Origin of the sequence: Mesorhizobium humile, assembly GCF_033977215.1 — a bacterium.
GTDB classification, from domain to species: Bacteria; Pseudomonadota; Alphaproteobacteria; order Rhizobiales; family Rhizobiaceae; genus Mesorhizobium; species Mesorhizobium humile.
The window spans coordinates 1-56,710 of sequence record NZ_JAVIIV010000005.1; the positions used below are offsets into that span (position 1 = coordinate 1).

The 56,710-nt window shown below is 64.3% G+C and carries 53 protein-coding genes (1 of these 53 cut by a window edge); 26 read left to right on the forward strand and 27 right to left on the reverse strand.

Translation table 11 applies throughout. The features are described 5' to 3' along the window. Window positions 1-81 precede the first annotated feature (81 nt). The 5 genes from RFM52_RS09885 to petA all read right to left on the reverse strand — a co-directional run bounded on the left by RFM52_RS09885 (window position 82) and on the right by petA (window position 4,422). The gene (locus tag RFM52_RS09885) at window positions 82-627 is read right to left on the reverse strand and encodes an adenine phosphoribosyltransferase (RefSeq protein ID WP_320293374.1); all 546 of its coding nucleotides are present in this window, start codon (window positions 625-627) and stop codon (window positions 82-84) included. A 195-nt stretch (window positions 628-822) separates the two neighbouring features. Continuing rightward, window positions 823-1,518 (reverse strand): acid phosphatase, encoded by a 696-nt coding sequence (locus RFM52_RS09890; protein WP_320293373.1) that lies wholly within the window; start codon window positions 1,516-1,518, stop codon window positions 823-825. Between the two features lie 140 nt (window positions 1,519-1,658). Then, window positions 1,659-2,516 carry a cytochrome c1 gene (locus RFM52_RS09895; protein WP_320293372.1) on the reverse strand — a complete coding sequence of 286 codons (858 nt, stop codon included), beginning with the start codon at window positions 2,514-2,516 and terminating at the stop codon, window positions 1,659-1,661. A gap of 27 nt (window positions 2,517-2,543) precedes the next feature. Further along, window positions 2,544-3,845: a cytochrome b gene (locus RFM52_RS09900; RefSeq protein ID WP_320293371.1), complete on the reverse strand. Its 1,302-nt coding sequence runs from the start codon at window positions 3,843-3,845 to the stop codon at window positions 2,544-2,546. Window positions 3,846-3,861: 16 nt separating this feature from the next. Beyond that, a complete protein-coding gene (petA, locus tag RFM52_RS09905; protein ID WP_042647595.1) occupies window positions 3,862-4,422 on the reverse strand; it encodes a ubiquinol-cytochrome c reductase iron-sulfur subunit in 561 nt (186 codons plus the stop codon). 312 nt (window positions 4,423-4,734) lie between these two features. Here petA and RFM52_RS09910 point away from each other — a divergent pair, with 312 nt between their 5' ends. After that, the gene (locus RFM52_RS09910; protein WP_320293767.1) at window positions 4,735-5,079 is read left to right on the forward strand and encodes a cupin domain-containing protein; all 345 of its coding nucleotides are present in this window, start codon (window positions 4,735-4,737) and stop codon (window positions 5,077-5,079) included. Window positions 5,080-5,084: 5 nt separating this feature from the next. On the opposite strand, the gene RFM52_RS09915 is transcribed toward RFM52_RS09910, so the two are convergent. From RFM52_RS09915 to RFM52_RS09935, 5 genes are all read right to left on the reverse strand, one after another. Then, window positions 5,085-5,396: a DUF6665 family protein gene (locus tag RFM52_RS09915; protein ID WP_320293370.1), complete on the reverse strand. Its 312-nt coding sequence runs from the start codon at window positions 5,394-5,396 to the stop codon at window positions 5,085-5,087. 9 nt (window positions 5,397-5,405) lie between these two features. After that, window positions 5,406-7,289 carry an ABC transporter ATP-binding protein gene (locus tag RFM52_RS09920; RefSeq protein ID WP_320293369.1) on the reverse strand — a complete coding sequence of 628 codons (1,884 nt, stop codon included), beginning with the start codon at window positions 7,287-7,289 and terminating at the stop codon, window positions 5,406-5,408. Beyond that, entirely contained in the window at window positions 7,286-9,178 is a 1,893-nt protein-coding gene (locus RFM52_RS09925) for an ABC transporter ATP-binding protein (RefSeq protein WP_320293368.1), read from the reverse strand. Before RFM52_RS09925 ends, RFM52_RS09920 begins: the two co-directional genes overlap by 4 nt. 154 nt (window positions 9,179-9,332) lie before the next feature. After that, entirely contained in the window at window positions 9,333-11,213 is a 1,881-nt protein-coding gene (locus tag RFM52_RS09930) for an ABC transporter ATP-binding protein (protein WP_320293367.1), read from the reverse strand. Window positions 11,214-11,239: 26 nt separating this feature from the next. Then, window positions 11,240-11,713 carry a hypothetical protein gene (locus RFM52_RS09935; RefSeq protein ID WP_320293366.1) on the reverse strand — a complete coding sequence of 158 codons (474 nt, stop codon included), beginning with the start codon at window positions 11,711-11,713 and terminating at the stop codon, window positions 11,240-11,242. Window positions 11,714-12,129: 416 nt separating this feature from the next. Here RFM52_RS09935 and RFM52_RS09940 point away from each other — a divergent pair, with 416 nt between their 5' ends. Together RFM52_RS09940 and soxR are read left to right on the forward strand one after the other, a co-directional pair. After that, window positions 12,130-12,588, forward strand: coding sequence for a tRNA (cytidine(34)-2'-O)-methyltransferase (locus tag RFM52_RS09940; RefSeq protein WP_320293365.1), 459 nt, complete (start codon window positions 12,130-12,132; stop codon window positions 12,586-12,588). A gap of 147 nt (window positions 12,589-12,735) precedes the next feature. Further along, entirely contained in the window at window positions 12,736-13,179 is a 444-nt protein-coding gene (gene soxR / locus RFM52_RS09945; RefSeq protein ID WP_320293364.1) for a redox-sensitive transcriptional activator SoxR, read from the forward strand. Window positions 13,180-13,182: 3 nt separating this feature from the next. Here soxR and RFM52_RS09950 read toward each other — a convergent pair whose 3' ends face one another. After that, the gene (locus tag RFM52_RS09950) at window positions 13,183-13,440 is read right to left on the reverse strand and encodes a hypothetical protein (protein WP_320293363.1); all 258 of its coding nucleotides are present in this window, start codon (window positions 13,438-13,440) and stop codon (window positions 13,183-13,185) included. A gap of 120 nt (window positions 13,441-13,560) precedes the next feature. On the opposite strand from RFM52_RS09950, the gene hemF reads away from it, so the two are divergent. The 5 genes from hemF to RFM52_RS09975 all read left to right on the forward strand — a co-directional run bounded on the left by hemF (window position 13,561) and on the right by RFM52_RS09975 (window position 17,328). Then, complete coding sequence (gene hemF, locus RFM52_RS09955) at window positions 13,561-14,475, forward strand: oxygen-dependent coproporphyrinogen oxidase (protein WP_320293362.1); 915 nt, start codon at window positions 13,561-13,563, stop codon at window positions 14,473-14,475. Between the two features lie 257 nt (window positions 14,476-14,732). Then, the gene (locus RFM52_RS09960) at window positions 14,733-14,993 is read left to right on the forward strand and encodes a DUF1344 domain-containing protein (protein ID WP_320293361.1); all 261 of its coding nucleotides are present in this window, start codon (window positions 14,733-14,735) and stop codon (window positions 14,991-14,993) included. A 241-nt stretch (window positions 14,994-15,234) separates the two neighbouring features. After that, window positions 15,235-15,420, forward strand: coding sequence for a DUF1059 domain-containing protein (locus RFM52_RS09965; protein ID WP_008877709.1), 186 nt, complete (start codon window positions 15,235-15,237; stop codon window positions 15,418-15,420). A 267-nt stretch (window positions 15,421-15,687) separates the two neighbouring features. Beyond that, entirely contained in the window at window positions 15,688-16,266 is a 579-nt protein-coding gene (locus RFM52_RS09970; RefSeq protein ID WP_320293360.1) for a hypothetical protein, read from the forward strand. Between the two features lie 81 nt (window positions 16,267-16,347). Further along, window positions 16,348-17,328 carry a S8 family serine peptidase gene (locus RFM52_RS09975; RefSeq protein WP_320293359.1) on the forward strand — a complete coding sequence of 327 codons (981 nt, stop codon included), beginning with the start codon at window positions 16,348-16,350 and terminating at the stop codon, window positions 17,326-17,328. Between the two features lie 22 nt (window positions 17,329-17,350). Here the strand turns inward: RFM52_RS09975 and RFM52_RS09980 are convergent, their stop codons facing one another. From RFM52_RS09980 to RFM52_RS09990, 3 genes are read right to left on the reverse strand one after another with little or no spacing between them, the layout of a single operon-like run. Continuing rightward, window positions 17,351-18,619, reverse strand: coding sequence for a CCA tRNA nucleotidyltransferase (locus RFM52_RS09980; RefSeq protein WP_320293358.1), 1,269 nt, complete (start codon window positions 18,617-18,619; stop codon window positions 17,351-17,353). Beyond that, on the reverse strand, window positions 18,616-19,248 hold the full coding sequence (locus RFM52_RS09985; RefSeq protein ID WP_320293357.1) for a CoA pyrophosphatase: 633 nt from the start codon (window positions 19,246-19,248) through the stop codon (window positions 18,616-18,618). Before RFM52_RS09985 ends, RFM52_RS09980 begins: the two co-directional genes overlap by 4 nt. Then, window positions 19,248-19,907: a DUF1285 domain-containing protein gene (locus RFM52_RS09990; protein ID WP_320293766.1), complete on the reverse strand. Its 660-nt coding sequence runs from the start codon at window positions 19,905-19,907 to the stop codon at window positions 19,248-19,250. The genes RFM52_RS09985 and RFM52_RS09990 overlap by 1 nt, the downstream gene beginning before the upstream one ends. Window positions 19,908-20,062: 155 nt before the next feature. On the opposite strand from RFM52_RS09990, the gene RFM52_RS09995 reads away from it, so the two are divergent. The 4 genes from RFM52_RS09995 to RFM52_RS10010 are packed head-to-tail and all read left to right on the forward strand — an operon-like array spanning window position 20,063 to window position 26,912. After that, window positions 20,063-21,067 carry an AAA family ATPase gene (locus RFM52_RS09995; RefSeq protein WP_140645742.1) on the forward strand — a complete coding sequence of 335 codons (1,005 nt, stop codon included), beginning with the start codon at window positions 20,063-20,065 and terminating at the stop codon, window positions 21,065-21,067. Beyond that, the gene (locus tag RFM52_RS10000) at window positions 21,067-22,002 is read left to right on the forward strand and encodes a DUF58 domain-containing protein (RefSeq protein ID WP_127864491.1); all 936 of its coding nucleotides are present in this window, start codon (window positions 21,067-21,069) and stop codon (window positions 22,000-22,002) included. The genes RFM52_RS09995 and RFM52_RS10000 overlap by 1 nt, the downstream gene beginning before the upstream one ends. Continuing rightward, window positions 21,999-24,821, forward strand: a complete 2,823-nt coding sequence (locus RFM52_RS10005) for a DUF4159 domain-containing protein (protein WP_320293356.1) — start codon at window positions 21,999-22,001, stop codon at window positions 24,819-24,821. Before RFM52_RS10000 ends, RFM52_RS10005 begins: the two co-directional genes overlap by 4 nt. Before the next feature lie 3 nt (window positions 24,822-24,824). After that, complete coding sequence (locus tag RFM52_RS10010; RefSeq protein ID WP_320293355.1) at window positions 24,825-26,912, forward strand: hypothetical protein; 2,088 nt, start codon at window positions 24,825-24,827, stop codon at window positions 26,910-26,912. 44 nt (window positions 26,913-26,956) lie between these two features. On the opposite strand, the gene clpS is transcribed toward RFM52_RS10010, so the two are convergent. The 4 genes from clpS to RFM52_RS10030 form a co-directional block, all read right to left on the reverse strand. Continuing rightward, a complete protein-coding gene (clpS, locus tag RFM52_RS10015) occupies window positions 26,957-27,262 on the reverse strand; it encodes an ATP-dependent Clp protease adapter ClpS (protein WP_320293765.1) in 306 nt (101 codons plus the stop codon). A 127-nt stretch (window positions 27,263-27,389) separates the two neighbouring features. Next, window positions 27,390-27,734: a hypothetical protein gene (locus RFM52_RS10020; RefSeq protein WP_320293354.1), complete on the reverse strand. Its 345-nt coding sequence runs from the start codon at window positions 27,732-27,734 to the stop codon at window positions 27,390-27,392. A 152-nt stretch (window positions 27,735-27,886) separates the two neighbouring features. Continuing rightward, entirely contained in the window at window positions 27,887-28,174 is a 288-nt protein-coding gene (locus tag RFM52_RS10025; protein WP_320293353.1) for a hypothetical protein, read from the reverse strand. Window positions 28,175-28,213: 39 nt separating this feature from the next. Beyond that, entirely contained in the window at window positions 28,214-28,555 is a 342-nt protein-coding gene (locus RFM52_RS10030; protein ID WP_320293352.1) for a hypothetical protein, read from the reverse strand. Between the two features lie 236 nt (window positions 28,556-28,791). Between RFM52_RS10030 and RFM52_RS10035 the strand changes: the two genes are divergently transcribed. From RFM52_RS10035 to RFM52_RS10045, 3 genes are all read left to right on the forward strand, one after another. Continuing rightward, on the forward strand, window positions 28,792-29,508 hold the full coding sequence (locus RFM52_RS10035; RefSeq protein WP_320293351.1) for a response regulator transcription factor: 717 nt from the start codon (window positions 28,792-28,794) through the stop codon (window positions 29,506-29,508). Next, complete coding sequence (locus RFM52_RS10040; RefSeq protein ID WP_320293350.1) at window positions 29,505-30,914, forward strand: ATP-binding protein; 1,410 nt, start codon at window positions 29,505-29,507, stop codon at window positions 30,912-30,914. The genes RFM52_RS10035 and RFM52_RS10040 overlap by 4 nt, the downstream gene beginning before the upstream one ends. A 95-nt stretch (window positions 30,915-31,009) precedes the next feature. Further along, window positions 31,010-31,384 carry a YciI family protein gene (locus tag RFM52_RS10045; RefSeq protein WP_320293349.1) on the forward strand — a complete coding sequence of 125 codons (375 nt, stop codon included), beginning with the start codon at window positions 31,010-31,012 and terminating at the stop codon, window positions 31,382-31,384. A 21-nt stretch (window positions 31,385-31,405) separates the two neighbouring features. On the opposite strand, the gene RFM52_RS10050 is transcribed toward RFM52_RS10045, so the two are convergent. Continuing rightward, entirely contained in the window at window positions 31,406-32,887 is a 1,482-nt protein-coding gene (locus RFM52_RS10050; protein ID WP_320293348.1) for a pyridoxal phosphate-dependent decarboxylase family protein, read from the reverse strand. Between the two features lie 96 nt (window positions 32,888-32,983). Next, on the reverse strand, window positions 32,984-34,069 hold the full coding sequence (locus RFM52_RS10055) for a PLP-dependent cysteine synthase family protein (RefSeq protein ID WP_320293347.1): 1,086 nt from the start codon (window positions 34,067-34,069) through the stop codon (window positions 32,984-32,986). A gap of 170 nt (window positions 34,070-34,239) precedes the next feature. On the opposite strand from RFM52_RS10055, the gene RFM52_RS10060 reads away from it, so the two are divergent. Continuing rightward, window positions 34,240-36,309: a transcriptional regulator gene (locus RFM52_RS10060; protein WP_320293346.1), complete on the forward strand. Its 2,070-nt coding sequence runs from the start codon at window positions 34,240-34,242 to the stop codon at window positions 36,307-36,309. Window positions 36,310-36,322: 13 nt separating this feature from the next. On the opposite strand, the gene RFM52_RS10065 is transcribed toward RFM52_RS10060, so the two are convergent. The 5 genes from RFM52_RS10065 to RFM52_RS10085 all read right to left on the reverse strand — a co-directional run bounded on the left by RFM52_RS10065 (window position 36,323) and on the right by RFM52_RS10085 (window position 42,770). Next, window positions 36,323-37,360, reverse strand: a complete 1,038-nt coding sequence (locus tag RFM52_RS10065; protein WP_320293345.1) for an MBL fold metallo-hydrolase — start codon at window positions 37,358-37,360, stop codon at window positions 36,323-36,325. Window positions 37,361-37,540: 180 nt separating this feature from the next. Then, complete coding sequence (locus RFM52_RS10070; protein ID WP_320293344.1) at window positions 37,541-39,571, reverse strand: autotransporter family protein; 2,031 nt, start codon at window positions 39,569-39,571, stop codon at window positions 37,541-37,543. A 109-nt stretch (window positions 39,572-39,680) separates the two neighbouring features. Continuing rightward, on the reverse strand, window positions 39,681-40,862 hold the full coding sequence (choV, locus tag RFM52_RS10075; RefSeq protein WP_320293343.1) for a choline ABC transporter ATP-binding protein: 1,182 nt from the start codon (window positions 40,860-40,862) through the stop codon (window positions 39,681-39,683). Next, entirely contained in the window at window positions 40,859-41,713 is an 855-nt protein-coding gene (gene choW, locus RFM52_RS10080) for a choline ABC transporter permease subunit (protein ID WP_320293342.1), read from the reverse strand. The genes choV and choW overlap by 4 nt, the downstream gene beginning before the upstream one ends. A gap of 121 nt (window positions 41,714-41,834) precedes the next feature. Continuing rightward, window positions 41,835-42,770 (reverse strand): choline ABC transporter substrate-binding protein, encoded by a 936-nt coding sequence (locus RFM52_RS10085; protein ID WP_320293341.1) that lies wholly within the window; start codon window positions 42,768-42,770, stop codon window positions 41,835-41,837. 232 nt (window positions 42,771-43,002) lie between these two features. Between RFM52_RS10085 and RFM52_RS10090 the strand changes: the two genes are divergently transcribed. Beyond that, entirely contained in the window at window positions 43,003-43,614 is a 612-nt protein-coding gene (locus RFM52_RS10090; protein WP_320293340.1) for a thymidine kinase, read from the forward strand. A 5-nt stretch (window positions 43,615-43,619) separates the two neighbouring features. Here RFM52_RS10090 and RFM52_RS10095 read toward each other — a convergent pair whose 3' ends face one another. Further along, window positions 43,620-44,516 (reverse strand): DMT family transporter, encoded by an 897-nt coding sequence (locus tag RFM52_RS10095; RefSeq protein ID WP_320293339.1) that lies wholly within the window; start codon window positions 44,514-44,516, stop codon window positions 43,620-43,622. Between the two features lie 100 nt (window positions 44,517-44,616). Between RFM52_RS10095 and RFM52_RS10100 the strand changes: the two genes are divergently transcribed. The 9 genes from RFM52_RS10100 to RFM52_RS10140 all read left to right on the forward strand — a co-directional run bounded on the left by RFM52_RS10100 (window position 44,617) and on the right by RFM52_RS10140 (window position 56,176). After that, window positions 44,617-45,474: a LysR substrate-binding domain-containing protein gene (locus tag RFM52_RS10100; protein ID WP_320293338.1), complete on the forward strand. Its 858-nt coding sequence runs from the start codon at window positions 44,617-44,619 to the stop codon at window positions 45,472-45,474. 126 nt (window positions 45,475-45,600) lie between these two features. Next, the gene (locus tag RFM52_RS10105) at window positions 45,601-45,990 is read left to right on the forward strand and encodes a c-type cytochrome (protein WP_320293337.1); all 390 of its coding nucleotides are present in this window, start codon (window positions 45,601-45,603) and stop codon (window positions 45,988-45,990) included. 279 nt (window positions 45,991-46,269) lie between these two features. Then, window positions 46,270-47,358 (forward strand): coiled-coil domain-containing protein, encoded by a 1,089-nt coding sequence (locus RFM52_RS10110; RefSeq protein ID WP_320293336.1) that lies wholly within the window; start codon window positions 46,270-46,272, stop codon window positions 47,356-47,358. 136 nt (window positions 47,359-47,494) lie between these two features. Further along, complete coding sequence (locus tag RFM52_RS10115; RefSeq protein WP_320293335.1) at window positions 47,495-48,640, forward strand: hypothetical protein; 1,146 nt, start codon at window positions 47,495-47,497, stop codon at window positions 48,638-48,640. Continuing rightward, on the forward strand, window positions 48,633-49,478 hold the full coding sequence (locus tag RFM52_RS10120) for a Fic family protein (protein ID WP_320293334.1): 846 nt from the start codon (window positions 48,633-48,635) through the stop codon (window positions 49,476-49,478). The genes RFM52_RS10115 and RFM52_RS10120 overlap by 8 nt, the downstream gene beginning before the upstream one ends. Before the next feature lie 2 nt (window positions 49,479-49,480). Next, on the forward strand, window positions 49,481-51,391 hold the full coding sequence (locus RFM52_RS10125) for an AAA family ATPase (protein WP_320293333.1): 1,911 nt from the start codon (window positions 49,481-49,483) through the stop codon (window positions 51,389-51,391). A 261-nt stretch (window positions 51,392-51,652) separates the two neighbouring features. Further along, window positions 51,653-52,951 carry a DUF6638 family protein gene (locus RFM52_RS10130; protein WP_320293332.1) on the forward strand — a complete coding sequence of 433 codons (1,299 nt, stop codon included), beginning with the start codon at window positions 51,653-51,655 and terminating at the stop codon, window positions 52,949-52,951. Between the two features lie 102 nt (window positions 52,952-53,053). Further along, a complete protein-coding gene (locus tag RFM52_RS10135) occupies window positions 53,054-54,178 on the forward strand; it encodes a DUF2333 family protein (protein ID WP_320293331.1) in 1,125 nt (374 codons plus the stop codon). 318 nt (window positions 54,179-54,496) lie between these two features. Continuing rightward, window positions 54,497-56,176 (forward strand): formate--tetrahydrofolate ligase, encoded by a 1,680-nt coding sequence (locus tag RFM52_RS10140; protein ID WP_320293330.1) that lies wholly within the window; start codon window positions 54,497-54,499, stop codon window positions 56,174-56,176. 66 nt (window positions 56,177-56,242) lie between these two features. Here the strand turns inward: RFM52_RS10140 and RFM52_RS10145 are convergent, their stop codons facing one another. Continuing rightward, window positions 56,243-56,710 carry the 3' portion of a hypothetical protein gene (locus RFM52_RS10145; protein WP_320293329.1) on the reverse strand. The gene runs 849 nt beyond the window's last position, so 468 of the gene's 1,317 nt are visible here — the last part of the coding sequence; the start codon falls outside the window, past its right edge; its stop codon occupies window positions 56,243-56,245.

Genomic DNA, 56,710 nt, shown 5'->3' on the forward strand with positions numbered 1-56,710 from the left:
GACGCTGGCTTTCCCTGGAGCACCCCTCATCCGTCGCCTTCGGCGACACCTTCTCCCACAAGGGGAGAAGGGCAGGCCTGCTCAATGCCCCTCATACCCGATCAGCGTCCTCACCGGCACGTCGAGCGCTTCCAGCTTCTGGCGGCCGCCGAGGTCCGGCAGGTCGATGACGAAGCAGGCCGCGACGATGTCGGCGCCGATCTGCCTGAGCAGCTTCACCGCCGCTTCCGCCGTGCCGCCGGTGGCAATCAGGTCGTCGACGACGATCACCTTCTCGCCCGGCGAGACGCCGTCCTTGTGCATCTCCATCTCGTCCAGCCCGTATTCGAGGCTGTAGGCCACGCGCACCGTCTCATAAGGCAGCTTGCCCTTCTTGCGGATCGGCACGAAGCCCGCCGAAAGCTGGTGCGCCACGGCGCCGCCCAGGATGAAGCCGCGCGCCTCGATGCCGGCGATCTTGTCGATCTTCAGCCCGGCATAGGGATGCACCAGCTCGTCGATGGCGCGGCGAAAGGCGCGCGCATTGCCGAGCAGCGTGGTGATGTCGCGAAACAGGATGCCGGGCCTGGGGTAATCCGGAATGGTGCGGATGGCCGCAAGCAGCGTGTCTTCGAGGGAGGATTTCATCGAGGCTTTCCGCGTGTCCGGCTGTCGGATTTGACGGCGTCGGCCATTGCTGCCCGACGCGACCGACAAGGGCTACCGCGATGTTACGCCAGAGACAAGCACATCCGGCAAAGGATCAGCCCCTGAACGGCCTCGGCCATAATGAAAAGGGCGCCTGCGAAGGCGCCCTTCGAAAGGCAGACGAGATCGCCGCGACTACATGCCGAGATCCGAGCGCAACTCGGAGCGCGCCACTTCGTATTCGGCCTTGAAATCGGGGCGGTTGAGCAGGACCGCGGCGATGACGCTGCCGGAAATCTTTCCCATCTCGATGTCGGACGGATAGTGGATGCCGCCGACCACGCGGTTATGGGCGAATTCGGCCGCACGCGCCATGATCTCGGCGCGCTTTTCCGGAACCATATCGGCGAGGATGATGCCCATCATGGTGCCGACCGTCGCATGACCCGACGGCCAGGAACCGGAGTTCGACAGCTTCACGACCGGCTTGACCAGGTCGCTGAGCTGATGTGGGCGCGGACGCTTCCAGACATCCTTGGCCGGATCGACGACGGCGCCTTCGGTCGCCACGACGCGATCGAAGAAGGCGCTGAACTTCGGCAGCGTTTCCTTGTTGAACTTCGGCCCCATGACATCCGCGAAGCGCCAGACATTCTCTTCGGCATCGGCGATGGCGCGCTTTTCCATTTCCGGCGTGCGCGTCACCTGCAACGTCAGCACCTCGCCGAGCTCGGCTTTGGTTTCCGCCGAATCATTGGCTGGCGGCGGCGGCAGGATCATCGTCAGGTCGATGTCCTTGTTGGTGACGAAAGGCTGGGCTTCGTCAGCATGGGCGGCGTATCCAGTGACGAGCAGCAGGAAGCCGGCCGCGAGCGAGACGTATCTTCTCATGGGTGTGATCCTTTGATGAGGGCAAGGCAGGATCACCGCCCGCGATGACGGCCATGTGACATGGTCCGGTTTACGCATGCCGAAATGCAAGAAGGGCGCCTTGCGGCGCCCTTCTTGCATTGCGTGCGGTCGATAGCGCCTCAGTGCGCCACGTCGGCCCACACGCGGCGCTTGGTCATGTAGATCAATGCGCCGAACAGCAGCAGGAACGCCAGCACGCGGAAGCCGGTCTTCTTGCGGTCCTCCATATGCGGCTCTGCCGCCCATGCCAGGAAGCTCGCCACATCGCGAGAATACTGATCGACAGTCTGCGGCGCGCCGTCGTCATAAGTCACCTGACCGTCGGAGAGCGGCTTCGGCATCTTCAGCGATACGCCGGACATGAAATACGGATTGTAGTGCGTGCCTTCCGGGATGACCATGCCGGCGGGCGGCGTCTGATCGTAGCCGGTCAGCAGCGAGTGGATGTAGTCCGGGCCACCCGCATCATACTGAGTGAAGATGTCGAAGACGAACTGCGGAAAACCGCGCTCGACGCCGCGCGCCTTGGCGAGCAGCGACATGTCCGGCGGAGCGGCGCCGCCATTGGCGGAGGCCGCGGCCTCTACATTCGGGAACGGCGCCGGGAAATGGTCCGACGGCTTGCCGGGACGATCGAACATGTCGCCAGCATCGTTGGGGCCGTCATGGATCGTGTAGGTCGCGGCCAGCGACTTGATCTGCGCCTCGGAATAGCCGAGGTCCGACAGCGTGCGGAACGCCACCAGATTCATCGAATGACAGGCCGAGCAGACTTCCTTGTAGACCTTGAGGCCGCGCTGCAGCTGCGCCTTGTCATAAGTTCCGAACGGGCCGGTGAAGCTCCAGCTCATTTCCTTCGGCTCGTTGATCGGGAAATGCGTCGGCGCGGCCGCGTTGTGTTCCTCTTCAGCGGCTATTGCCGCGGTGCCGGCAGCCACAAGGCCGATCAGCGCCAGCGAGGTGAGAATCTTCTTCATGCCAAATCCCCTTAGATTCTCTACCGCTCAACCCTTGGTCTGTGGTGCGGCCGTAGCGCCCGCCGGATGCCCGCTGCCGCCTTTGTTCTTCTCCAGCACCGCCTCGGTGATCGAGTTCGGCAGCCTGCGTGGCGTCTCGATCAGGCCGAGCACCGGCATGATGATCAGGAAGAAGGCGAAGTAGAAGAGCGTGGCCATCTGCGCCATGAACACATAAGCGCCTTCCGCCGGCTGCGAGCCAAGCCAGCCAAGCAGGATGGCGTCGGCCACGAACAGCCAGAAGAACAGCTTATACCACGGGCGGTACACTGCCGAGCGCACCTTGGAGGTATCGAGCCACGGCACCAGGAACAGCATGGCGATGGCGCCGAACATGCACAGCACGCCGCCGAGTTTGGAGTTGATCGGCCCGACGTTGAAGGTGATGGCGCGCAGGATCGCGTAGAACGGCAGGAAGTACCATTCCGGAACGATGTGGGCCGGCGTCTTCAGCGGGTTGGCGACGATATAGTTGTCGGCATGGCCGAGATAATTCGGCAGGTAGAAGACGAAATAAGCAAAGACGAACAGGAACACGATCATGCCAAACGCGTCCTTGATGGTCGCATAGGGCGTGAACGCCACGGTGTCGGTCTTCGACTTGACCTCGATGCCGGTCGGATTCGACTGGCCCACGACATGCAGTGCCCAGACGTGCAACACCACCACGCCGGCGATCATGAACGGCAGCAGGTAGTGCAGCGCGAAGAAGCGGTTCAGCGTCGGATCGTCGACGGCGAAGCCGCCGAGCAGCAGCTGCTGGATCCAGTTGCCGACCAGCGGGATGGCGCTGAAGAAGCCGGTGATGACGGTGGCGCCCCAGAAGCTCATCTGGCCCCAGGGCAGCACATAGCCCATGAAGCCGGTCGCCATCATCAGGAGGTAGATGATGCAGCCGAGGATCCACAGGAGCTCGCGCGGCGCCTTGTAGGAGCCGTAGAAGAGGCCCCGGAAGATATGCAGGTAAACGGCGATGAAGAAGAACGAGGCGCCGTTGGCATGCAGGTAGCGCAGCAGCCAGCCCGAATTCACGTCGCGCATGATCTTCTCGACCGAATCGAAGGCGAGAGTGGTGTCGGACGTGTAGTGCATGGCCAGCACGATGCCGGTCAGGATCTGCGAGACCAGCATGATCGACAGGATGCCGCCGAACGTCCACATGTAGTTGAGGTTGCGCGGCACCGGATAGGCGACGAAGCTGTCATAGATCAGCCGCGGCAGCGGCATGCGGGCGTCGAACCAGCGCTCGATACCGGTCTTGGGCGTATAGGTCGAGTGTCCCTCGCTCATCGAAATATCCCCTGCCTCAACCGATAAGGATCTTGGTATCGGAAATGAACTTGAATACCGGGATCGCCATGTTCTCCGGCGCCGGGCCTTTGCGGATGCGGCCGGCGGTGTCGTATTGCGAACCGTGGCACGGGCAGAACCAGCCGCCGAAATCGCCTTCCTGGCCGAGCGGGATGCAGCCGAGATGGGTGCAGACCTGCACCATCACCATCCAGGCTTCCTTGCCGGGCGTGGTGCGGTTGGCATCGGTCGCCGGCGCGTCGGACGGCAGGTTGGCATTGCGCGCGATCGGATCCTTGAGATCGGCGAGATTGACGGCCTCGCCGTCTTTCATTTCCTTTTCGGTGCGGTTGCGCACCACCACCGGCTTGCCGCGCCACTTGACGATCAGCGAGCTGCCCGGCTGCAGCGAGGAGACATCGACCTCGACCGAGGCCAGCGCCAGCGTCGAGGCGTCGGGACGCATCTGGTCGATGAACGGCCACGCGACGGCTCCAGCGCCGACAACGGCGGCCATGCCGGTGGCTACATAGAGAAAATCGCGACGGTTGGGATCGTGGATGTCGGTTGCGCTCACGGGTGCCTGATCCTTTCGCCTCTTCCTAACCGGAGGCCGAGCCTTGTCCCCGCTCAATCGCACCTGCCCGACAGCGCATGGCGAACAGGCTAGCGAATTCCTCCGGCATTTGGATTTTCGGTTTATGCGTGCGGCCCGTTTTTGTCCAGTCGGGTGAAGGCACAAGGGCAGATTGTCGCGGGGATGCGCGGCGGCCGTGGCCGGCGCATCCCCGCCTGGCCGCCGGACAGGGTGAAACAGCGGGAAATCCCGGGTGAAATCGGGCCGGTGTTCGCCTCGACATCGGCTCCTGGCCCGGTCTATTGTCCGGCCATGGCGCATGTCATTGAACGCGACAGCTGGGCCGAGGTCTCCGACCGCTGGAAGGGCGAGCTGCAATGCGGCCAGTTCGGCGCCAATTCCTGCCTGATCTTCAACTATCAGCCGACGGTCGGCGGCGGTCCGCGACTGCACAAGCACCCCTATGCGGAAATCTTCGTCATCCGCGCCGGCACCGGCCTGTTCACGATCGGCGATCAGGAAATCAAGGCCACGGCCGGCCAGATCCTGATCGTGCCGCCCGACACGCCGCACAAATTCACCAATCTCGGCCCCGGCCCGCTCGAAAGCACCGACATCCACGAGAACGGCCACTTCATCACCGAGTGGCTGGAGTAGCTGGTTTAGCTGGCGCCCAGCCTGACCAGCACGGCCCTCGGGATATCGTATTCGCGGATCACGGCGTCATGCTTGCGCAGGCCGCAAAGCTCGCGCTGGATGAAGTAGGCGTGAACGGCCGCGGCCGCTTCCTTGAGCAGTCGGTTACGATGCTCGCCCTCGCCGCCCTCGCGCAACTTGGCAAGGGTTTCCTCCACGCGCTGGCCGGCGCGGCCGAGCGCGGCGGCTTTTTCGGCGAGGATTTCGTGGCCGAGCAGGTCGAGCGCGCTTTCCTGCGCGCCTGACCGTCCGAAATTCGTGGGCATGCGTACCGACATGGCGCCGTTCTACTCCGCCGGTCGCGTCTCTTCCAGCACGCTTTCCTCGTTGAAAAGGAAGCCGCCGGACTGTCGTTTCCAGAGCCGCGCATAGAGCCCGTCGAGCGCCACCAGCTCGTCATGCGTGCCCTGTTCGACGATGCGGCCGCCGTCGAGCACCACCAGCCGGTCGAGCGCCGCGATCGTCGACAGCCGGTGCGCGATCGCGATCACGGTCTTGCTTTCCATCAGACGCGTCAGATTTTCCTGGATCGCCGCCTCGATGTCCGAATCGAGCGCCGAGGTCGCCTCGTCGAGGATCAAGATCGGCGCATCCTTGAGAAAGACGCGCGCGATCGCGACGCGCTGCCGCTGGCCGCCCGAGAGCTTCACGCCGCGCTCGCCGACATAGGCCTCGTAGCCGGCGCGATCGCGATTGTCGCGCAGTCCCAGGATGAACTCATGCGCCTCGGCCTTCTTCGCCGCGGCGATCACTTGCGCGTCGGTGGCGTCCGGCATGCCAAGCTTGATGTTGTCGCGCAGCGAGCGGTGGAAAAGCGCGGTGTCCTGGCTGACCACGCCGATATTGCCGCGCAGCGAATTCTGCGTCACCTGCGCGATGTCCTGACCGTCGATCAGGATCTGGCCACCTTCCAGATCGTAGAGGCGCAGGATCAGATTGGCCAAAGTCGTCTTGCCCGCTCCGGACGGCCCGACCAGCCCGACCTTCTCGCCCGGACGCACGACGAGATCGATGCCGTCGAGCACACCTCGCCCCTTGCCGTAATGGAAGGTGACGTTGCTGACCTCGATGCGGCCGCCTGTGACAACCAGTTCCTTGGCATCCGGCGCGTCGGTCAGACCCAGAGGCTGCGAGATCAGCGCCTTGGAATTCTCCAGCACGCCGAGATTCCTCAAAATGCCATTGAGTTGCATCATCAACCGTCCCAGCAGCATGTTCAACCTGAGCACCAGCGACAGCGTGAAGGCGACGGCGCCGACGGTGATCGAACCTTCGACCCACAGATAGATGGCGAAGGCGGCGATCGAAGTGATCATGACGCCGGAGAGCATGGTCAGCGCCATGCGCACGCCGGTCAGCCGGCGCGTGAACGGCCGCAGCGCATCGAGATAGATGTCGAAGCCGTTGCGGATATAGCGGTCGTCGCCATCGGCCGAAAACAGCTTCAGCGTCTGGACGTTCGAATAGGAATCGACGATGCGGCCGGTGATCATCGAGCCCGCCTCGGCCGTCGCCTCGGCATGCTTGCGGATCGCCGGCAGATAGAGTTTGGCCAGCCAGCCGAACGCGGCGATCCACACCACGACCATCACTGCCAGCCGCAAATCCAGCCCCGCGACAAGCGCCAGCGTCGTCACCGTGTAGACGATCATGAACCAGACGACCTCGATGAAGCTCTCCATCAGGTCGCCCGTCGCCTGGCCGGCCTGCCAGACTTTTGTCGCGATGCGGCCGGCGAAATCGTTCTGGAAGAAGGCGTAGGACTGACGCGAGACATGCCGGTGCGCCTGCCAGCGCACCAGATTGTAGAATCCGGGCGTGATCGTCTGCTCGTCGACCAGCGCCGAAAGGCCGACGACGGCAGTGCGGATGACGAGCACCACCGCGCCCATGAACATGAGTTCTGGGCCGGCTGCGGCCCAAAGCGCGTGCCAGCTGCGTTCGCCGGGCAATTGATCGAGGATATCGACCAGCCTGCCGACGAAATAGAACAGGCCGGCCTCGACCAGCGGCGCGATGCCGCCGATGATCAGCATGGCGAAGAAGGCGAGCTTCGCCTGCCCGACATAATGCCACAGGAAGCCGCCGACGCTGGCGGGTGGTCGAAGATTCGCCGGCTCCCGGAACGGATAGACCCAGCGCTCGAACCAGCGATAGACGGCTTGCATCATTCGGCGGCTTCGCCTTTCGTCGCCAAACTGTCGGCCGCCTGCTTTTCCTCCAGCAGGAACCCGCCCGACTGGCGCCGCCAGAGCTGGGCGTAGAGCCCGCCTTTGGCGATCAAGGTCTCATGCGAGCCTTCCTCGACGATGCGGCCCTTGTCCATGACGACGAGCCGGTCCATCGCCGCAATGGTCGACAGCCGGTGGGCGATGGCGATGACGGTCTTGCCCTGCATGAGCTTGTAGAGGTTCTCCTGGATGGCGGCCTCCACCTCCGAATCGAGCGCGGACGTGGCCTCGTCGAGGATGAGGATCGGCGCGTCCTTCAGCATGACGCGGGCAATGGCGATGCGCTGCCGCTGGCCGCCGGAGAGCTTCACGCCGCGCTCGCCGACAAGCGCCTCATAGCCGCTCTGCCCATGCGGATCGGTCAGTGCCGCGATCACATCGTCGATCTGAGCGGCCTTGGCGGCGCTGAACATGGCCTCGTCGCTGGCGGACTGGCGCCCATATTTGAGGTTTTCGCGAACGGATCGATGCAACAGCGAGGTGTCCTGGTTGACGAAGCCGATCGCCGCGCGGACGCTTTCCTGCGAGACGTTGCGGATGTCCTGCCCGTCGATCAGCACCTTGCCGTCTTGCACGTCGAACAGCCGCAGCACGAGATTGACCAGCGTCGACTTGCCGGCTCCCGAACGGCCGATCAGGCCGACCCGCTCGCCCGGCGCGATCGTCAGCGACAAATTGTCGATGACGCCGCCTTTGCCGTCCTTGCGCCAATAGTTGAAGTTCACCCTGTCGAACTCGATGCCGCCGGCGCTGACGACAAGGGCTGGCGCGCCTGGATCGTCCTGCATGCTGATGGGACGTGCGATCGTCGTCATCGAATTGCTGGCGACGCCGATCTGTCGGAAGACGTTGGCGCCGACATCGAGGATCCTGCCGGAGATGTTGGCGATCTGCAGCGCGAACGGTATCGCCGTCGCCACGGCCGCGGTGGTCATGGCGCCGGCGTTCCAGCCGGCCAGCGCCAGCCAGCTTATGGCGATGAGCAGCGTCGCGTTGAGGACGAACAGGGCCGACCACATCAACGTGAAAACACGCATCAGCCGGTAGAACGTGTCGGCATGCTCGACCACCGCTTGCGAGACATATTTGTCCTCGTGCTCGCCGGTCGAAAATGTCTTGAGCGTCAGGATGTTGGTGTAGCTGTCGACCATGCGGCCGCTCACCTGCGACCACCGCTCCGACAGTTGGGACGAGCGTTGCGTGATCCTCGGCATCGCCAGGCAGAAGATCAGGCAATAGAACACCAGCCACACCGCCACCACCGCCAGGAGAAGTGGGTCGAGCCGCGCCAGCACAACGATGGCGACCGCAACGAAGACCAGCGCGTACCAGACGGCATCCACGGTGAGGTTGACGCTCATCTCCACCGAATCGCCGCTTTGCATGACCTTGGTTCCAATGCGGCCGGCAAAGTCGTTCTGGAAGAACGACCAGTCCTGGCGCACGACATGCCAATGGCTTTGCCAGCGGATGAGGTCGATGAGGTTCGGCGCGATGGCGTGGTTGCGGATGAGCCCGTCGACGACCATCGACAGCGGACGCAGCAGCACGACAATCGCCATCATGACGAGCAGCGGCCCATGCGCCGCGAAGAAATCGCCTGGCTTGGTGCTGGAGAGCAGGCCGACGATCAGGCCGACGAAAATCGGCAGCATCGCGTCTACTATCGCCGCGACGGCAACGATGCTCATGCGCAGCCAATAGGCGGCGCGAAACTGCCTTATGAAATACCAGTAGAACCGCCAAAGCCCCATTGGCGGCTGCCTGTCGTCGGCCAGCGCCACCGGCGAATAACGGCTTTCGAACCAGGTGAAGATGCGGTCGAGCATTTTTCTCTCATGGATGCCGAAAACCCGCCGGCACCCGATCGGGGTCGCCGGCAGGCCTCTGACCAGGTCGAGGCAAGCCCTCTGACCAGGTCGTGGTTACGCCCGGGATCGATTCCCGGCAATCGTCGCAACCTTGATGCAAATCGCGATCGCGTTACTCCGCTGCCATCTCCGATTCCGGCGCCTTGGCATCGACCTCGGCTGGCGCTTCATCGAGCAGGAAGCCGCCCGACTGACGCTGCCAGAGCTGGGCATAGAGGCCGCCCTTGGCGACGAGCTCCTCATGCGAGCCTTCCTCGATGATGCGGCCCTTGTCCATGACGACGAGCCGATCCATCGCCGCGATGGTCGACAGCCGATGGGCGATGGCAATGACGGTCTTGCCCTGCATGAGCCGGTAGAGGTTTTCCTGGATCGCCGCCTCGGCTTCCGAATCGAGCGCGGATGTCGCCTCGTCGAGGATGAGGATCGGCGCGTCCTTCAGCATCACACGCGCGATCGCGACGCGCTGCCGCTGACCACCGGACAGTTTGACGCCGCGGTCACCGACATGAGCATCGAATCCCGTGCGGCCGTTGGCATCGATGAGCCCGCCGATAAAGTCCAGCGCCTCGGCGCGCCCCGTCGCCTCGATGAGCATCTCATCTGTCGCATCCGGGCGGCCATAGAGGATGTTTTCGCGCACGGAGCGGTGCAGCAGCGAGGTGTCCTGCGTCACCATGCCGATCTGCGCGCGCAGCGAATCCTGCTTCACCGAAGCGATCTCCTGGCCGTCGACGAGGATCTTGCCGCTTTCCAGGTCGTAGAAGCGCAGCAACAAATTGACCAGCGTCGATTTGCCGGCGCCCGAGCGGCCGACAATGCCGACCTTCTCGCCGGGCTTCACGGTGAGCGACAGGTTCTCGATGACGCCCTTCTGCTTGCCATAGTGGAAGCGTATGTCCTCGAAGCGGATTTCACCCTGGCTGACGGCGATGTCCTTCGCACCCGGCCTATCCTCGACCAGGCGCGGCAGCGAAATCGACTGGATACCGTCCTGCACTGTGCCGATATTCTCGAACAGGCCCGACATCTCCCACATGATCCACTGCGACATGCCCCACATGCGCAACACCAGGCCGATGACCACGGCGACGGCGCCGATCGTGACAGCCTGGCCGAGCCACAGCCACAGCGACAGCGCGGTGACCGAGAACAGGAGCAGCGCGTTGAGGATGTAGAGCAGGCCGTAAAGCACCGTGACCAGCCGCATCGAGCGATAGACCGTCTCGAGGAAGCCGGCCATGCCTTCCCTGGCGAAAGTGGCTTCGCGGCGCGCATGGGAAAACAGCTTCACCGTCTGGATGTTGGTGTAACTGTCGACGACGCGGCCGGTCATGGTCGAGCGCGCATTGGCCTGCTCCTCGCCGACCTTGCCCAGCCGGGGAATGAAATAACGCAGCAGCCCGATATAGCCGACCAGCCAGACGGCAAGTGGCGCCGCCAGCCGCAAATCCGCCGAGCCGACGATGAACAGCATGCCGAGGAAATAGACGATGACGTAGTTGAGGACGTCGATCAGCTTGATGACGCATTCGCGCACGGCGAGTGCCGTCTGCATCAGCTTGGTGGCGATGCGGCCGGCGAACTCGTCCTGATAAAACGACATTGACTGCTTCAAGAGATAGCGATGCACCTGCCAGCGGATGCGCATGGGATAGTTGCCCATCAGCGTCTGCTGGTTGAGCAGCGAATGCAGCCATACCGTGCCCGGCAGCGCAAACAGCACGACGAAGGCCATGCCGGCGAGCTTCCAGCTCTCGGTCTGCAGGAAGGTTTCGCGGTTCTGCCCGGACAGCCAGTCGACGATACGGCCCATGAAGCCGAACATCCACACTTCGGCGACGGCGATCGCCGTCACCAGCGCTGCATCGATAAGGATATAAGGCCAGGCGCCACGCGTATAATGCACGCAGAAAGCGACCAGCGTCTTCGGCGGCTCGACCGGCTCCGCGGCGGGGAACGGATCGAGCCTGTTTTCAAACCAGCGGAACATTCCAGGCACTCGATTTATCTATGCGCTCACGCGGCGCGGGATTGATGGGCAAGGCTTTGCGGCCGCGCGGCACTGCTGCGGGCCGGCGATACGGAATCATCCGCGTCACCGGCCCTGCTTCGCGCAATATAGGGTTTCTCCGTCATTTCGCCGACAGGCTCGTTTGACGATCCTAACGGCCCCGAACTTCCGGACGAAAGGCCGGAACCTGCCCGGTTCCTGTCGCCTGGCCGGATCAAACGGATGATCCGGCGCACCAGCGTGGGCCGGCTGTGGTCGGGCACCGCGCGCGAGAAATCGACGTCCGGCAGCATGCCGCGATGCGGCCTGCGCCGTTCCTCGGCATGCACCGCCGACGAGTAGGTCTCGCCGATCAGCAGCGCCCAGGTGGCCACCTTGCGCTCGTGCAGGCTTCTTGACCCCGGTATCTTGTAGGGATCGAACATTGGTCCGTCCTCCATATGCAAATGCGTTAAAAAGGGTGATGCGGCCTCGACCACTGGCATTCGGCCGAAAGCGCGGGTCGAATCGGCCGGGACCAGACGACGAGCGTCGGCCCCGACACGACGGCAAGCATCGGTCTTGACACGTTCAGCGGGGGCGCGGCGCCCCTTTGGCAGTTTGAAAAACATCGCAAGATTCCTTCGAAGGCCGAAAACTGGGTTCGGCGGGAATCGGTGCGATGAGGACTTAAAGTGTCAGAAGAATCGTCGTACCGAAACCGCCGGTGGGCATACGTGAGCCCCGGATGGGAGCTGGATGTGCATGGTCATCATGTGTTCCCCTCCATTCGGTTCGGGTTGACGATGGTGGGCATATACTCGACTTCGCAGAAAATGGCCACCCGCCAGTCCAGAAATCGCCGAAGGCCGGAGGCGCCTGTGGCCGATCTGCCACTTATTAGCAGGATGCGGAAATGAACGATCGTCTCCGCATCGCGCTCTACCAGCCGGATATCGCCGGCAACACCGGGACAATCCTGCGCTTCGCCGCCTGCCTCGACATCGGTGTCGACATCATCGAGCCGGCCGGCTTCCCGCTCTCCGACCGGGCGCTGAAACGGGCCGGCATGGACTACCTCGAAATGGCGGCGCTTTCCCGCCATGCCGACTGGCACGCCTTCGAGGAATGGCGAAAGGCGCATGCGCGCCGCCTTGTGCTGCTCACCACCAAGACCACCAGCGCCTATACGGACTTCGCCTTTGCCGCCGGAGACATTCTCCTGTTCGGCCGCGAATCCGCCGGCGTGACGGAAGAAGTCCACCAGGCGGCCGACGCGCGACTGACCATCCCGATGCGGCCGGGAGCGCGCAGCATCAATGTCGCGCTGTCGGTCGCCATGGTCGCCGGCGAAGCGCTTCGCCAGCTCGGCTAGGATCTGCTGCGCTTCCTCGCTGTCTCGGACGGGCTTCCCGTCCGCAATCATTCTTGCCCAGGCGCACATCGCCTTCTCCTCAATTGCCCTATCGACATTTCTTGGCTACAAGCTCAACTTAACTTTAGGTCAAGCGAGAATTTGAGAATGGCTCCGGTAAGGGAATTGACGGTCGGCCAGGTGGCCGTGCGCAGCGGCGTGGCGGTATCGGCGCTGCATTTTTACGAGGCGCGCGGCCTGATCCGCAGCCATCGCACTTCGGGCAACCAGCGGCGCTACGGCCGGGACGTGCTGCGGCGCGTGGCGATCATCCGCGTCGCCCAGGAAGTCGGCATCTCGCTCGCCGACATCGCCGCTGCGTTCCAATCCCTGCCCGAGGGCCGCACCCCGACCCGCGAGGACTGGAACCTGCTTTCAACGGGTTGGCGCGACGGGCTCGATCATAAGATCAGCCAGCTCAAGAAATTGCGCGACGGCCTGACCGATTGCATCGGCTGCGGCTGCATGTCGATCGACAAGTGTCCGCTGAGGAATAAGGAAGACCGCTTGGCCCGGGAGGGTACAGGTGCGAGGCGGCTGGTGGTGAATTGATGCCTAGTCGGCCGCCGGCAGCCGCCGCATGGTGAACTCGATCACGTCGCCTGGACGTTCGAACCAGCTTTCGATCTCGGTCCAGTAGGCCTGCTTCGGAAAGCGCTCGAACCACTCCTTCGCCTTGAGGCGCGCATCCGGGCGCGGCAGCACGAAGGTCTCACGCAGGAATCCGTCTCGCGACTGGCCCGCGCGCTCCGCCCGCGAACGTTCCAGCCTCTTCTTCAAGCCATCCAGCGGCGGTCTTGCCGGGGTGCGCACGAAGGAACTCCTTTGCACCTGGATCAGACAGGACTTGACCCTTGCCCTCAAGAGATTAGGGATCGCGGGCGAAAAAAACGAGTCATTTGTCAGGCAATAAGCCTGTGACTGGAGACCGAATTGGAAAGACCTGACCTTCCGGTGGGCCTGCCGGCCGATATCGAGCAGAAGAAGATGAAGGCCCGCCTCTGGTTCGAGGCCTTGCGCGAGCGCATCTGCGCCACCTTCGAGCAGATCGAGCAGGAACTCACCGGTCCGCAAGCGTCATGGTCGCCCGGCCGTTTCGAGAAGACCCCCTGGGAGCGCGACGAAGGCCGCGGCGGCGGCGGCACGATGTCGATGATGCGCGGGCGCGTCTTCGAGAAGGTCGGCGTGCACACCTCGACCGTCTATGGCGAATTCTCGCCCGAGTTCAGGAGGCAGATTCCCGGGGCCGAGGAAGACCCGCGCTTCTGGGCGAGCGGCATTTCATTGATCGCCCACCCCTGGAACCCCAACGTGCCGGCCGTGCACATGAACACGCGCATGGTCGTCACCACGCGCCAGTGGTTCGGTGGCGGCGCCGATCTGACGCCGGTGCTCGACCGCCGCCGCACCCAGGACGATCCCGACACGATTGCCTTCCACCGCGCCATGCAGTTCGCCTGCGAGAAGAACGGCGCCGTCGCCGACTATCCCAAATTCAAGGCCTGGTGCGACGAGTATTTTTTCCTGCCGCACCGCAACGAGCCGCGCGGCATCGGCGGCATCTTCTTCGACTGGCTGCATTCGGACGAGGACAAGGGCGGCTGGAACGCCGATCTCAATTTCGTCCAGGATGTCGGACGCTCCTTCCTCGTCGTCTATGCCCATCTGGTGCGGGGCAACTTCGACAGGGACTGGACCGATGGCGAGCGCGACGAACAGCTGATCCGGCGCGGCCGCTACGTCGAATTCAACTTGCTTCACGATCGCGGCACCATCTTCGGCCTGAAGACCGGCGGCAATGTCGCCTCGATCCTGTCCAGCCTGCCGCCCGAGGTAAAATGGCCGTAACGATGCGGTGAACTCGGCCATGGCCGCATTGCTGTCCCATTCGCCGAATCTTGGCGGGCAATGTGGCAGGGACGATATCTTTTTCGTCTAATATCCATTTGAAAAAATTGAGCTATTTAAGATCGTCGGGTCGGGAAGCGCCGGCGGTCGAAGCGGAGATCACCTGTCTCCGCTGGCCGTGACCCGACGCGACTTGACGACCCTGACCAGAAGGGGGCCTCCCCAAACGGGCGCCCCTATTTCCAGGAGAGCATGCCATGCGCAAGCTTATCGTGACGGCGGCAGCCGCCGCCCTTCTCGCCTCCGGCGGCGCCGCGTTCGCGGCGGTCAAGCACACCACCGGCACCGTCAAGAGCTTTGACGGAACGGCCATGAGCCTTGTTCTGGACGATGGGTCGACATTCACCCTGTCCAAGGCCTTCAAGGATCCAGGCGTTCAGGTCGGCGAGAAGGTCCGCGTATCCTGGGACACGAGCGGCAAGAACAAGATCGCCGAGGCCGTCAAGATCATGAAGTAAGACCTTGCTCTGAAGGTCCAGTTCTCAGGCAGCAGGAAAAGGCGGGGCATAGCGCTCCGCCTTTCCTTTCCATTCCGGGACTGGGGACTTTCGATGCAACCGAACCGTCCGACGCGTGTTATGGTAGTCCGGCAGAGCAACCGGAAGAGGCGCGCCGCCGTCTCCCTCCCGGACTGCCAAGACAAAAAATCAGGGGCGGCCGGCCAAGGTCGAACCACCTCGCGCTAGGAAAGGAAGAGTCATGAAGGAATTCCAATGCGGATCGCTGGTTCCCGGCTGTGACTGGCACACGCGCGCCGACGAGGAAGCCGAAGTCATGCGCCGCGCCGTCGAGCATATGCGCGAGACGCATGGCGAGACCGTCATTCGCGAGACCATGATCGAGGCGATCCGCTCGCGCATCCAGAAGGTTCGCGACGCCGCCTGACCGGGCCAGATCGCAGACTTCCAGACGTCACCGGCCGGCAAGGCCGGCGGCGCATCCCGCCTTCTTCGTCGGCGATCCTCCGATCGCTGGCCAAGGCACTGTTTATGCACAATTCCAGCGAATTCTTATATTCGTAACAGCTTAGATAACTTGGCGGTAACGGTCTGCGTGCGATTCTCCCGCGCATGATCCGGCCAGAGGCGGCTGCCCGAGGAGCCCTTCGCCATCAAGGCGCTGTCCGGAATGGTGGGGCGAGGTGCTTCGCGCATGCGCGAGCGGTCCAACATCCGAGGCGGTCTCTGCACGGCGGTGCTCCTGGCGTGCGTGTCCCTCTTTGCGTCCGCTGCAACCGCGCAGGAATGGACCACCTCGCTCGTCGATGTCCATCAGGGTTCTTCGCTCAGCGACAAGGCCAGGGGTCTCGGCAACGGCGGCTATGAGCTGCAGAGCGGAAGCTGGGTCTCCTTCAGCCGTTGGTATCACGCGAGCTGGGTCGACATGCATGTCGACTTCCTCACTCAGATCACGCCCGACACCGGCTTTCTCTGGGGGTTCGGCACCGGAGAGCAAGCCGAGAAATATCGTATCGAGCCGAGCCTCAAGCTCGGATTTCTCACCCAGACCCATCCGAATCCCAACAGCACCCTGTCCCTGTCGGTCACCACCACCATCGGCGGCAACCTGACTGAAAAGCCTTGCGAGGCCGACTACGGCGCGTTCGGAACCTACAGCGTCAACTGCCGGCTGGCGGCGGGCGAGACCGCGCCTGAGGAAACGCTGAAGTACCTGGTCAGCGCCAGGCCCGAGACCATGCGTCTCTGGCTGAACTACCGTCTCACTTTCTGATCGGAGGGGCTGCCAAATGAAATCATCTTGTCCCGAAACCCACGATCGCCCGTCCTGCTTCTGTCTGACTGGAGAATGAACATGTCGGTTAAGTCCTTGAAGTTCGGCCTCGCCGCTGCCTTGGCCATCCTTTCGGCGCCGATGGCATTGGCGCAGGAAGCTCTCAGCCCGGACGAAATGGCTGCGCTCTGCCATGGCGGCGGGTCGATCTGCGTAAGCGCAACGATCCCGGTCGCGCGCACGACGCAAGCCGTACAGAGCTGGATGAGCCCCGATGTCGGCGCCGCGTGGGCAGCCGGCTACAAGGGCAAGGGCGTCACCATCACCATGGTCGACGACTTCAGCAGCTCGTCGCGCTTTTCCGGCAATTTCGGCCTCGGCGTGCAGACCCAGCGGCACGGTGAATGGACGCGCGAGGAGGCAAGCATGATCGCTCCCGCGGCGACCATCCGCTCCAAGGATTTCTCGACGGGCACGGCCGTCCCGCTGGCCGCCGGCCGCAACGTTCTCAACCTCAGCTACGGCATGTACGCCACCGCGGGCTACGGCGTGAACCAGATCGGCTGGGCTCCGGAAGAGGCGTCGATCATCTATTATGCAACCAAAGGCTCAGCCATCGTCTCGAAGGCCGCCGGCAACGACGCGGTCGCCGTCGGTGGCGTCACGGGCGGGCAGCAGGACTACCTCGACCTCGCCTTGATCGGCAAATCGACGGCGATCTTCGTCGGCGCGCTGTCGACGAACGGCACGACGGCCAACAAGGCTCAGCTCGCCTGGTACTCCGACTATGCCGGTTCCAACCCGCTCGTGCAGAGCCACTTCCTGGTGGTCGGCGTCGAGGGCGACAAGACCGGTCTTTATGGAACGTCCTTCGCCGCGCCGATCATCTCAGGCTATGCCGCGATCATCGGCAGCAAGTTCACCAACGCAACGCCGGTCCAGATCACCAACGACCTGCTCAACACGGCCCGCACCGACACGCTGGTCAATTACAACCCGTCCGTCTACGGCAAGGGCGAGGCAAGTCTGTCGCGCGCCCTGGCTCCCGTCGCGATACGTTGACCGGCACCGGAGCTCTGGCCGTCTAAGCCTCCAGGGCTTGCGCGGCGCGTTCCAGCAACGCGCCGCGTTCCAGGGTGAAGCCTGACCCCACCCATTCCTTCTCGAGGTTCTTCAGCGTGGCGCCGAGTTTCGGCCCCGGCGACGCGCCAAGCTCGGTCAGGTCGGCGCCTTTGATCGGGAACACCGGCTTTTCCCATTTCAGCGTGAAATTGAGCAGGCGTGAAAAGCCGCCGGCTTCCATCATCGCCTGATTGTCCTCGACGGCGCGCGTCCGCGCGGCGGCAAGCGCCAGCCGAATGCGGTCGAGATAGCCATCGCGATCGCCGTAATAGAGTTTCTTGGCGAGTTCCGTCTCGGTCGCCTTGGCATCCGGTACGGTGGTCAGCGCCCAATGCCGCAGGCGATCGGCTTCGTCGTTCGAAAGTCGCAGCCGCTCGCCAAGCGCCTTCATGCGCACGGCATCGGGCGGGACGATCGCCTCCAGCCTCAGCATCGGATCAGTGGTCCAGCCGAGATCCTTTCCGGCTTTGACCAGGCCATGGATGGCGTCGATGCCCCATTTTTCGCTTTCCGGCAGCACGGCGGTGAGCACGCCGGCCTGGCGCATCCACAACAGCGCGCGCGAGGGATCGGCAGCCGACAAGAGCTTCTTCAGTTCGGACCAGACGCGTTCGGCCGAAAGCCGCGCAAGCCCATCCTTCAGCCTGGCGCAGGCCTTCAGCCCTTCCGCGTCCGGCCGTCCGTCGCCATACCAGGCAAAGAAGCGGAAAAAGCGCAGGATGCGCAGATAGTCCTCGCGGATACGCGCCTCCGCGTCGCCGATGAAACGCAGCCGGCGCGCCTCGATGTCGGCGATGCCGCCGACGAGGTCGACGACCGTGCCGTCCGCTTCGGCATAGAGCGCGTTGATGGTGAAGTCGCGCCGCTCGGCGTCGGCTTTCCAGTCGCGGCCAAAAATCACTTTCGCGCGCCGGCCGTCGGTTTCGATATCGGCTCGCAGCGTCGTCACCTCATAGGGCTTGCCGCCCGCGACCACGGTGACCGTGCCATGCTCGATACCTGTCGGCACCGTCTTGAAGCCAACCGCCTCGGCGCGCCGGATCGTTTCCTCCGGCACGGTGGTAGTGGCGATATCGATGTCGGCGACTGGCTGGCCGATCAGCGCGTTGCGCACCGCGCCGCCAGCGACACGCGCTTCCTCGCCGCCCTCCTTCAGCGCGGCAAGCAGCTTCTGCAGATGCTTTTCGGCCAGCCAATCGGCCCTGCCCGATAGGGACACCTCAGCGCTCACGCATAGAGCCTTTCATAGAGCGTGCGGACGATGCCGGCGGTGACGCCCCAGATGCGCTGGCCGCCATAGGGCATATCGTAGAAGAACCATTCGAGGTCGTTCCAGAAACGGCTGTCGCGCGCGTGGTTGGCCGGGTCCATCAGGAAACTCAGGGGCACCTCGAAAGCCGCGTCGACCTCATCGGCATTGATCGCCAGCGAAAAACCCGGCCGCACGATGGCAAGCACCGGCACGATCCGGTAGCCGCTGCCGGAGACGTAGTCGGGCATGCGGCCGATGATCTCGATGAAATCCCGCTCCAGGCCGATCTCCTCGTAGGTCTCGCGCAACGCCGCGGCCTCGGGGTCAGGATCGGTCGGATCGATCGTGCCGCCTGGAAAGGCCACCTGGCCGGAATGGCTGCGCAGCTTCTCGGCGCGCTTGGTGAAGAGCACCATGGCGCCCTCGGCACGGGCGATCACCGGGATCAGCACCGCCGCGTCGCGCAGCGGCTTGACGTGGTTGAGCCTGGGATGGCCGGGATTGAAGCGATGGTCGCCGAAATCGTCGCCGGGGATGATCGCCGCTTGCGCCGCGACGCGGTCACGAAAGTCAGCGATTGAAAACGGCGCCGGCGTCACCTGATCCATCACGCGCTCAGACGCCGCAGTTTCTCGGCCGGCATGATCGGATAGACCTCGCCGCCCGAGCGTACGGCGAACATCGTCTTGCCGTCGATGTCGATCTCTTCGGCATGCTCGACCAGTTCATACATCACCGGTCGCGCCACCAGCGCCTCCAGCCGTCCGCGCACCAGCACATAAGGTTTCAGTCCGCCGGTTTCGTCCTCGTCGACGAAGCGCAGCGGACGGCCGGGGCCGGCGGCGACGACGTCGCCGACATTGGTGCGGAAGGTGATGACCTGGTCATCGCCCGTCCCCGACACGTTCATTTCGACGGCGATAAAGGGCGCGTCGGCGACACGGATGCCGACCCGCTCGACCGGCGTCACCAGATAGGTCTTTCCGTCCGCATCCTTGCGCAGCACGCTGGAAAAGAGCTGCACCAGCGGCATGCGGCCGATCGGCGTGCCGAGGTAGAACCAGGTCCCGTCGGCCTTGATCTCCATGTCGAGGTCGCCGCAGAAATCCGGATTCCAGCGCTCGACCGGCGCCGGCCCCTTGCCGGCCCGGGCCGCGCGCGAGATCAACGCCTCCAGCCCGCGAGCCTCGGTGGCGCCGGTCAGGCTCTGCTTGCCAGGGCTCTGTTCGCCCAGGCTTTGTTCACGATGCTCGCTGCGTTCGGCCATGGTCACGAAATAGTCACTGTTGTCCCGATTGTCAGCCTTGTCCGTCCAAGTCTGTGATTTAAGTTCGAATACAGGCGCCAGGCGAGGCCGAATCGCGGCATTCTACGCCGTTGAGAATGCAGGCCGGCATTTCCAACCACAAGGATCGAAACGGCATGAGCGTGATGATCAAGGAAAGCCCGATCAGCGAAAAAGCGATGATCGAGGAGGCCGAAAAGGCGCTGGCCGACATCTCCAGGGTTCGCGACGCGGTCGGCCGGGTGATCTTCGGCCAGGAAGCGGTCGTCGAGCGGACGCTGGTGGCGCTGCTGGCCGGCGGCCATGCGCTGCTGGTCGGCGTGCCGGGCCTCGCCAAGACCAAGCTGGTCGAGACGCTGGGCATTGTGCTCGGCCTCGATTCACGCCGCGTCCAGTTCACGCCGGACCTGATGCCGTCGGACATCCTCGGCTCCGAGGTGATGGAGCAGGACGAGTTCGGCAAGCGCTCCTTCCGCTTCATTTCCGGGCCGATCTTCACGCAATTGCTGATGGCGGACGAGATCAACCGCGCCTCGCCGCGCACCCAATCGGCGCTGCTGCAGGCGATGCAGGAATATCACGTCACCATCGCCGGCGCCCGCCACGACCTGCCCGCGCCCTTCCACGTGCTGGCGACGCAGAACCCGCTGGAACAGGAAGGCACCTACCCGCTCCCCGAGGCCCAGCTCGACCGCTTCCTGATGCAGGTCGACATCCTCTATCCGGAGATCGAGGCGGAGCGCCGCATCCTGCTCGAAACCACCGGCGTCGACGAAGCCAAGGCCGACAATGTGCTGCAGCCGGCCAGATTGAGGGAAATCCAGACGCTGATCCGCCGCATGCCGGTGCCGGAAAGCGTCGTCGAGGCGATCCTCAAGCTGGTGCGATCGGCCCGGCCAGGCCAGGGCAATGCCGAGACCGATAAGCATGTCGCCTGGGGGCCGGGCCCTCGTGCCAGCCAGGCGCTGACCCTGTGCGCCCGGGCGCGCGCCCTATATGATGGCAGGTTGGCACCTTCGGTCGACGACGTCCGCGCCTTGGCCGAGCCGGTGCTGCAGCATCGCATGGCGCTGACTTTCGCCGCCCGCGCCGAAGGCACTTCCGTGCGCGACGTGGTGGCGAAGCTGGCAAAAGGCATCTGATGGGTCGAATAGGCGAGGTCCAGGCACCGGTTGCGACGCGCGATGCGCTCGCCCGTGGCCGGTTGCGGGCTTCATTGGTGCCGGACCTGCTGGTCGAGGCGCGCCGGATCGTCAACACGGTGATCGCCGGCTGGCACGGCCGCCGCAAGCGCGGCATTGGCGAGAATTTCTGGCAGTTCCGACCCTATGTCGAAGGCGATTCCTCGCGCATCGACTGGCGCCGCTCCGCCCGCGACGACCATACCTATGTGCGCGACCGCGAATGGGAAGCCGCGCACACCGTCTGGCTCTGGGCCGACCCCTCGCCTTCGATGCTCTATAAATCGGCCGGAGCCGGCGTTTCCAAGGAATCGCGCGCGCTGGTGCTGGCGCTCGCCTTGGCCGAACTCTTGTCGCGCAGCGGCGAGCGCATTGCCTGGCCGGGCCTGACCGACCCGTTCACCGCCCGCAACGGCGCCGAACGCATCGCCGCCCAGTTGAGCCACGCCGCCGCGCTTCCCGCCAAGCCCGATCTGTCGGCCATCCGCCGTTTCTGCGACATCGTGCTGGTCAGCGATTTCCTCGATCCGGTCGAGGAAACCATGGCATGGCTCGACGTGCTCGCTCGCCACGGCGTGCGCGCGCATCTGATCGAGGTCGCCGACCCGGCCGAGGAAACCTTCCCCTATGCCGGCCGCACCGAGTTCACTGATCCCGAGACCGGCGACAAGCTGACCGCCGGCCGCGCCGAGATGCTGGCCGAGGAATACCGCCTGCTTTACCGGGCCCGCCGCGAGGAACTGGCCGCCTGGTGCAAGCGTCTCGGCTGGAGCTACACCGTCAACCACACCGACCGCCTCGCCTCCGAGGCGCTGGTGCGCATCCACATGGCGCTGACCGTGGAAGGCGGTCATGCAGCGTCAATTGCCAATCGAGCCGGAAAGGCGGTCGCATGAGTTGGCTGCCGCTTTCCTTCGGGGCGCCCTTGGTGCTGTGGGGCCTATTGGCGCTGCCGGTGATCTGGTGGCTGCTGCGGCTCACCCCACCCAAGCCGCAAACGGAAGTTTTCCCGCCGTTGAAGATCCTCGCCAGGGTGCTGAGGCGAGAAGAAACCCCGCAGCAAAGCCCGTGGTGGTTGACGCTGCTTCGGCTGCTGATGGCGGCGCTCGTCGTGATGGCGCTGGCCGAGCCGGTCTTCAATCCGCGTGAGAAACTGCCGGCAGAAGGCTCGGCTCTCGCGCTTGTCGTCGACAATGGCTGGGCGAGCGCCGCCGACTGGAGCAAGCGCGTGGCCACCGCCGAACGGCTGATCGCCGATGCCGACTCGAACGGCGTGCCGGTCGTCATCGCCTTCACCGCCGAGAAGCCCAATGCCGAGATCGGCCCCTTCGACGCCTCGGCGGCGCTCGATCACCTGCGCGCCGCCAAGCCGCGGCCGGTCCCCACCGACAGGCCCGCTGTCTACGCCCGCGTCGCCGCCGCGTTGGAGCGCCTGCCCGGCGCCAGCGTTGCCGTGCTCGCCGATGGACTTGCCGCCAAGGGCGACGAGGCCGCGTTCAAGACGCTGCTCGAAAAGAACGCGACACGGCTGGTCTGGGCCGCGTCCGACCGGTCTTCCCTGACCGGCCTGATTGGCGCCGACAACCAGGTCGACGGCTTCGCGCTGACCGCCATCCGCGCGCCGGGCGATCCGGCGCCGGCGCAGGTCACCGCTGGCGCCTTCGACGACAAGGGTCGCCGCATCGCCGATGCGACGCTGACCTTCGCGCCGGGCGAAGCCGCCGCCACGGCGACGATGACGGTCCCGTTCGAGCTGCGCAACGATTTCGCTTCGATCGCGCTCGACGGCGAGCACCAGGCCGGCGCCGTGCGCGTGCTCGACGAGAATTCCAAGCGCCGCCGCGTCGGCCTTCTGTCGCAGGCCGAGGCCGACCAGGCGCAGCCGCTTCTGTCGCCGCTCTACTATATCCGCCGCGCCTTGCAGCCCTTTGCCGATCTGGTCGAGCCGTCGAGCGCCGACCTTGCCGACGCCATTCCGCAGCTTCTCGACCAGAAGCCGGCGATGATCATCATGGCCGATGTCGGCACCATCCCGGAGCAGGTCAAGCAGCGGCTGGTCGACTGGGTCGACAAGGGCGGCACGCTGGTGCGCTTCGCCGGCCCACGCCTTGCCGCGGCCGGCAACGACGACGACCTTTTGCCGGTCAGGCTGCGCAGCGGCGAGCGCGCTCTGGGCGGCGCGCTGTCGTGGACGACGCCGCAGGCCGTCACCGAATTCCCGAAGAACGGCCCCTTTGCCGATCTTTCCCCGCCCTCCGAGGTGACGGTTAGCCGGCAGGTTCTGGCCGAGCCCACGCCCGACATCGTCGAGCGCACCTGGGCCACGCTTGCCGACGGCACGCCGCTGGTGACTGGCATGAAGAAGGACAAGGGCACGCTGGTGCTCTTCCATGTCACGCCCGAGGCGACCTGGTCGAACCTGCCGATCTCCGGCAGCTTCGTCGAAATGCTGCGGCGCGTCGTGCAATTGTCTCGCAACCAGGGCGCCGCGATCGCCAATGCCGAAGCCACCGCCGCGTCGCTCGCGCCCTACCGCATGATCGGCGCCGACGGCATGCTGACGCCACCCTCGCCCGATGCGCGGCCGCTGGTGCCCGGCGCCGGTCCGCTGCCGGTGACGCTGGAAAACCCGCCTGGCCTTTACGGCTCGGAGACGGGTGTGTTCGCGCATAATCTTCTCAACGCTTCGAGCACCTTCGCGCCGCTGGCCCGCCCGCAGGTGTCGCTGCCGGTGACAACCGTCCCCTATGCCTTCGACGAATCGGAGAACCTCAAAGGGCCGCTCGTCGCCATCGCCCTTCTGTTGATGGTGCTCGACACCTTGGCCGTATTCTGGATGGGCGGCCTGCTGGCGCGCCGGCCGCGCCGCGCAGGAGCGGTGGCAACCACCGCGGCCGTTCTCATCGTGCTGGGCGGCCTCTTCGGTCACGCCGACCTTGCCCGCGCCGACGATTCGAAGCCTGGCGACGCTCAGGCGATCGACGACATTTCGAAAACGCGCATCGCCTATGTGATCACCGGCGAGCCTGGCGTCGATGCGATCAGCCGCGCCGGCCTTGAAGGCCTCACCCGGTTCCTGATCGAGAAGACCGCGCTCGAGCCCGGCCCTCCGGCCGGCGTCGACATCGCCAAGGACGAGCTGTCCTTCTTCCCGCTGATCTATTGGCCGATCGACGCATCGGCGCCCATGCCCAGCCAAGCGGCGATCGCCCGCATCGACGCCTATATGCAACAGGGCGGCACGGTTCTGTTCGACACGCGCGACCAGTTCTCGAACGGCATCGGCGCCGGCTCGGCAAGTCCGGCGACCGAACGGCTGCGCGACATCCTCGGCAATCTCAACGTGCCGCCGCTGGAGCCAGTGCCGTCGGATCACGTGCTGACCAAATCCTTCTTCATCCTTCCGGAGTTCCCCGGCCGCTTCAACGGCAGCCCGCTCTGGGTCGAGGCCTCGCTGGAGGCCAGCAACACCGAAAACCGCCCGGTGCGCACCGGCGACGGCGTCTCGCCGATCATGATCACCGCCAATGATTTCGCCGGCGCCTGGGCCGTCGACGAGAACGGCGACCCGATGCTGCCGACCGTGCCGCCGGATCCGATGCAGCGCGTCTACGCGCTGCGCGCCGGCGTCAACATCATGATGTACATGCTGACCGGCAACTACAAATCCGATCAGGTGCATGTGCCCGTGCTGCTCGAACGGCTGGGGCAATAGGTCATGAACTGGTCGATCTCTTTCGAACCGCTCGTCTCCTGGCCGCTTTTCGGCCTGCTCTTCGTGCCGTTGCTGCTGCTGGCGCTGGTCGGCCTGTGGTTCCGCCAACGCGGCTCGGCATTGCGCTTCGTCGCGCTGCTCGCGCTTGCCGCGGCATTGCTCAATCCCGTGTTCCTCGCCGAGGAGCGCGAGGCGCTGAAGAGCGTCGTCGCCCTCATCGTCGATCGCAGCCAGAGCCAGGACATCGGCGACCGCGCCAAGCAGACCGACGAGGCGCTGGCCGGAATGCAAGAGCGCCTTGCCCGCTTCAAGCAATTCGATGTCCGTGTCGTCGAGGCCGGCAAGTCCGAAGCCGCCGACGACCGTACCGAAACCAGGCTTTTCAGCGCGCTGGAGGGCGCCTTCCGCGACGTGCCGCCGTCGCGCATCGGCGGCGCGGTCATGATCACCGACGGCGAGGTGCATGATGCGCCCGCCGGCGCGCCGGAGTTCAGCGCGCCGCTGCACGCGCTGATCACCGGCAACGAACACGAGAAGGACCGCCGTATCCGCTTCGAGAACGCGCCGCGCTTCGGCCTCGTCGGCAAACCGCTCGACATGACCTATCGCGTCATTTCGACGGAAGGCGACGGCGCTCCGGTGGACGTGCGCGTCTCGGTCAATGGCGAGCAGGTCTCGGTCGAGCACGCGACCGTCGGCCAGCCGATGAAGCTCTCTGTCACCATACCCAATGCCGGCCGCAACATCGTCCAGCTCGGCATCGACCGCGAGCCCGGCGAACTGACCGATGCCAACAACCGGGCGATTGCCCTGGTCGACGGCATCCGCGAGAATCTGCGCGTGCTGCTGGTCTCCGGCGAGCCGCATGCCGGTGAGCGCACCTGGCGCAACCTTTTGAAGTCGGACGCATCGGTCGATCTCGTCCACTTCACCATCCTGCGCCCGCCGGAAAAGCAGGACGGCACGCCGATCAACGAATTGTCGCTGATCGCTTTCCCGACGCGCGAGCTGTTCGTCGAGAAGATCAAGGATTTCGACCTGATCATCTTCGACCGCTACCAGCACCGCGACGTGCTGCCGATCCTCTATTACGATTACATCTCCGAATATGTCGAAAAGGGCGGGGCGCTGCTGATTGCCGCCGGTCCCGAATATGCCGGCGAAAACTCCATTGCCCGCACGCCGCTGAACGCCGCGTTGCCGGCCATGCCGACCGGCGAAGTGGTGGACAAGGCCTTCTATCCGCGCCTGACCGATCTCGGCCAGCGCCATCCGGTGACGCGCGGGCTCGACGGTTCGGCGAGCGAGCCGCCGCATTGGAGCCGCTGGTTCCGCACCATCGGCGTCAAGAATCCGGAAGGCGAGGTGGTGATGAAGGGCGCCGACGACCGGCCGCTGCTCCTGCTCGACCGCAAGGGCGAAGGTCGTGTCGGCATGCTGCTCTCCGACCAGGGCTGGCTGTGGGCGCGCGGCTTCGAGGGCGGCGGTCCGCATGTCCAGCTTTATCGCCGCATCGCCCATTGGCTGATGAAGGAGCCGGAACTGGAGGAGGAACGGCTGACCGCCGACGGCCGCGGCATGATGCTCGAGATCCGCCGCCAGACGATGAGCGACGATCCGGGTCCGGCCCAGGTCATCACGCCGTCCGGCAAGGCGGTCACGGTGAAGCTCGAGAAAGCCGAGCCCGGCATCTTCACCGGCAGCCTGCAGACCGGCGAGATCGGCCTCTACCAGATCGGCAATGGCGACTTGACCGCGCTCGCCCATGTCGGCCCGATCAACGCGCCGGAATTCTCGGACGTAATCTCGACCGAGGATCGGCTGAAAGCACCTGCCGAAGCGACCGGCGGCAGCGTGCGACGACTGGCCCCGTCGTCGGCGCTCGGCAATCTAGCCGGCGGCGTGACCTTGCCGTCGATCGTCCCGGTCCGCTCTTCGGCGGCCGCGTCGGGCGACGACTGGATAGGCCTGCGCACCACCGACGACAGCACGCTCAAGGCCGTATCGCGCGTGCCTCTGTTCGGCGGCTTCCTCGGCCTCGGCCTGCTGCTGCTCGCCATCGGCTCGATGTGGTATCGCGAAGGGCGGTGAGCCTTCCCCTTCTCCCCTTGCGGGAGAAGGAAAAGCGCTCCGCCCTACTCTTCCGGCTCGACGGTGAACAGCAGCGGATAGCCCTTGGCCTTGCCGGCATCGGTCGCTCGCGTCGCCTTGGTCTCGGCGACATCCTTGGCGAACACCGCGACGACGCACACGCCGCGCGTATGCGCGGTGATCATGACGCGGTGCGCCTGGTCTTCGCTCAGCTTGAATTCGCCCTTGAGCACCGTCACGACGAATTCGCGCGGCGTGAAATCGTCGTTGACGAGAATGACCTTGTAGAGCTTCGGCCGCTCGGTCTTCGGCTGCGTCTTGGTGCGGGGTTTGATGACGGTTTCGGGCATCGGATCCGGCAGCGAGAACTGGGCTCTCGCTCTCACTTTGTCACGCGGGAAAGCATACGTCCAATTGCGCGCGGATAACCACGGCCCCTGGAAGATCAACCCTATGTGGGGAAGCGCTAGCGGTGGGTCAACGGCCCTGGCGCCCGACCGGGCGGCGCATCGCGGCGCCGGACCTGCCGGAACCGGCGTCGCCATTCATGCCGGAGCCGCGTTCCTTGAAGGCAAAGAACATCCAGCCGACAAAGCCGATCATGGTCGCGCCGGTCAGCAGGAGCAGAATCCAGGACTGCGCCGGCGTGATGTAGTCGAAGCTTGAAGAGATCAGTGGAGCGAAGAGCTCGGGCTCGGTCCTGCCGCTGGCGGGATCCGGCACGGGGCTTGCGGTAAAGATGATCAACGATCGTGCCGCCGCGGTGGCGATCAGGCCACCGAGGGTCAGCAAACGCATCAGGGACGAGAACCGCTTCTTCATGCGGATTGTCCTACAGCACCGGCATTGCAATCGGGTTAAGGATCGACCGCATAAGGCGAGAACCTGCCGGTTTCGGGCTAGTGCCGCCAGAAGGCCGCTCCCGCCGAAATCGGCTGGAGCGGCTTTCGTCTAGCGTGACGCCGGGCCCTGGATCAGGGCTTCTTCTTGGCAGCCGGCTTCGCATCGGCCGGCTTCGCGGCCGGCGCCTTCTTCGGGGCCGGGCACTTGTGCTTCTTGGTCGGCTTGCAGACCTTCTTGGTCGCTACCTTCTTCGGAGCAGGCTTGGCGGTCGCGTCGGTCGCCGGAGCAGTCGTCGTGGTGGTGGTGGTGGTGGCGGCGGCCGGAGCGGCGGTCGTGGTGGCGGCGGCGTTGCCGAGAGCCGGCATCGAGAAGGCCAGGGCGACGCCGAGGCCGAGAGCGGAGAGAAGGGTCTTTTTCATGGCTTAGCTTCCTTTTTGTGCGGGTCGGAGAGTCGAGCGTCACTGATCTGGGTCGACCGGTGTCACTCCAAGCAGCTTCAAAGCGTTTGCGAGCATCCGGATACCCTGCGCCTGCTTCTTGTTGGCGCAGAACCGGTTTCCCTTTCTTTGCAGTGCTTTCGCCGCGGTGACCTGCGTTGCCGCGGCATGGGTTTCGAGGGCTTCGTCAACTTGACGGCTGAGATCGGTGCAACGCTCGGTCCGGGTGAGTGGGGCAACCTTTGCGGTGGCCGCGACCTTCGCGGGAGTCGCGACCTTCGCGGGGGTCGAGGTGCCGGCTGCTGCTGTGATGAGCGACATGCTGAGCAAAGCACCCGTCACGCTGATCCAGAACCTCTGCATTGGTCTTGCCCGTTACTCCGGAAACTTGCGTCGCAGCCATCGCTGACCGCCACGGCACCGGTTATGGCCTTTAAATCTTTCACCAGTTTTTCCCGATTGTAGAATTTTGTTTCTGGATTGTTTCTGGGGAAGCCGGCCGCTGCGCCGATCGCGGCCACTGGCCAAGATGTGGCCCGAATTCTATCGTGTGGGTGGTCGGCGAAGGGATTGCTTGGCCAACAAATGACAGGGCACCAGTGAAATCCGACGCACACATACTGATCGTCGACGACGACAAGGGCATACGCGACCTGCTGCAGGAGTTCTTCCAGAAGCGCGGGCTGCACACGACGGTGGCCGGCGACGGCACGGAAATGGAAGCGGTCCTGCGCCGAACGCCGGTGGACCTGATCGTCCTCGACGTGATGCTGCCCGGCAAAAGCGGACTTGAGCTTTGCCGCGAGATCCGCGCCAATTACACCACGCCGATCATTATGCTGACCGCGGTCACCGAAACGACCGACCGTGTGGTCGGCCTCGAAATGGGCGCCGATGACTACGTGCCCAAGCCCTTCGACCCGCGCGAGCTTCTGGCGCGCATCCGCGCCGTGCTGCGCCGCAACGGCAGCGCCGAGCCGCGTCGCTCGACCGCCAAGCAGGTCTACCGCTTTGCCGGCTGGACCATGGATTGCGCGCGACGCCGCCTGACGGCGCCCGACGACGTGCGGGTGGAGCTGACGATGGCGGAGTTCAACCTGCTGCAGACCTTCGTCAAGAGCGCGCAGCGCGTGCTGACCCGCGAGCAGTTGATCGAGCTGTCCGGCGGCGACACCGGCTATAGTTTCGACCGCAGCGTCGACATCCTGGTGAGCCGGCTCCGCCGCAAGATGGAAGACGATCCGAAGACGCCGAAACTGATCCTGACCGTGCGCAGCGGCGGCTACCAGTTCCTGCCCGAAACGACGTCGGAATGAAACGCTTCCTGCCGCAGACCCTGCCTGCCTGGGTGCTGCTCATCGTCATAGCCGGCCTGATGATCAGCCAGGTGGCGACGCTTTACATCGTCGCCCGCGACCGCGCCGCCTCAAACGGTGTCGTCGATCTCTACCGGCTGAACGACCGCGCCTATTCGCTGGTTCAGCTGATGCATGACGCCACGCCCGAAGAGCGCAAGGCGACCGCGTCCGGCCTGTTCAACTCGACCTACGCGCTGACGGTTTCGGACACGCCCGCCGTCACCTCTTCGATCGCCGGCGACGACCAGCTTGCCGAGTTGGAGGACATCCTGGTCGGCCGCCTGTCGAAATTCGGCATCACCGATGCGCGTGTGCGACGCGATCCGGCCACCCAGGAGTCCGACGTCCCGGACGGTGAAGCGGTAAACAAGGATGTCGGCCAGGTCGAGCGCGACCTGCTGGTGCTGGGCGCGGATTTCGCGCAGAGCGACAAGCTGACCGCTTCGTTGCGCTTTTCCGACGGACAGTGGTTGAATTTCACCGAACCGATCACACCGCCGGGGCCGATCCTCAGCCTCGACAGCCTGCCGCTCTACTCGCTGATCGCCGGCTTGATCGTGATCATGTCGATCTGGTCGCTGCGCCGCCTGACGGCGCCTTACCGGATGATGGAGACGGCGGTGACGCGCATCGGCAACGACCTGAAAAGTCCGCCGATCGCCGAAAGCGGCAGCCGCGAGATTCGTGCGGCCGCGAAGGCGATCAACGCCATGCAGATGCGGTTGCGCGATTATGTCGAGGACCGCGAGCACCTCGCGGCGGCGCTGGCGCATGATCTGCGCACGCCGCTGACCCGAATGCGCCTGCGCCTGGAACTGTTGCGCAGGTCGCCGGCGCGCGAGGCGCTGGCGCATGATCTCGCCGACATCGAAGGCATCGCCAGCTCGGTCATCGACTTCGCCAAATTCGAGGTGACCGAGGAAAAGGCCGAGCGGATCGATTTCTGGTCGCTGGTGGAATCGGTCGCGGACTCCTTCGACGGCGCATCCTTCGACGAAGACGTGGTCCCGTCGCGCGGCCTGATTTGCGTCGCACGGCCGGTGGCGCTGCGGCGCTGCGTCACCAATCTCATCCAGAACGCGGTGACCTACGGCAAGAAGGCGCATCTCGGCGTGCGACGATCGGGCGACACGATCACGCTTTCGATCCGCGACGAAGGCCCCGGCATCCCGCAGACGAAACTGGACGCGGTGTTCGGCTCCTTCGTGCGGCTGGAGGAATCGCGCAACCGCACCACCGGCGGGCTGGGGCTCGGCCTGACCATCGCCCGCAACATAGCGCGCGGCGCCGGCGGCGAGGTCAATCTTTCCAACTACCCCGGAGGCGGGCTGCTGACGGAGCTGCGGCTGCCGGTGGCAGCTTGAGTCAGGAGCGGGCTCTGTCCGCCGTCGGCCCTACTGGATCAGTCGAACCATCCTTGTGATAGTGCGGCCTGCCTGGTTACGAGGGAAATCCACCCATGTTCTACGCCGTCCTTGCCTATCACGTCGAAGACACCGTCCAGTCCTGGACGCCAGATGAGGACGCGGCGCTGATGAAGGACCTGCTCGAGGTCAACACCAGGCTGACACGGGAGGGCAAGCTCGGGCCGGCGGCGAGGCTGGGCGCGACGGCCGATGCCGTGACGCTGCGCGGTCCGGGCGACGGCATGGTGATCGACGGTCCCTTCGCCGAGACCAAGGAACAGTTGCTCGGCCTCTATGTCCTCGACTGCGCGAACCAGGACGAGGCGATTGCCGCCGCGCGCGATCTCAAGCGCGTCAATCCCACCGCCGTCTACGAGATCCGGCCGATCATGCTCTATTTGCCCGGCGCCGCGCTGGCAGCCGGTTGAAATACGCCTCGGCCGCGTGGCTCACGTTGGTGTCGCGGCAGCCCCGATTTCCCTTCCAAGCCGGAGCATCTCTGCGACCAGCAGGTCGAGGTCGTCGCGGCGCGTGCGGTGGTTGGTGATTGCCACCCTCAGGCAGTGCCGGCCGCGCACGGTGGTATCGGACAGGACGGCGATGCCCTCTTCCTGAAGTCTCAGCATGATCTCGGTGTTGAAAGCCTTGAGGCGCTCTTCGGACGCGCCGGCCAGCCGGTGGCGGAAGCTGGCGATGTTGATGGTGGTCGGCGCCATCAGTTCGAGCGCCGGCTCCGCTTCGACCAGCCGCGTGAGGTAGCGGGCCTGGGCGATGTTCTGGTCGATCAGTCGGCCGAATTTTTCGACACCGTGCTCCTTCAGCGCCATCCAGATCTTCAACGCGCGGAAACCCCGCGATGTCTGCAATCCGTAATCGAACAGCCATTCTCCGGAGGCGAGGCCGCGCGGCGCCGATTCCAGATATTCGGGCGTGACGGCGAAGGTGTTGCGGTGGGCGGACGCGTCCCGCACCAGCGCGCAGCCTGCCTCGAACGGCGCGTGCAGCCATTTGTGCGGATCGAGCGCGATCGAATCCGCCTGCTCTATGCCGGCGACGAGCGATCGGCTCTCGGGCGCGATCGCGATCAGCGCGCCGATGCAGCCGTCGACATGAAACCAGAGGTCCTCTTCGGCAGCCGCCCTCGCCAGCGCCTGAAGATCGTCGACGGCCCCGGTGTTGACGGTACCGGCGGTGCCGATCACGCAGGCCGGCTTGAAGCCCGCCTCGCGATCCTCCGCAATGGCCGTCTTCAACGCATCGATATCGATGCGCAAACCGGCATCGGTTGGGATCCGCCGTAGCGCCCGGTTGCCGAGGCCAAGCGCTTCCATCGCCTTGCGGTGGCAGGAATGGACCTGGTCCGAGGCGTAGAAACGCAGCGGCCTGGGGATGGCGCCGACGCCACGTTCGCGCACGTCGACGCCCGCCTTGACGTTGCGCGCCACGGTGAGGCCGATGATGTTGGCCATCGAACCGCCGCTGACCAGCGTGCCGCTGGCCGAGGCAGGAAAGCCGACCATCTCCTTGCACCAGTCGACCACCTGGCTGTCCATCAGCCCGGCGGCGTGGTTGCCGCCGCCGAGGTTCGAACCCTGGATCGCCGCCAGAAAATCACCGAGCGCGCCGGTGAAATTGCTTGAGCCCATATACCAGGACCAGAAACGCGGATGGATGTTGCCCATCGGATAGGCCATCACGTTGCGGGCGACGTCGCCGTACACATCGGCGAGCGGTGCCGGCCCGCGCGGCAACGGCGCCGAAAAGAAAGCCCGCACCTCGGCTGGCATCTCGCGCCAGGGCGGACGATCCCGAACGTCCTTGAGATAGCCGATGGCGTCATCAACGATCCGGCGCGACAGAGCCTGCATATCGGCCCAGTCCCTCGGATCCAGTGTTTCCTCAGTCGCTATGGTTTCCGGCAAGCCGTCCATCGATCTCTCCCGCACAACAAACGTGACCCTGAACAGGGTCACGTTGCGCCAATCAATCTGGCGTCCCCACCCGAAAACCCACGCTACGGAGCGCGCTTACGCGTCGAACCGACCGCTTGGCGTCGAGCGCGACAGCGCCGTTTCCTCCGCGTCCATCTCGGCCTCGATGCCGTCGAAGAGCGGCGTCGACATGTAACGCTCGCCGGTGTCGGGCAGCATGCACAGGATGACCGAGCCGGCCGGCGCCGTACCCGCGATCTGCCGCGCCACGGCGAAGGTGGCGCCGCCGGAGATACCGGTGAAGATGCCTTCCTGCTGCGCCAGCGCCTTCGCCCATTTGATGCCTTCGGGACCGGGGATCGGCACCACCTCGTCATAGTAGCGCTGGTCGATCGCCTCCTGCAGGACATGGGGGATGAAGTCCGGCGTCCAGCCCTGGATCGGATGCGGCTCGAAAGCCGGATGGCTGGCGGCCGGCGCCCCGCCGGCGCCGCGCTCCTGCTGCTTGCCGCTGCCGACCAACTGGGCATTCGCCGGCTCGGCGAGCACGATCTTCACCTCCGGGCGCTCGCGGCGCAGCACACGGCCGACGCCGGCAACCGTGCCACCGGTACCGTAGCCGGTGACGAGATAGTCAAGCCGCGACCCGGCGAAATCATTGACGATCTCGCGCGCCGTCGTCGCTTCGTGGATGGCGGCATTGGCTTCCGTCTCGAACTGGCGCGCCAGGAACCAGCCATTGGCTTCGGCGAGCTCGACCGCCTTCTTGTACATGCCGAAACCTTTCTGGGCGCGCGGCGTCAGCACCACCTTGGCGCCAAGCATGCGCATCAGCTTGCGGCGCTCGATGGAGAAGCTGTCGGCCATAGTCACCACCAGCGGATAGCCTTTCTGCGCGCAGACCATGGCAAGGCCGATGCCGGTGTTGCCGCTCGTCGCCTCGACCACCGTCTGGCCGGGCTTCAACTTGCCGCTGCGCTCGCCTTCCTCGATGATGTTGAGCGCCAGCCGGTCCTTGACCGAAGCCGCCGGGTTGAAGAACTCGGCCTTCACATAGATGGTCGCGTGGCCCGGCCCGAGATTGTTGATGCGGATGACCGGCGTGTCGCCGACCGTATCGAGAATGCTGTCGAACAGACGGCCGCGCCCGGACGTGGTTCTGATTTTCAGTTGATGCAACATGGCTTTCTCCTCGATGTCCTCACGTGCCGGTTACAGACCGGCAGCTTTGGCGGCGCGGTTTCGACACCTGGCCGCGATAGGTTGCTTGATCTGCCGCAAAAGCGGCAACGGCGGCGTTCCGGTACGGAATGGGGCTGCCGGCTGCCTCCTGCCATCTTTGGTGATAGAATATGGACCAACTGGCCAGCGTTGGAGAAAGCGTGGAAACATACGTGGAATCCACCCGATCGAGCCTGAACGGCACCGTTGGCCTGTCCGTAAGGCTGCTCGGGCAACTGGCGATTGCCCGCGACGGGGTGCCTGTTACCTTGCCGTCGTCGCGCAAGCTGCGCGCGCTGCTTGCCTATCTGGCGCTGGCGCCCCACCCTGTCAGCCGCGGCCGCCTTTGCGAACTTCTCTGGGACGTGCCCAACGATCCGCGCGGCGAACTGCGCTGGTGCCTGAGCAAGTTGCGCGCCGCGCTTGACGACCCGGATCGACGCCGGGTCGAAACCCATGGCGATACGGTGTCGCTTCGCCTCGATGATGTCCATGTGGACGCGCTGGATGCCGCCTCGGCGGTGGCCGAAGGTGTCGAGACGCTCGATCTCATGCGGTTGGAGGCGCTTTCGCAGCATTTCGCCGGCGACTTTCTCGACGGTCTCGAGCTCGATCGCAGCCCGCATTTTGGCAGTTGGCTGACGGCGCAGCGCCGCCGTTTCAGCGCATGCCATGTCGCCGTCCTGGAGCACATCATCGGTCTTGTCCCGCAGGGGGCCGAGGAGGCCGGCGCCTATATCGACAGATGGCTGGAGCTCGCGCCCTTCGACCGCCGCGCGCATGTGGCGCTGCTGGAAAATCTGGCCCGGCGCGGACAGATCGGCGCCGGCGAAGAGCATCTCGCCACGGCGGCGGAGCTGTTCCACTCCGAAGAGCTGGACTTCACCCCGCTGCGCGAGGCGTGGCAGGAGATAAGAGCCCGGAACGCCGGCGCAACGCCATGCGCCCGATCCGGGCCGGCTTTCCCGGCCTCGGAGCCGCCCGCCGCCGCGATCGAATCCGAGCCCGCGGCGACGCGCCGGGCGTCCCTCGCGGTGATGCCGTTTGCGGAGAGCGCCGGCGCTGGCGGCTTCCGCGGCGGGCTGGCCGACGGTCTCACGCATGACATCATCACGCGGCTTGCCAAGCTGCGCGATTTCTTCGTCATCGCCCGCGGCTCGGTCTTCGCGCTCGCCGAGAAGAACATTGCACCGGACGACGCCGGGCGCAGGTTGAATGTCGACTATGTCGCGGCGGGCTCGGTGCGCAGCCTGCCGGGCCGGTTCATCGTGTCGGTCGAACTCGTCGAGGTCCGCACGGCGCGGATCGTCTGGGCCGAGACCTTCGAGCACAAGCCCGACGACATCTTCATCGTCATCGAAGATATCGGCAACAGCATCGTCTCTTCCATCGCCGCCGAGATCGCGACGGTGGAGCGCAACCGCGCATTGCTGAAAGCGCCAAACTCACTCAATGCCTGGGAGGCCTATCATCGCGGCCTCTGGCACATGTACCGCTTCACCCGCCAGGAAAACGAGCTGGCGCAGCACTTCTTCAGCGAAGCGCTGAAGCTCGACCCCACTTTCGCGCGCGCTTATGCCGGCATGTCCTTCACCCACTGGCAGAATGCTTTCCAGCGCTGGGGCGACCGCGACCGCGAGACCACGCTTGCCTTCGAAAGCGCCGGGCATAGCCTGCTCGTCGATGACCGCAACCCCGCCGCCCACTGGGCGATGGGCCGCGCGCTATGGCTGCGTGGCGAGCAGGACGGCGCGCTGCTGGAGCTGGCGAGCGCCGTCGACCTCAGCCCCAATTTCGCGCTCGGCCACTACGCGCTGTCCTTCGTCCATTCGCAGTCGGGCGACCCGCAATCGGCGATCGGTTCGTCCGACCATTCGCGCCATCTGAGCCCCTTCGATCCATTGCTGTTCGGCATGATGGGCGCGCGCGCCATGGCGCATGCCCGTCTCGGCGAATACAACGAAGCCGCGGAATGGGCGCTGAAGGCGGCCGCGAGGCCAAACGCCCATATCATCATCCTGGCGATTGCCGCCCACTGCCTGGCGCTGGCAGGCCGGCAGGGCGAGGCGCGGAATTACGCCGCCATGATCCGCAACACTTTTCCGAACTATCGCGCCGACGATTTCATCGCCACCTTCCGTTTCGACCGGGATGGTGAGGCTCTCTTCCGGAACGGCGCGAAGCTGATCGGGCTGAACTGAATCCAGCCATCCGCTAATGCATGAGCGGCCCGCTGGCCTTCCGCCAGGCGTCGATGCCGCCTTGGATGTGGCGGGCGCTGGCAATACCGACATCCTGCGCCGCTTGCACCGCCATCGCCGAGCGCTCGCCGAAAGCGCAGTAGAACAGGAGCTGCTTGCTCGTCGATTTCGCCAGCTCGTGCAGCATGCCGCCGGCGGCGATGTTTTCCTGCAGCCGCGCATAGGGCAGATGGATCGCGCCGGGAATGACGCCGTGCCGCTCGCGTTCGGTCTGCTCGCGCAGGTCGATCAGCGCCACGTCGGGCCGCCCGACCAGCGCCAGCGCCTGCTCGGCGCTCACCGCCCAGCCGCGGCTGGCGATATCGTCCTGATGCAGCCCGACCCGCATGTTGGCGGGCACGGCCACATCCATCATCTTCGGGTTGGACAGATTGAGATTGTTCATGATGTTCACATACTCGTCGACCGACTTCACCTGCAGGCGCGGGTTGAAGGCCTTTTCCTCGCCGATCGTCGACACGGTCTCGCCCTTGTAGTCGTGGGCCGGAAAAATCATCGTCTCGTCGGGCAATTTGAGGAGGCGGCCGAAGATCGATTCATATTGCTGGCGCGGATCGCCGTTCTGGAAGTCGGTGCGGCCGGTACCGCGGATGAGCAGCGTGTCGCCGGTGAAGACCCGGTCCGGCAGGATGAAGCTGTAGGAATCGTCGGTGTGGCCGGGCGTGTAGATGACGTCGAGCGCCAACCCCTCGATGCCGAGCTTGTCGCCGTCGGCAAGCCGCATCGAAACCACGTCGGCCTTGGTCTGCTCACCCATCACGGTCACGCAATGCGTCTTGTCGCGCAACGCGCCGAGGCCGGTGATGTGGTCGGCATGAAGATGCGTGTCGACGGCCTTCACCAGCCTCAGATCCAGCTCGTTGACCAGTTGCAGGTAGCGCTCGACCTTCTCCAGCACCGGATCGATGATCAGCGCCTCGCCGCCGCGCCGGCTGGCCAGCAGATAGGAGTAAGTGCCCGAGACGGAATCGAAGAGTTGACGGAAGATCATCGTCGCATACCCCGCTGCATTTTCACTGCCGGACGTCGTCCGTACGGCCGCAGCAACATTCTACTGCATAGGCTTCCGGAATCGGAATGGATTTCGAAAAATATATAGGTGGTAGACGGCCTTCCCCATAGCGACGGAATGCCACCTTTAAATGTGGCGCCGGCCGGTCGAGCAGCTTCCTCAAAAAGCCTTGCTGAGACGAGCTACGCCCCGGACGGTGAAGGCATTGTCGCTGCCGTAGCCCGCCTCGAAGCCGGCATTCAGCATCATGCCGGCGCCCACCTCCGCGGCGACGTCCGCGCCGGCAAAGCCGCGCATCACAAATTTCTTGCCGCCGGCGGGAAACGAGATGTCCTGGCCGAGCAATGTCGCCGAAACGTCGTCGCTGCTTTGCGCGATCGCGTCGATCCCCGCTCGAAGCGTGGTTTGCCAGGCTTGGCTCGGCGTGCTGACGGGCTCCAAAGCCAGCGCGAGCTGGCCACGCGCCTCGAAGACGTTGACGTTGCGCCGCGCGACCGCGAGATCGCCGTCCGAGCCGGTCTCCGCGTAGTCGTCGATGAACAGCCCGGCGTAACGCAGCCGCACGCTGGGTATCAGCGTACCGGCCTTGACTGGGAGCCGCATGCCGAACGCGACCGATGGGCTGAGGAAAACGCCGTTGAAATCCGCCCGCGCCGTCTCGACGCCGTCGAGCACCAGATTGTTCGCGACACGGCGGCGGCTGCGTTCCTGGAGCAGGCCGGCGACGAATGCCGCCTCGGCAAAATGCGCGCCTCCGTCATAGCCGAGGTAGCCGCCTGCAAACACACCACGGTGGACGATCTCCTGCGCGGCGCCGTCGACCTCGGTCGATCCGGCGGCGCCTCCGAGGAACAAGCCGCCGAGGAAGCCGTCGCCCGAGCGCCTTTCGGCGCCGGCGACCACGCCGCCTAGCGCCTCGCTGAACCCGGCCGATGCGCCGGAACCGTCCTGGGAGCGTAGCCCGCCGAATGTCGAGATCCAGGCGTCTGGACCTCTATGCGTCGCGGGCAAATCGTCGCCTGGGGCGGACATGCGCGCCTCGGCGACACCTTCTATGCCGTCGACGAGGTCCTCGACCAGCGGCCCGCTGCTGGCAATCCCGGTGATGTCCACCACCGCCACGCTGTCGCCGCTCGTCACGAACGGCCTGCCGCCGGTCACGATGGTTTGTGGCAGGCCGCTTCCTGAAAAGCTCAGGACGGCGTTCAGTCCGGGGCCGAAGGTGACGGTGTTGCCGCCGCCGGAAAAGACGATCGGCCCCTGGATGGCCGTCCCGCCCAAGAGATTCAGCACCGCGTCGGGCGCGCCGAAATAGATCGCCACGCTCTGGTCGCTGAAGACGCGGCCGGAATTGGTAATGACGGAGTTGCCGCCCTGGGCGGCGATTGCCACACCGCCCACGCCCCCCACGATGACCGAACCCGAATTGCTGATCGTGGCGTTGCCGAACAGGGTGCCGATGCCCGTCGAGGCTGTCCCGAAGACATTGACCGTGCCGCTGTTGGCGATTGCGATATCATTGCCGCCAGCACCAATGCCGACGGAAGCCAGCCCCGACACCGTGATCGACCCGGAATTGTCGAGCCGAAGATCGTTGCTCTGCCAGATGATTCCTCCGAGTGCCTCGTAGGCCTCGATCGAGCCGCTGTTGTTTATCTCCAGGTCCGGTCCATCGCCGATGATGGCGGCGGCGGCCGTGCCCGAGACGCCGATAAAGCCACTATTGTCGACGCGCCCGCCGGCGGCATCGCTGATGATGCCGTATGTGGCGACGCCAAGCGCTTCGATCGCGCCGTCGTTCACGATGCGCGCATTGCCGCCCTCCGACAAGATGCCGATCGAGGCATCGCCTATCGCCAGGATGCCTCCGTTGTTGAGGATGGTTGCGCCGCTGCCTTGCGAATGCACATTGGCAGCGCCGCCGCCCAATGTTGCAATCAACCCGTCATTGGTCAGCCGCTGGCCCGAATTGAGCATCCGCACCGCATCGATGCCGGCGCCGAATGTCTCGATCACCCCGTTTGCAGCCACGATGCCAGTGTCGCTGGCGCCCGTCATCGTCTGCTGGCCGGCAGTGGCGCCATTGCCGATGACAAAGCTCTGGCAAAGCGCCGCGCCGCTTGCAAGCGAGACCCCGGCGAAAATCGACAGCGCAACCGCGCCTGACCCCCCTGTGCGCGACGTCGGCATCACCCCCTCGGCGCATGGGCACGCAACAGACGGATTCTGCACTCGAAGGAGACGAAACACAAGCCGCGGGCAAAACGCCTGGACGGGGCTGAACGACCCGCGAAGAAGCCTACCGCCGCAGCACCGCGCTCAGCACGTCGCGGATGCCGATCGAGCCGACGAAACGCGAGCCTTCGTCGAACAGCGCCACCGGCGCCGTCTGCGAGCGATGCATGGCGAGCATCACCGTCTTCAGCGGCGTGCCGGGGTTGGCCCAGAACACCTGGGCCCCCTCCTCCGGCTGGCGCTCGACATCAGCGCAGGAGACCCACACCGCCGGCTTGCCGTCGCGCTCGGCCGCGGCCACCAGGCCATGCTCGTCGATCTTGAAGCGCGTCGTCTTGCGCCGGTCAAGCCACACCCAGCCGTCCTCGCCGTGCTCAAGATCGCGCCGGTCGCGCATCACGTTCCACGCCGTCAGCACCGACAGCGGGTTAACGTTGGCGATGAAGTCGCGGACATAGTCGTTGGCGGGGCGCAGCACGATGTCTTCCGGCGCGCCGGTCTGGACGATGCGGCCGCCCTCCATGATCGTGATGTGGCTGCCGATCTTCAGCGCCTCCTCGAGGTCGTGGCTGACGAAGATGATGGTCTTCTTCAGTTCGGCCTGGAGCTGCAGCAATTCATCCTGCAGCTTGGTGCGGATCAGCGGGTCGAGGGCAGAGAACGGCTCGTCCATCAACAGGATCGGCGCCTCGGTGGCGAAGGCCCGGGCGAGACCGACGCGCTGCTGCATGCCGCCCGAAAGCTCATGGGCGTATTTTTTCGACCACTGGTCAAGATGGACCAACTGCAGCTGCTTCTGCACCCGCGCCTTGCGTTCGGCCTCCGGCACGCCTGCAAGCTCGAGCCCGAAGCCGACATTTTCCTCGACCGTGCGCCACGGCAGCAGGCCGAACTGCTGGAACACCATGGCCACCTGCTTCTGCCGCAGCCGCCGCAAGGTCGCCTCGTCGCAGGTGACGACATCGACGGTGCGGTCGCCGTCCTTGACCAGCACCTGGCCGCGCGACACGACGTTCAGCCGGTTGACGGCCCGAAGCAGAGTCGACTTGCCGGAGCCGGAGAGGCCCATCAGCACCGAGATCTCGCCCTCATGCACGGTGAGACTGGCGCCGGCGCAACCCAGCACGTTGCCGGTCTTTTCGAGTATCTCGGCACGCGTAGCGCCTTTGTCGATCATCGCCAGCGAACCGGCCTGATCGGCCCCGAAGACGATATCGACGTTCTTGAAGTCAACCGCGACGGTCATTTCTTGCCTCCAACGCCGATGCGGGTCATGCGGTCGAGCACGATAGCGAGCACGACAATCGCGAGGCCGGCCTCAAGCCCGAGATCGATGCGGCGCGAGCCGAGCGCGCGGTTGATTTCGGTGCCGAGGCCGCCGGCGCCGATCAGGGCGGCGAACACCACCATCGACAGCGACAGCATGATCGATTGCGTCAGGCCCGCCATGATGGTCGGCAGCGCCGACGGCAGCTCCACCTTCCACAGAAGCTGGCGCTTGGTGGCGCCGAAGGCTTCACCGGCTTCGACGATCGCCTTGGGCACCGAAACCACGCCGAGATGCGTGAGGCGCACGGCTGTCGGGATGACGAAGATGATGGTGACGATGAGGCCGGGCGCGTTGCCGAGGCCAAACAGCGTCAGCACCGGGATCAGGTAGACGAAGGTCGGCAGCGTCTGCATCAGGTCGAGCACCGGCAGCATGACCCGGTAGACCTTCGGCTTGTGCGCGGCCCAGATGCCAAGCGGCACGCCGATGGCCATGGCCATGGCGGCGGCGGCAACCACCAGCACCAGTGTCTGCACCGTCTGCTTCCACAGGTTCTGGTTGATGATGAAGATCAGGCCGAGGAAGACGCCGATGGCGAGCGGCCGCGAACGCTGCAGCAGCCAGGCGATGATCGCGATGACCAGCGCCAGAAGCACTGGCGGCACCATCAGCAGAAGGTCCACCGCCCCGTCGAGGATAAAATTCAGCCCGTTTGAAAACGCCCGGAAGATGGTGTCGAAATTGTCGGTCAGGAAGCCGAAGAAGGCCTTGCCCCACGGCCCGATGGGGATCTTGTAGTCGGTCAGGAGTTTCGAAATCGGATCCATCTTTCCCCTCTCGGCTTCGCCGCGCTTTCCGTACGGTCATCTTCTCACAGGATAAGAAAAAGGGCAGCCTTTTCTATCTGGCTGCCCTCTTCCGGATGATCATTCCGGACTCAAAGCCGGCTCAGCTCCCGAGCGCGGTCTTGACGGCTGCCGCCGCGTCGCCGCCATCGAAGGTGGTGACGCCGGCAATCCAGGGCGCGACCGCGTCGGGATGCTTCTTCAGCCAGTCTTTCGCCACCGTCTGGGCGTCGCCGCCCTTCAGGATCGCGTCCATCATCTCGCCTTCCATGTCGAGATTGAACTTCAGGTTGGCGATGAACTTGCCGGCGTTCGGGCATTCGGTGGTGTAGCCCTTGCGCACATTGGTGTAGACGGTGGCGGCGCCGAAGCCGCTGTCGCCCATGCCGTCGAGATAGGTGATCTTCATGGCGCCCATCACCGGATGCGGCGTCCAGCCGAGGAAGGCGATCCACTCATTGTTCTTCATCGACTGCTCGGCCTGCGTCAGCATGCCGGCTTCCGACGACTCGACCAGTTCGAAGCCTTCGAGATTGTCCTTCGGGTTCTTGATCATGTCGAGGATGATGCGGTTGCCGTCATTGCCGGCCTCGATGCCGTAGATCTTGCCGTTGAACTTATCCTTGAACTTGCCGAGATCGGTCAGCGACTTGACGCCGGCATCCGCGACATAGGTCGGCACGACGATGCCGTAGCCGGCGCCGGTCAGGTTGGTGCTGATCGTCTCGACCGAGCCGTCTGCGGTGTAGTCCTTGATGTCGTTGGTCATCGACGGCATCCAGTTGCCGAGGAAGACGTCGAGGTCCTTGTTCTTTAGCGAAGCCATGGTCACCGGCACCGAGAGCTGGATCGTCTGCGGCTCATAGCCGAGCGCGGTGAGCAGCACCGAGGCCAGCCCCGTGGTGGCCTGGATGTCGGTCCAGCCGACATCGGAGAGCCGAACCGCCTTACAGCTCGCCGGGTCGCCGGCATAAGCAGCGGTCGTGGACAGAAGCGCCGCGAGGCCGAGGCCTGCGACGAAAGATTTCATACGCGACATGAACTTTCTCCCATTAAGATTCCGAGGCGATGCGAAGTTACGGTTCTTGCGCCCGCCTTGTTTCGTCAGCCAAACACCATTTTGATGTTGTTTCAAGCGGTTCGACATCGCGATGAACGGCGCGCGCTGGTCATTAAGCGACATGACGGGGTTTTGAACGACATCCAGTTTTTGGTGGACGGAGCCGGGGGCCCCCTCCCCGTGCGCCGACATGTGGGCTTAGAAGGGCGACATGGCCAAGCTCTACTTTCACTACGCGACGATGAACGCCGGCAAGACGACGATGCTCCTGCAAGCGTCCTACAACTATCGCGAACGCGGCATGTCGACGATGCTGTTCGTCGCCGGCCACTACCGCAAGGGCGACAACGGGCTGATCTCGTCGCGCATCGGTCTCGAATCCGAGGCCGAGATGTTCAGAGACGGCGACGACCTCTACGCCAGGGTCACCGAGCATCACCAACACGCTCCGGTGCATTGCATCTTTGTCGACGAGGCGCAGTTCCTCGAGGAAGAGCAGGTCTGGCAGCTCGCCCGCATCGCCGACCGTCTGGGCATTCCGGTCATGTGCTACGGCCTGCGCACCGATTTCCAGGGCAATCTGTTCTCCGGCTCGCGGGCGCTGCTCGCCATCGCCGACGACCTGCGCGAGGTGCGCACCATCTGCCGCTGCGGCCGCAAGGCGACGATGGTGGTGCGCCTGGGGCCCGACGGCAAGGTAGCGAAACAGGGCGACCAGGTTGCGATCGGCAAGGATGTCTATGTCTCGCTCTGCCGCAGGCATTGGGAAGAAGAGATGGGTCGGGCCGCGCCAGACGACTTCATCGGCTTTGTCCGGGCCTGACGGTTTCAGGCAGCCGAGACGCGCCGTGTCGGAAACCGCCAGCCAAGCCGAACGCCGAGTGTCGCCAGCGCGATCAGCGCCATGCCGGCGGCCTGCGCAGGCCGGAGCGGGTGCGCATACAAAGCCCAGTCGATGATGATGGCAACGACCGGATAGATGAAGGTGAGGATGCCGATCACCGGCGTCGTCAGGCGCGGGAAGGCCGAATTCATCAGCACATAGGCGATGCCCGTATGCAGGATGCCGATCCCGGCCAGCCAGCCCCACGATGCCGGCGGCATGGGATGACCGATATCGGCGAACGGGGCGAGCATCACGACCCCGACCAGCGTCTGGCAAAGCACCGTGACCTCGGCGCGCTGCCGTCCGAGACCCTTGGCGAGAATCGTCGCCACCGCGTAAAGCAGGGCGGCGCCGAGCGTGAGCGCGATGCCAAGCGCCCATTTCGGGTCGGCATGGTCCCGCGTGACGACCAGGCCGCTGGCCAGCACGACGCCAAGGAACGCGCCGAGCATCCACAGAACCTGGTCGAGCGAGATGCGTTCCTTGAGGAAGGCAACGCCAAGCAGCACCACGAAGAACGGCTGCACATGGTAGACGATCGTCGTGGTTGCGATCGATGTCATGGCGAAGCCGGCGAAGAAGGCCGTCCAGCTCAGCACCATGCAAGCGCCGGCGAGTGCCGCCAGGGCAAGCCGCGATAAGGCCAGCGTCCGATCCGGCAGGTAACCGCGCAGCAGGCACCATGCGGCCAGGAATATGGCGCCGAACACGCATCGCCAGAAGACGACGGTGACCGGATGCTGTCCCGATTCCGTCACGAAGGCGCCGACCGTGCCGGCGATCACCATTGCCAGCGCAAGCGTCGCGGCGGGGAAACGGTCGATCGATATGCCTCTCATCGCAAGGCTCTCCGGCGGGTCGAAATCCATCTGGCCACTTGCAGCGATCTCAAGCAAGCGAATAGATTTGTGATGATCTATTCGATATGCTGATAGCACCATGGCCGCTCCCCTCGACCTCAACCTGCTGAAGACCTTCGTCGCCGTCGTCGAAAGCGGCAGTCTGTCCAACGCAGCACCTCGCGTCGGCCGCAGCCAATCGGCGGTCAGCATGCAGATGCAAAGGCTGGAAGAGACGGTGGGCAACCAGCTTCTGGTGCGTGGGCCGAGAACGGTCACGCCCAACGCGGCCGGAGAGGATTTCCTCATCTATGCGCGCCGGCTGCTGAAACTCTCCGACGAGGCCTGGGCGAGCGTCACCCGGCCGAAGGAAACCGGCAGCGTTCGCCTCGGCGTGCCGGACGACTACGCCGCCTTTCTGCTGCCGCCGGTGCTGTCGCGTTTTGCCGAGGAACACCCGCTGGTGACTGTCGAGCTCGTCTGCGAGCAATCGACCGCCCTGGTGAAAACCCTGGCCGAAGGGCGGCTCGACCTGGCGATCGTCACCCGTCTGCCGGACCAGCCGCTCGACGTGATCCGGCTGGAGCGCTTCGTCTGGGTCGCCTCGCCGAACCACGTCGCCTGGCAGGCCGATCCCTTGCCCGTCGCCCTGTTCGAACCGGGCTGTGCGGCGCGGATGAACGTCCTGCAGGCGCTTGGCGATGCCGACAGGTCCTATCGCTGCACCTATTCCAGCGCCTCCCTGCTTGGCCTCGTCGCCGTGGTGCAGGCCGGGCTCGCAGTCGCCGGCCTGGCGCAGCGAAGCGTGCCTCCGTCGCTGCGCATCATCGGCGCCAATGAAGGGCTGCCGGTGCTGCCGGACCTCGAGATCGGCATCTTGCGCAACCCGTTGTCGACGACGCCGGCTGTCGAGCGGCTGAACGACTTCCTGCGCCGCGACCTGGCCCAACAGGCTTGATTGCGGCTATCTGGACGAGGCGGCCGGATCACGCGCAATCTTTGGCGTCGCGCCAATCCATGATGTCTTTGTTAAGGCCCGCGCCCTATTTTCTGTCGTCAGCCAGAACCAGCCGGAGACCCCGTCATGTTTCGAGCCATCTCGTGCGCCGCCCTTTTCCTGCTCGCCGGCGGCCTTGCCGCGCATGCCGATGGCGACGCGGCGCTTGGCAAGAAGGTCTTCAACCGCTGCATCGCCTGCCATGAGGCGGCAAGCGACCGCGACAAGGTCGGCCCGCATCTGATGGGCGTCGTCGGCCGCAAGGCCGGCTCCGCTGAAAGCTTCGCGAGCCATTATTCGCAAGCCATGAAGGATGCCGGCGCCGCGGGCCTCGTCTGGGACGACGCCAACCTCGCTCAATATCTCAAGGCGCCCAAACAGAAGGTTCCAGGCAACAGAATGGCCTTCACCGGTCTGACCAGCGATGACGACATCGCCAACGTGATCGCCTATCTCAAGGTCGACCCCAAGCCCTGATCGACCCCGTGAACCCGGCATCGCCGCCGCAAGACATTTGCCGACGTTGTTTCATGACCTTGGCCGTTCGCAAAAACAAGACCTAAGGCATATCAGCTAAAGCTGTTCGATGGTGGTGCGCATGACTAGGCGCCATGCGCATGCTTGCCTTGCCTTTCAAGCACCTAGCCAATTCTTTTGTTTTGACGCATCTCCTTGTCTTCCTTCTTTCAATCCCTTGAAGCCCCACATATATTCGCCGCCACGACACGCAAACGGATGCCGAAGCGGGAGGCCCCAATGGCGACATTGCAGAATTTCGATGCCGAAATTGCCAAGACCAAGCAGGTCGTGCAGGACATGCGCACCAAGATCGAGCAGTCCGGCACCGTGCTCGACACGCTCGCCCAGGCCGACAAGAAGATCGGCGACGCCAATTTCGACATCGAGAACGCCCGCATCGAAGACGTGCTGAAGCAGCAGAAGGTCATGGAAGGCAACATCGCCGACCTGATCATCGGGCTCGAGGACGCCACCAACGTCTTCGGCGCCGAATTCGAAAGCATGAAGAACTACACCGGCTGGGAAAACTTCGTCGGCGTCTTCTCGGCGCAGCGCAAGCAGCGCATGCGCACCGACCGCGTCCGCAACATGTCGCTGGCCGGCAACCTGCAGGAGCTTTTGGCGAAGTCGGACACCATCGTCGGCATCCTGAAGGCGCAGAAGCAGGTCCTCGACCAGCGCTACAAGACCTCGGAGGCCAGCCTGTCGCAGGTGATCGAGCGCCGCAAGGTGACCATGTCCAACCTCGAGGCGGTGCAGAAGCGCATCGAGGAGTTGAACCCGCAGCTTCTCGACATCGAAAACAAGATCGCCGCCTCCACGACCCAGAAGGAGCGCACCGAGCTTGAGGGCGATCGCTCGAAGATGGCGACCGAATACAACGAAAAGCAGGCCAAGGAGCAGGAGTTGCTGGCCGAAAGCCAGACGCTGGAGCGCTACACCTCGATGTTCCAGACCTTCGTCGATTCGCTCAACAACCAGATCGCCGCGCAGTCGACGCTGATCAACAAGCTGACCATCGACACCGAGCAGCGCATCGTCCTGTACAAGGCGCTGGAAGATTCGCTGAAGACCGCAGCCCAGCAGGACGTCGCCCACAAGATCAACACGCTGGGCAGCCAGGTCGACAACACGGCCGAGGAAACCATGGCCGGCATCGGCGCCGCCTCGCAGAAACACATCGGCGATCTGCTCGAAATGCACGAGAAGAACATGGTGGCTTCAGCCGACATCCAGCGCCGCAAGAAGCTCGCCGACGATGCCTTTGCCCGCCGCTTCGACGATGTGATGAAGAAGCACAATTCCGCCAACTACGTGCAGTCCTAAGCAGGTTCCGCAAAAGTGTCCCACGGTTTTGCGGTCAGAACCTGCGAAAAACAAAGGAATCCAGGCAGATATTCGTGGGGTATCCCACGAATATCTGCCTGGGCGGCGCCGCTGATTTCATTTCCACGGCAGCCTCATGACACCTGAGAACGACGCGGCGGCGCGCTATTTCTCCGCTATCACGGCGGCGCTGAGCGGGCTGGAAGTGTTCATGCGCGACGACCGCTCGCCGCTTTACCGGCACGGCATCGTCGCCAGGATCGTCGCGGAGTATATCGCGCGGTTGGAAAAGTCCTTTGCCTGCTGGCGCAACCGGCTCGGCTTCATGGATACGTTCCGCATTTCGCGCGCCGAGAGCGGCTATCCCGTTTTCCAGAACCTGCTCGAATTGGAAAATGACCGCCAGCAGGCCGATGCCCGGCTGGCCAACATCCCGCAGGCCGGTGAGCTGCGCGAGGAGATGGCCGACTTCATCCTGCGCCACAAGGAGTTTCCCGAGGCGCTGCAGAAATCGATGGCCGAGCGGCTCTATCTGGAGGACGTCAAGAGCGAGGCGACCTTCGGCCCGTTCACCCTGGCGCAGACGGCGAAGGTCTCGGTCAACCCGAAGACCATGCGGCCCTATTACCTGGTGCACTGGGCCTCTTTCGACGGCAGCGCCAACCTGCCGCTGGTCTATATGGTGACAGTCGAGGATTCCTCCGACAGCATGGTGCGCCAGCTGGTCGACGTGAACGGCAAGCTCAACGAGCGGGTCGACATTCCCCTCCCCGTCGACGGCCTGCTCAACCCGGAGCTTGCGCACCGCTTCGACGACTTCACCGAGAAGAATTCGGCCTATACCCTGTCGCCGGCGACGATCGCGGTCAATCTCGACAAGGATTTCGAGCCGCTGCATCCCAAGCAGCTGCGGCGCGTCGTGCTGGGGCCCTTCTACTCGGCCGGCATCACCGACAACAATTCGACCGTGGCCGAGGTGCTGGCCAAGGTGCGCAAGCCGGAGAACGCCTGGCTGCTCACCTGGACCATCCAGGAGGTCTTTTCCAAGAGCGAGAAGCCGGGCCGCAAGGGCCTGTTTTCCAGCGAAAAGACGACGCAGGAGTTTTACATCAACACCGACGATCTCGAAGCAGCGCGCCAAGGCGTGTCGAGCTACGAGAACCACGCGCTGATCCCGCATGAGGCCTATCAGGCGCTCTATGCCGCGGGCGAGGCGCAGAAGATCTTTTCCGGTTACAAGGTCCACATCCTGTCCAACGGACAGGTCATCAGCGATGTATGAGATGCTTGCACGGCCAGAGGCGCGGCGCGCGAGCGAGGTGCGAAAAATGACACCAGCAGGCAGAGTTTTCGCCAAGAAAAGAGAGCTTGACGCTCTAAAAAAGAAAGCTCGCCCGGGTGCCTTGGATGGCTTGGAGCACACCCAGCGGATTGACATCACCTATACGTCGAACGCGATCGAGGGCAACACGCTGAGCGCGGGCGAGACCGCCCTGGTCCTTGAGAAAGGCATCACGATCAGCGGCAAGCCCCTCAAGGACCATCTCGAGGCGGTCGATCATGCGCGGGCCCTGAACTGGGTGCTGGAAATCGCTGCCCAACGCGACGCTCCGATAATCGAGGCGGACATCCGCAACCTGCATCATCTGGTCGTCGCGAATTCCAGGCCGGAGATCGCCGGCCGCTACGCCGATCGCGCCCGTTATGTGAACACCGATGCCGGTGTTCACAATTTCCCGACGCCAACCGAAGTGCCCGCGCTGATAGAAGCTTTCTCCCGCTGGCTTGGCGCGGCACGAAATAGACCGCAAACCGCCTTCGAGGCCCATCGGCGGCTGGTTGGCATTCACCCCTTCAACGACGGCAATGGCCGTACGGCGCGGCTGTTGATGAACCTTGTGCTGGCGCGCGCCGGGTATCCGCCGGTGGCAATCCGCCCCGAAGATCGCCCTGCCTACATCGCGGCGCTTGAAATCGACCAGCGCGGCGGCGGTCATGCGGCCTTCGACAGGCTGCTTTTCGAAAGGCTGGACCAAACGCTGGACCTCTATCTCGATGCCGCGCATCAAGCTCGCGATCCGTCCGTCGGTGCCGGCAAGATAATTCCGATGAGGAGCTGATCATGGACACCGGGCTGACCACGATCTCGGAAGCCGCAATCGAAAAGCACCGCGCGACCGCGCAGAGCTTCATCACCCGCATCGTCGTGCTGGAGGATCCCTCGCGCGAATCCGGCACCGCGCTTGCCGGAACCAACCGCCGCTTCGTCTCGACGGTGTCGGTCGGTTCAGTGCGCCGCACGCGCGAGGTCGAGCTCTCGAAGACGGTCGCGGCCATCCATCCCGACGACCAGTTGATGACGATCCCGCAGCACACGCTGCTCTACCGCGCCCGGCGCGGCCTGGCGATCGCGCTCGCCATATCCGACGTCTTCGCCGAAGGCTCCGACCTTGAAAGCCTGCAGGCGAAAAACGCGCGCGCGCCGCTGGAGGGCGACGAGGCGGCCACCTTCAAGAAGCTTCTGTCGGCGTCGGCCTACGTCTCCGCCTTCAGTTTCGCCTCCTATCTCTTCCAGCTGATAGACAGCGACGGCGAGGCGCCGAACGATAGTCCCGAGCCCGACTTCCTGTTCGACACCCCGCAGGACGCGGTGAAGTCGATCGTCGCCGGTCTCGACAAGGCGATCGCCGGTTCGAAGGATGACGCCGACCTGACGACACGGGCGCGGGCCTTCGCTCGTGTGGCCATCGACGGGCTCTTGGCGCGAAAAGGTCGCTTCGACGGCATCGGCCCGTTCGAGAACGCGCATATCCGCATCGACGTCGACGATTTCACCCTCGACGGCTTCGACGTCGCGCCCGGCAAGCGATCCAAGCCGCTGGTGATGACCTTCAAGAAACCGGAAGAGGTGGTCGGCAACCACATCGCCAAATTCCAGTCGGTCAGGCTGGCCAAGATGCTGATGGCCTATGATTTCGAGCGCGAGCTGAACCCCTTCGTCGAGCTCGGCGGCTTCCTCTTCACCTTCATCGGCGACGGCGCGCCGGGCACCGGCAAGACGACGCTGATCCAGATGATCGCCGGCCTCGTCAACGGCTACTGTCAGGTCGCCGGCTATCCCTTTGCTTACGAGAATTTCGGCGTCGACCAGATCTCGTCCTACCAGGGCAAGTCGGGCCAGAACTGCCGCCAGTTCATCAACAACGTGCTCAATCCGCGCGTCATCGGCTTCGGCACCATCGACGACATCGACCAGGTGGCCGCGCGCCGTTCCGACGACCGCGCGTCCGCCGGGCAGCAAGAGATAACCGGTGTGCTGATGGACGCCTTCGCCGGCGCCTCGACGGTCGTGCGCGGCAACTGCTCCTTCGGCATGTTTTCCAACTATCCCGAAAATGTCGACGATGCGCTGCGCCAGCGAGCCGGCGCGCGATGGCTGGTCGATGGCCCGCAGACCCGCGACGACTATATCGACATCTTCGTGCTGCTTGCCGGCAAGAACCACGACATCCCGCTGGGCAAGCACGAGCTCTATGCCGCGCAGGAGATCCAGCGTGCGGTGAGCGAAGCCTATGAAGAACACGAGAAGCCGCAGGAGGACGGGCTGATAAAGGTCTATGAGCGCTACTTGAAGGAGAATGGCGCGCCGAAGACCATGGCCGATGTCGGCACCTACCTGCACATGATCAAGGACGCCGAGCCGCGCTTCACCGGTCGCGCGATCAAGAACGTTACCGACGCCATCAAGATGCGCGCGATGGATATCGAGCTGCCGGACGACTGGTTCGAAAAGCCCGAAGCCTTCATGCACAAGAGCTACGACGACAAGAAGGCGATGATCGAGGAACTGCGCGGTCCGTTCTCGATGGACATGGTCATGCAGGAGATCAACCGCTACGCCGATTCCGAGTTCCGCTATTCCGACAAGTCCGACGATGCCGCGGTGGAGAAGTTGCTGCGCGACGCAAGGCTGCGCGAGAGAGCGGCACGCGAGATGGAGGAGATGAAGAAGAAGGGGCTGTGGAATGCGTGAGCTGCGCCAACGCCCCCTTCTCCCCTTGTGGGGTCCGAAGGACGGGGCGAGACCCGTGGCTCGCCCCCGTGGGGTGGATCGGCGCGACAGCGCCGAGACGGATGAGGGGTGCTCCAGCGGAGTGAGGCGCTCGCGTTCCCTGGAACACCCCTCATCCGTCGCCTTCGGCGACACCTTCTCCCACAAGGGGAGAAGGGAACGCTGCGCCGCCCCTCATCCGCCCTTCGGGCACCTTCTCCCCGTGAACGGGGAGAAGGACAGGTGAAGAAAAAGCCCGACCTCCTGCGCGACAACGAGCTGATCTACGGCCGGCTGCTCACCATCGACGAGTCGCATCTTATCCAGCGCTACAACAAGGCGCTTGCCGCCTTCGGCCTCGAACCGACGAAGCTGAAAAGCTTCCAGATCGACCGCACCGGCTTCTCGCCCGAAATCGCCGAGGAGTGTGGCGATTATGACTATCTCGACCCCAACGAGGTCAACCGCCGCTTCATCATCCTGACGCCGTCGCAGATCGACCTGCCGGTGGTGCACACCGCCTTCTCCAACACCTCGCAGCTGATGTTCGAGTTCATGTCGAAGAACCAGCGTGCCATCGACGCGCTGACCATCAAGGACGTGATCTACGGCGAGATCGAGGACTCGGTCCCCAAGGTCAACGACATTGAGGACCTGCTGTCGATCAACCAGGTCGAGTTCAAGGTGTTGTCGGCCGAGGACGTGCTGGGCAAGGCCGCCGAGCTCGGCAAGCTGGTCGACCGGCTGAAGCAGGAGCCCGACGCTTGGCGCGACAACGCCATGCTTGAGCGCATGGTCGATCTTGCCAAGGTCTGCGGCGACATCCGCGAGAACGCGCTGGTGCCGGATCAGGTCATCTTCCGCCACAACGCCTACTGGACCAGCCATTTCGGCGGGCTCTATGTCTTCGTCGACCCCGACATGACGACGGTCATCTGCGATCCTGCCGCCCCCGGCTTCCGCCGCTCGCGACCCTGGCAGGTCAGCTATCTGTCGATCAACGACGCCGACAAGGTGTTCCGCTTCCTGGCCGCCACCGGACGCCTCGACCTGCCGCGCGCCTCCTGGATCGAAGCTTCCGGCTATCTCGAACATCGCGCCGAAATGGTGGTGCGGGCGCTGATCCGCGACGCCGAGCCCAATCGCAACCTGACCGACGTCGACAAGGTCTGGCTGCAGACCTGGATCCTCGGCCATGCCGACCTGATCGCAAGCGACGGCAATTTCCCGTTCCTCAATGCCGCCAAGCGCGAGATCGCCCAGTTCGGTCATCTCAAGATCGAGGACGTGGCGCCGCGCCAGCGCTTCCTGGTCGTGCGCGCCAAGCCCGATCATCCCGATGCCTGGCTGACCAACCAGCTGATCTCGGATTTCGTGCCGCAGGACTTCGTTTCGCGCTACGTCTTCAACAAGCCGGGTTTCTACAAGGACTATGACGGCTTCAGCGACGCCTGGCGAAGCCATGTTGTGGACGTTCTGAAAACCACATATCTGAAGGACAAGGTGGCGTTCCGCGCGCGCCTTTACGGCCTGACTGACTAGAACGAAATGAACCGTCATTTCGTTCTAACTTTTTGTTTGGCGCATGATGTTGTCCAAAAAGTCTGCAACTTTTTGGCATCATGCTAAGGGGGTGCCACAGCCATGCTCGACCCGATCGTGAACTTCTTCACCCGGATATTCCAGTGGATTGGCCGCGGCATCGGCTTCGTCATCGGCGTCATCCTGTGGCCGTTCATGTGGGTCGGCCGCTGGTACGGACAGCGCGGCTGGATTCTCAAGGCGGTGGTCGGCCTTGCCATTCTGGTATTGATCGGCCTCTACGCCAATTTCTTCTACGCCACGCAGTGGTGGAACAATTTCAACCCGAACTATCCCGACACCTACACGTTCGAGAAGCGCAACGTGTCGGCCGGCGAGCAGGTTGCGGCCGGCAGCGGCACCGATACGGCCAAGACATGCGGCAACTCGGCGATCGCGCAGGTCGCCGCCGATTTGACGGACTTCAACGTCAACCAGAATGCCTGGATCTCCTCGATGATCCTCTACAAGCTCGGCCTGTTCGGCATCGATTGGGACGACACGCCGTGGATGGACAACAAGGCCTCCTTCCAGCGCGGCATCAACCAGGCGGTGCGGCGCACCGCGACCGAGCTTGCCGACAACCTCGGCCGCGTGCGCACCACCTCGCAGATCGACGCCGACCTGCAGGATGCGCGCGGCAATCTGCAGTTCGACGAGTACACATGGTATTTCGGTCTTAATCCGTTCGGCCCCAAGACGCCGACGCCGAGCTATTATCGCGACGCGGTGCGCAAGCTGCGCTCCTTCAACGCCCGTCTCGCCACTTGCCAGGCGACCTTCGACGCCCGCGCCGACAATCTGAAGCAATATATCGACCGCATCGCTTCGGACATCGGATCGACCTCGGCCATCCTCAAGGAACGCGCCGAGAACCACAACAACGGCTGGTTCGACACCCGCGCCGACGACCGCTTCTGGTTCGCCTACGGCCAGCTCTACGCCTATTACGGCCTGATGAAGGGCGCCCAGGCCGACTTCGAGGACGTGATCAAGGAGAAGCACCTCCAGAGCCTGTGGGACACGATGGACCAGCAATTCGTCTCGGCGCTGCGCATCCAGCCTTTCATCATCGCCAATGGCCGCGAGGATGGCTGGCTGTTGCCGACGCATCTGACGACGATGGGCTTCTACATCCTGCGTGTGCGCTCCAACATGGTCGAGATCAGCAACGTGCTGACGCAGTAGCGCCGGGTTGGGGCAACACTGCGATGGCGGATTTGCGCCGTCGCCTCTGTCGCTTTTCGCGTATTAGGCGGCTGTTTTGAGACGGCGAAGCGGCCCCCGCTCTGGCTTCTATACGCCGCAAGCGACCGGGCGCCGAAGACCCGAAGCGGGCCGAGCCGGGAACAGCAATATTCTTTCTTTACAGGAAACATAGTTGCATGAAAGTTGACGCCCAGGCCGCGACAGGGTTAGAAAATATCCCTGCGCCCGTGCGGCGTTCGAACATGCACAATTGATCAAAACCGTCCCTTCCACCGCCCAATCCAGAGGAAAGCCGTCATGGCCGAAGTGAAGTCCGACATCGAGATCGCCCGCGCCGCGAAGAAAAAACAAATCCAGGAGATCGGCGCCAAGATCGGCATCCCGACCGAACATCTGCTGCCCTATGGCCATGACAAGGCGAAGGTCTCGGCCGAGTTCATCAAGTCGGTGAAGGGCAACAAGGACGGCAAGCTGATCCTGGTCACCGCCATCAACCCGACGCCTGCCGGCGAAGGCAAGACGACCACCACGGTCGGCCTCGGCGACGGCCTGAATCGCATCGGCAAGAAGGCGATCGTCTGCATCCGCGAAGCCTCGCTCGGCCCGAATTTCGGTGTCAAGGGCGGCGCAGCCGGCGGCGGCTACGCGCAGGTGGTGCCGATGGAGGACATGAACCTCCACTTCACCGGCGACTTCCATGCCATCACGACGGCGCATAATTTGCTTTCGGCGCTGATCGACAACCACATCTACTGGGGCAACGAGCTCGGCATCGACACCCGCCGCGTCGCCTGGCGTCGCGTCATGGACATGAACGACCGGGCGCTGCGCGAGATCATCTGCTCGCTCGGCGGCGTCGCCAATGGTTATCCGCGCGAAGCGGGCTTCGACATCACCGTCGCCTCGGAAGTCATGGCGATCCTGTGCCTCGCCACCGACCTCAAGGACCTCGAAAAGCGCCTCGGCGATATCATCGTCGCCTATCGTCGCGACAAGTCGCCGGTCTTTGCCCGCGACCTCAAGGCCGACGGCGCCATGGCGGTTCTGCTCAAGGACGCCATGCAGCCGAACCTCGTGCAGACGCTGGAGAACAATCCGGCCTTCGTGCATGGCGGCCCGTTCGCCAACATCGCGCATGGCTGCAACTCGGTCGTCGCCACCACGACGGCGCTGAAGCTCGCCGACTATGTCGTCACCGAAGCCGGCTTCGGCGCCGATCTGGGCGCCGAAAAATTCTTCGACATCAAGTGCCGCAAGGCAGGCTTGAAGCCGTCGGCGGCGGTTATCGTCGCCACCGTGCGCGCCATGAAGATGAACGGCGGCGTCAAGAAGGAAGACCTCGGCAAGGAAAACATCGAGGCGGTCAAGAAGGGCTGTCTCAACCTCGGCCGCCACATCGAGAATGTGAAGCAGTTCGGCGTGCCGGCGGTGGTGGCGATCAACCACTTCACCACCGACACCGACACCGAGATCCAGGCGATGAAGGATTTCGTCAAGGCGCAGGGCGCCGAGGCGATCCTGTGCAAGCACTGGGCGCAGGGTTCGGCCGGCATCGAGGACCTCGCCAGGAAGGTCGTCGAGATCGCCGAATCCGGCGCCTCGCAGTTCTCGCCGCTCTATCCCGACGAGATGCCGCTGTTCGAGAAGGTCAACACCATCGTCAAGCGCATCTATCGCGGCGACGAGGCGATCGCCGACAAGTCGGTGCGCGACCAGTTGCACGCCTGGGAGCAGGCCGGCTACGGCAACCTGCCGGTCTGCATGGCCAAGACCCAGTACTCCTTCTCGACGGACCCGAACCTGCGCGGCGCGCCGACCGGCCACACCGTGCCGGTGCGCGAGGTCAGGCTTTCAGCCGGCGCCGGCTTCGTCGTCATCATCTGCGGCGAGGTCATGACCATGCCGGGCCTGCCAAGCAAGCCGTCGTCGGAGAAGATCTTCCTGAACGAAGCCGGCCAGATCGAAGGCCTGTTCTAAGCCAGACTGACCTGAACGGAAAAAGGGCGCCGCATCATCGCGGCGCCCTTTTGTTTCGCCAGCTTTTCACGCCACCGTGGGCGAGCCGAATTTCTTGATGCCGGCGACCGACATCGAGACGAACTGGTCGAGGATGGCGAAGAAGATATCGAGGCTGAAGCCGAACAGAAAAGCGAAGGTGAACAGGCTGAAGCCTATGCCGGTGACCTCGCCGCCGAGCTTGGTGCCGGGCGCCATGAACCAGGCGAGGATCATGCCGGCAAGCCCGCCGAGCGCGATGCGGTGAATGAGCCGCGACAGCGGCGGATTGGGCAGGAGCGGGTTCAGGATCATGCGCATGTGGAACATGATGCCGCCAAGCGCGCCGTAAAGCGCGGGCAGAATCCACAGCGCATAAGGGCTGAGGACCTCGCTCAGCGTCTTGGCCTGCAGTGTCAGCGTCGAAATCGAATTCGGCGTGATGGTGATGACGCCTTCGCACTGCAGATCGCGTGTCGCCTCGTCGAAATCCGCGTTCACATCTTCGGCCTGGCC

Excerpts from the sequence above, each read along its gene's own strand:
- RFM52_RS09885 (WP_320293374.1), bottom strand. The coding sequence starts at position 627 with ATGAAATCCTCCCTCGAAGACACGCTGCTTGCGGCCATCCGCACCATT.
- RFM52_RS09890 (WP_320293373.1), bottom strand. The coding sequence starts at position 1,518 with ATGAGAAGATACGTCTCGCTCGCGGCCGGCTTCCTGCTGCTCGTCACT.
- RFM52_RS09895 (WP_320293372.1), bottom strand. The coding sequence starts at position 2,516 with ATGAAGAAGATTCTCACCTCGCTGGCGCTGATCGGCCTTGTGGCTGCC.
- RFM52_RS09900 (WP_320293371.1), bottom strand. The coding sequence starts at position 3,845 with ATGAGCGAGGGACACTCGACCTATACGCCCAAGACCGGTATCGAGCGC.
- RFM52_RS09910 (WP_320293767.1), top strand. The coding sequence starts at position 4,735 with ATGGCGCATGTCATTGAACGCGACAGCTGGGCCGAGGTCTCCGACCGC.
- RFM52_RS09915 (WP_320293370.1), bottom strand. The coding sequence starts at position 5,396 with ATGTCGGTACGCATGCCCACGAATTTCGGACGGTCAGGCGCGCAGGAA.
- RFM52_RS09920 (WP_320293369.1), bottom strand. The coding sequence starts at position 7,289 with ATGATGCAAGCCGTCTATCGCTGGTTCGAGCGCTGGGTCTATCCGTTC.
- RFM52_RS09925 (WP_320293368.1), bottom strand. The coding sequence starts at position 9,178 with ATGCTCGACCGCATCTTCACCTGGTTCGAAAGCCGTTATTCGCCGGTG.
- RFM52_RS09930 (WP_320293367.1), bottom strand. The coding sequence starts at position 11,213 with ATGTTCCGCTGGTTTGAAAACAGGCTCGATCCGTTCCCCGCCGCGGAG.
- RFM52_RS09940 (WP_320293365.1), top strand. The coding sequence starts at position 12,130 with ATGAACGATCGTCTCCGCATCGCGCTCTACCAGCCGGATATCGCCGGC.
- soxR (WP_320293364.1), top strand. The coding sequence starts at position 12,736 with ATGGCTCCGGTAAGGGAATTGACGGTCGGCCAGGTGGCCGTGCGCAGC.
- RFM52_RS09960 (WP_320293361.1), top strand. The coding sequence starts at position 14,733 with ATGCGCAAGCTTATCGTGACGGCGGCAGCCGCCGCCCTTCTCGCCTCC.
- RFM52_RS09965 (WP_008877709.1), top strand. The coding sequence starts at position 15,235 with ATGAAGGAATTCCAATGCGGATCGCTGGTTCCCGGCTGTGACTGGCAC.
- RFM52_RS09970 (WP_320293360.1), top strand. The coding sequence starts at position 15,688 with ATGCGCGAGCGGTCCAACATCCGAGGCGGTCTCTGCACGGCGGTGCTC.
- RFM52_RS09975 (WP_320293359.1), top strand. The coding sequence starts at position 16,348 with ATGTCGGTTAAGTCCTTGAAGTTCGGCCTCGCCGCTGCCTTGGCCATC.
- RFM52_RS09985 (WP_320293357.1), bottom strand. The coding sequence starts at position 19,248 with ATGGATCAGGTGACGCCGGCGCCGTTTTCAATCGCTGACTTTCGTGAC.
- RFM52_RS09990 (WP_320293766.1), bottom strand. The coding sequence starts at position 19,907 with ATGGCCGAACGCAGCGAGCATCGTGAACAAAGCCTGGGCGAACAGAGC.
- RFM52_RS09995 (WP_140645742.1), top strand. The coding sequence starts at position 20,063 with ATGAGCGTGATGATCAAGGAAAGCCCGATCAGCGAAAAAGCGATGATC.
- RFM52_RS10000 (WP_127864491.1), top strand. The coding sequence starts at position 21,067 with ATGGGTCGAATAGGCGAGGTCCAGGCACCGGTTGCGACGCGCGATGCG.
- RFM52_RS10005 (WP_320293356.1), top strand. The coding sequence starts at position 21,999 with ATGAGTTGGCTGCCGCTTTCCTTCGGGGCGCCCTTGGTGCTGTGGGGC.
- RFM52_RS10010 (WP_320293355.1), top strand. The coding sequence starts at position 24,825 with ATGAACTGGTCGATCTCTTTCGAACCGCTCGTCTCCTGGCCGCTTTTC.
- clpS (WP_320293765.1), bottom strand. The coding sequence starts at position 27,262 with ATGCCCGAAACCGTCATCAAACCCCGCACCAAGACGCAGCCGAAGACC.
- RFM52_RS10020 (WP_320293354.1), bottom strand. The coding sequence starts at position 27,734 with ATGAAGAAGCGGTTCTCGTCCCTGATGCGTTTGCTGACCCTCGGTGGC.
- RFM52_RS10025 (WP_320293353.1), bottom strand. The coding sequence starts at position 28,174 with ATGAAAAAGACCCTTCTCTCCGCTCTCGGCCTCGGCGTCGCCCTGGCC.
- RFM52_RS10030 (WP_320293352.1), bottom strand. The coding sequence starts at position 28,555 with ATGCAGAGGTTCTGGATCAGCGTGACGGGTGCTTTGCTCAGCATGTCG.
- RFM52_RS10040 (WP_320293350.1), top strand. The coding sequence starts at position 29,505 with ATGAAACGCTTCCTGCCGCAGACCCTGCCTGCCTGGGTGCTGCTCATC.
- RFM52_RS10045 (WP_320293349.1), top strand. The coding sequence starts at position 31,010 with ATGTTCTACGCCGTCCTTGCCTATCACGTCGAAGACACCGTCCAGTCC.
- RFM52_RS10050 (WP_320293348.1), bottom strand. The coding sequence starts at position 32,887 with ATGGACGGCTTGCCGGAAACCATAGCGACTGAGGAAACACTGGATCCG.
- RFM52_RS10055 (WP_320293347.1), bottom strand. The coding sequence starts at position 34,069 with ATGTTGCATCAACTGAAAATCAGAACCACGTCCGGGCGCGGCCGTCTG.
- RFM52_RS10060 (WP_320293346.1), top strand. The coding sequence starts at position 34,240 with ATGGACCAACTGGCCAGCGTTGGAGAAAGCGTGGAAACATACGTGGAA.
- RFM52_RS10065 (WP_320293345.1), bottom strand. The coding sequence starts at position 37,360 with ATGATCTTCCGTCAACTCTTCGATTCCGTCTCGGGCACTTACTCCTAT.
- RFM52_RS10070 (WP_320293344.1), bottom strand. The coding sequence starts at position 39,571 with ATGCCGACGTCGCGCACAGGGGGGTCAGGCGCGGTTGCGCTGTCGATT.
- choV (WP_320293343.1), bottom strand. The coding sequence starts at position 40,862 with ATGACCGTCGCGGTTGACTTCAAGAACGTCGATATCGTCTTCGGGGCC.
- choW (WP_320293342.1), bottom strand. The coding sequence starts at position 41,713 with ATGGATCCGATTTCGAAACTCCTGACCGACTACAAGATCCCCATCGGG.
- RFM52_RS10085 (WP_320293341.1), bottom strand. The coding sequence starts at position 42,770 with ATGTCGCGTATGAAATCTTTCGTCGCAGGCCTCGGCCTCGCGGCGCTT.
- RFM52_RS10090 (WP_320293340.1), top strand. The coding sequence starts at position 43,003 with ATGGCCAAGCTCTACTTTCACTACGCGACGATGAACGCCGGCAAGACG.
- RFM52_RS10095 (WP_320293339.1), bottom strand. The coding sequence starts at position 44,516 with ATGAGAGGCATATCGATCGACCGTTTCCCCGCCGCGACGCTTGCGCTG.
- RFM52_RS10100 (WP_320293338.1), top strand. The coding sequence starts at position 44,617 with ATGGCCGCTCCCCTCGACCTCAACCTGCTGAAGACCTTCGTCGCCGTC.
- RFM52_RS10105 (WP_320293337.1), top strand. The coding sequence starts at position 45,601 with ATGTTTCGAGCCATCTCGTGCGCCGCCCTTTTCCTGCTCGCCGGCGGC.
- RFM52_RS10110 (WP_320293336.1), top strand. The coding sequence starts at position 46,270 with ATGGCGACATTGCAGAATTTCGATGCCGAAATTGCCAAGACCAAGCAG.
- RFM52_RS10115 (WP_320293335.1), top strand. The coding sequence starts at position 47,495 with ATGACACCTGAGAACGACGCGGCGGCGCGCTATTTCTCCGCTATCACG.
- RFM52_RS10120 (WP_320293334.1), top strand. The coding sequence starts at position 48,633 with ATGTATGAGATGCTTGCACGGCCAGAGGCGCGGCGCGCGAGCGAGGTG.
- RFM52_RS10125 (WP_320293333.1), top strand. The coding sequence starts at position 49,481 with ATGGACACCGGGCTGACCACGATCTCGGAAGCCGCAATCGAAAAGCAC.
- RFM52_RS10135 (WP_320293331.1), top strand. The coding sequence starts at position 53,054 with ATGCTCGACCCGATCGTGAACTTCTTCACCCGGATATTCCAGTGGATT.
- RFM52_RS10140 (WP_320293330.1), top strand. The coding sequence starts at position 54,497 with ATGGCCGAAGTGAAGTCCGACATCGAGATCGCCCGCGCCGCGAAGAAA.